The following is a 56,681-nucleotide window of genomic DNA, read 5'->3' as shown; positions in this document are numbered from 1 at the left end:
GAAAACAAAGCGGCGATCGATGCGGCAACGAGTTGCTTTTTCATGGCGGTCAGGCCCTTCGTGGTTGTTTAACAGTGTCGCGGCTTAAGTACCGCGAGTACTTGCTTAACGCCTCGCCACGCTGTGTGTTGACACGCATCGAAAAAAAATTTCCGGTCCTTGTTGGAAGACATCCCTGACAAGCCAGCTACTTAATCTCCTTCAATGTTGTAAGGTCTACCACACCATTCTGACTGGTAAACGCAGGGCCATGCCCTGCGCCACTTCCTTGGGACACCCCGCTAATGCGATGGTCCGCGCTGTCATAAGTCTTTAACGTGCCGTTGTCTTCGATTAAAAGTCGCTTCGCATCCGCAAAGAAGGCGTAGCGCAGACCGTTCTGTGCACCACTCGTTTGCGGCTCGCCGAGATTGTCCGGCCACCAATGTTCCATCGGCTTCATGGGCTCCATCGGTTGCATCGGCGTCATGGGTTTCATGGGCTTCATCGGTTCCATCGTGTTCCTTGTGGGCTGAGCGCTGGTTTGAAGGTCAGACGACGTTCACTGTCAGCAACACGCGTACCGCCTTTCATTCATTCACGACGCGGGCGCTTTAGCCTCCAAGGAACTGCACCGCATTGTTGCAGAGCCAATCCTCGCGAACCTGATCCGCCATTCCAAGCGCATCGAACTCCTGCAAAGCCTTATCGACCGGCATCATCGGAAACGCGGACCCGAAGATCATGCGCTTCTTAAGCACTGTCTTGCCGTATTGCAAAAGCGGCTCGTAACCCGAGTGCGCGGTGGCAAGTAGCTTCGGCCGCACAGCCACGGTGCCTATCCATACATTCGGATGCCGCCACGCCACCGCAAGCAGTTCATGCACCCACGGCCATCCCGGCGGCGAAGCGCATACCCGCAACGCGGGCAACGACATCATCACGCGGTCGAGCGCGGCAGGATGGCCATGCATCATCGAGGTATGCGTCGAGAAGTTCGTGCCGCAATGAATATTCACCGGCACGTTTAATTCGACACATTTGCGATAAAGCGGAAACAGCAAGGGATCGTCGATAGCCAACTTATGCTCGAAGCCCTGCACATTCAACCCACGCAGACCGAGTTCGCGCACCGCCGTCTCGAACTCCGCGACCGCCGCATCGCCTTTATGCGGATCGACGCCTGCAAAGCCGATGTAGCGCTCGCCATGCGTGTGACAAAACGCAGCCACGTGCTCGTTCGCTATCTTCACGCCGAACGTGCTGGTGAGATCGCGCGCCTTCAACACGACATGTCGCGCCTTCAGTCGCTCGTAAGTCGCGAGATAGTCGTCGAGTGGATCGACACCATTCGCGCTCGCGACTTGACGCTCCGTACCCTCGTACACGCGCCGATAATTCGCCAGATGAGTGACAGGACCGTCGAACTGCAACGACGGAGGACGGCTCGAAAAGTCCACGAACATGGGCAGCTCCGGCAAGCGTCTGGCGTTACCGCCAACGCGACTCCTGACGATCGAAGGTATCGACGAACGGATCGGTTGTCTCGGCAATCAGGCGTTTTTTCGCGATCTTGCGCGAAGGCGTACGCGGAAAATCGCCGACGATATATTGCAGATAACGTGGCACCTTGAACGACGCGAGATGCAGCGCGCAATGCTCGAACACCGCCGCGGGCGGAACGTCGCTATGCGTGAGTCCTTCGCGCAACTTGAGGTACGCCTTCACTTCCTCGCGACGCAGCGGATCGGGCACCGGCACGACTGCGGCTTCATCGATTGCATCCATGCTGCGTAGAACGGTCTCCACTTCGGTTGCCGAGACATTCTCGCCCGAGCGCTTGATCATCTCCTTGATGCGTCCCACGATGAAATAAAAGCCCTTTGCATCGCGTCGAAACAGATCGCCCGTGCGAAACCAGTCGCCATCGAAACTCTCGGCGTTGGCCTCTGGACGCTTGTAGTACCCCCATAAAATGCCGCGCCCGCGAATCCAGAGTTCACCGACTTCATCTATATCGGCGATACTGCCGTCATCGCGACGAACCTGCAGTTCACGAAACGGGGCAGGCAGACCGCAAGTGCGTTCGAGCGCCTCATCATGGGCCCACGCGGGCACGAGTGCGCCCGTTCCTACTTCGGTCATGCCGAAGCCTTCGCGAGCAATCACGTTGAAGCGCGCCTGCACTTCTTCGCGCGCGCTTCTGGTCCATCCGTAGATGCTCACATACTTCAGGCATACATCGGCGTCGCGTTCGCTCTGTGGATGCGCGCTCAAGGCAGGCTCGGGAAAGATGCAGTAGTGAATCCGATAATCGATGAGCCACGACATGAAGCGCGTGAGACTCATGCGCTCGGCAATGTACGCGGTGCCACCGAGCTTAAGCGTCATCAGGAACTGCCACATCGGGTCCATGTAGAAGAACGGCGCCCAGATCAACACGTTCTCGATGCCCGCTTCCGGCCCGCGCCTATTACGCGCCGCACCGTGGCAATGAATCATCCAGTAATCGTGAGTCAGCATGCAGCCCTTCGGAAAGCCCGTCGTGCCTGAGGTGTATTGCAGATTCAACAGGTCGTTGCGCGACACCGTTCCGGGCGCATTGAACATGGCGCTGCCCGCATCGAGCAAAGCCTGCCATTGCAGCGGATGCTCGCTCTCGCCGCACACGATCACACGTTCCCATGCAAGCAGTGCGGGCAGCGTGGGCGCATCGGCGAGACGCGGCAGGAATTCGGCGTCGATCACGAGGTACTGCACGTCGGCATCGGTAAGGACGAACATCATTTCGTCCTGCGTGTAGGCGGTGTTCACGGGCACCATGACCGCGCCGATACGGCCCAGCGCGATCCACGAGATGGGAAACTCGGGCGTGTTCTTCAACATCAGTCCAACGTGACAGCCCTTGCGAATACCGCGCCTAACAAATGAATCGGCAAGCTGCGAAGCCGCGCGATCGATTTGCGCATACGTCATCTCGATACCGCGATCGAACCACACCGCAGCGGTCTTATCGCCATATAGCGCGGCCTGTTCGCGCACGAAATCTCCGAGCGATTCAGGCAATGCGAGTTGCTCCTGACGCTTTCGACGGACGAGTTCGTCCGCCACGGTCGGCGACTGTGTCTTCATACATGCTCTCCACGAAATTCGAAACCTCGCACGGCGAGGCGCGCCTGTCGCGCGTATTTAGTCTTGAAGAATGATCTGGCAATCCTCCGGCGCCCAGTCGACGAGCACCGGCGCGCCGCGCTCATGTTCGGCGCGCCGCCGTGTGCCCTGTTGCTGGACGACGATCTGCGTATCGTCGGCAAGACGCACGTGATGACGCACGACGCTGCCGAGCGTGATCGAGTCTTCGAGCGTGCCGGAATGACAAATGCCATCGACAGCATGATCGTCAGGCGGCCGATGCGCGGACGTCATTCGCACGCTTTCCGGTCGCACCAGTAGCTTCACGGCCGCACCGCGCGACATCGTCTGCGATGCCGTCGCGGCGCGCAGCATGCCAAGCGGAGTCGACACGACCACATGCGTCCCGATGTCGTCCTGCACGGTGCCCGAGATCAGATTGGCCGTGCCGATAAAGCTCGCCGCGAACGCCGTGCGCGGCGAACGATACAGCTCGTCGGGTGTCGCGATCTGTTCGACGCGCCCCTGATTCATGAGCACGATGCGGTCCGACATCGAAAGCGCCTCGTCCTGATCGTGCGTGACGTTAAGCATCGTGATGCCGAGTTCCGCATGCAGCCGGCGAATCTCGAGTTGCATCTGTTCGCGCAGCTTCTTGTCGAGTGCGCCGAGCGGTTCATCGAGCAAGATCAACGCCGGGTTATAGACGATGCAACGCGCAAGCGACACACGTTGCTGCTGGCCACCCGACAGTTCCTTCGGCTTGCGCATCGCGATGTCGGGCAAGCGCACCATGTCGAGCACGTCCCTTACCTTGCGGCGAATCTTGTCCTTCGGCATCTTGCGCACGCGCAGCGGGAACGCAATGTTGTCGAACACGGTCATGTGCGGCATCAGCGCATAGTTCTGGAACACCATGCCGAGTCCGCGGGCACTCGGCGGCGCGTTCGTGATGTCGACGCCGCGCACGAAAATCTGCCCGGACGATGGCGTGACCATTCCCGCTATCACGTTGAGCAGCGTAGTCTTGCCCGAGCCGCTAGGGCCGAGCAGCGTGACGAACTCGCCTTGCTTCACGCTGAAGTCGAGCGGCGCGAGCGCCTGCACTTCGCCGTAGCGCCGCGAGACCTGCTTCAGTTCGATCATGTTCATCGTCGGATTCCGTGAATGATGCCGCTCAGTGACGCTCGCTGCGCATCACGACTTGCGCCGCGTTGTGGCCAGGCACGCCCGTCACGCCGCCGCCCGGATGCACGGATGCCCCGCATTGATAGAGTCCCTTCACCGGTGTGCGATAGTCCGCGGCCCCCTGCACCGGCCGCCTGAAGAAGATCTGATCCGCGCTCAGTTCACCGTGATGCACATGACCGCCCGGCAGCGCGAAGATGCGCTCCAGATCGGCGGGCGAAAGCACTTGCGCATCGTCGATGCAGTCGCGAATATCGGGCGCATGCAACGCAAGCGTATCGAGCACGATATGAAAGAGACGTTCGCGCTGCGTGTCCCATGTTCCTTCGCGTAACGTATAAGGCGCATGCTGGCCGAAGATGCTCATCAGATGCTTGCCCGCAGGCGCGACGCTTGGGTCCATCACGCTTGGCGTCAGCACGACGAGCGGCGGTCGCGGCGATAACTCGCCGTACTTGGATGCATCCCACGCGCGTTCGAGATACTCCACCGAAGGTCCGATACGAACTTGCGCCGGATAAGCAAAACCTGCTGCATTGGAATCGAAATCCGTGAAAGTGGGCAGGCGTCGCAACGCGAGATTCACTTTGAACGCGGTGGAACGGTCGCGTATCTGCGCGACACGCACGAGAAATTCGGGCGGCACATAATCCGCATCGACGAGTTGCTGAAACAGGATCTTGGTCGCCACGTTCGATATGACGCAACCCGCTTCAATCGATTCGCCCGATGCGAGCCGCACGCCCGTCGCTCGTCCGCCGCTTATCTCCACCGACGCCACCGGCGCATCGCAACGCACCTCCATGCCATGCGCCCGCCCCGATGCCGCGATGGCTTCGGAGATGGAACCCATGCCGCCGCGCACGAAGCCCGCCGGCCCCTCGTTCGTGGTGTGATCGCGAATGAAGCCGCGCAGCAACACATACGCCGAGCCGGGCGAGCAGATGCTCGTGGCCGCTCCGCCGCACGAGGCGTAGAAGCCCAGCGCCGCGATCATCTGATCGGACTCGAACCAGCGCGACAGGTAATCGCGCGCGCTCAACGTGAGTACGTCGTACAAGTCGTAGAACTGCTCGCCCATATCGCGGAAACGCCAGGCGAATCCAAGCAAACGCCCGCGCGCGCCGAGCGCGGCATCGGCGGGATCGGGCGGAATCTCCCAGAGCATCTCGGCGACGACCTTGCCGAGCCGAGCCATATGCGCGCGATACTTACCGTATGCATCGGCATCGGCGCGGCTAAAGCGCGCGATGTCCGCATGAAGCCGTTCGCCTTCCCCGCGAAACACGAGACTCTTACCATCGCCATAGAGATGCAGCATGGGCGGCGGCACGACGATCTCGTAACCGTACTTTGCAAGCTCGAGTTCGCGGATGATACGCGGCTGCAACAACGCCATCGTGTAGGACGCGGTCGATACGCGATACCCCGGCCACACCGCTTCGCTGACGGCCGCGCCGCCTGCAAGTTCGCGCCGTTCAAGCAGACATACCTTGAAGCCTTTGCGCGCGAGATAAGCACCGCACACGAGGCCGTTGTGTCCCGCGCCGATGATCACCGCGTCGTACCTGTTCGCCATGTTGGTCTCTAGTTCAAGATTAGTCGGCGGACGCGTCGCGCCGTTGCAAAGCCATGATGCCGATGCACACCAGAAGCGATATCAGCGTGAGCAGCGTCGAGACGGCGGCGAGCACCGGCGATACTTCCCAGCGGATCGCGCTGTACATCTTGACCGGCAAGGTCGTGGTCTGCGGTCCCGAGATGAAGTACGCGACCACCACCTCGTCGAATGACAGAAGGAACGCGAACAGCACGCTCACGGCCACCGACGCGCGTATCTGCGGCAACACCACTTGAAAGAAGATGCGCACGCGGCTTGCGCCCATCAGAAGCGCGACGGCTTCGAGCGATGCATCCGCGTGACGCAAGCCCGAGCCCACCGCAATGATCACGAACGGAACGACGAGCACGGCATGCGCGAGCGCAAGTCCCCATACCGTGTTGACGAGCGAGAGCATCGAGAACTGCTTATACACGCCAAGACCGAGCACGACGACGGGCACGAGCATGGGCGTGATGGCGAAGGTTTCGAGTACGCGCTTGCCCGGAAACCGGCCGCGTGCAAGCGCATAAGCGCCTGGCACACCGGCCGCTATCGAGATTACCGATGCCAGCAGCGCGACCATCACGCTCGTCACACACGCGCCCCACCATGCCGGATCGGCGAAGAACTGCCGGAATAGCGCAAGCGAGAGGGTCTTCGGCGGAAACGTCAGTTCGCTGCCGCCGCCGAACGAAATCGGCACGATCACGAGGCTTGGCAGCAGCAGGAACAAATAGCCGCACCATCCGCCGATGGAACCGAGCACGCGCATGAATACACGCGAGTCGCGGCGCTTCGGTTCGGGCTTGACGAATTCGTTGCTGACACGCGTTGCGGTATCCATCATGCGAGCGCCTCCGTGCCGCGCTGAACGCGTCCGAGCACCGCGATCAGCGCCCCGGACAGCACGAGCAACATCATCGCGATGGAAGCGGCCAGCGTCCAGTCGAGCGTCTGCCGCGTGTAGAAGTCGATGAGGTTGGCGAGCATCATGTCGCGCGGCCCGCCGAGCAACGCGGGCGTGATGTACATACCCATAGAGAGCGTGAGGCACATGAGAACGCCTGCGAACACGCCGGGCATCGACAAAGGCAACGTGATGCGCGCGAAGATCATCGCGGGACCTGCGCCCATGAGTTCGGCGGCGAACTTGAGGTTGCGGTTCTGCGTGGTGAGGCTCGTGAGAATGGGCAGCACCATGAACGGCAGAAGATAGTTGGTCATTCCTATCACGACGCCAGTGCGGTTGAACATGAGGTCGGGATGCCATGTATCGCCACTCAACCATCCCGCGAGTTTCGCGACGATCCCCGCGCTGCCCAGCACGACGGTGAAGGCATAACTCTTCACGAGCACGCTGGTCCAGAACGGCAACATCACCATCACGAGATACGGCGCGCGCTTCGACATGGGCATGCGGGCGAGATGCAGCGCGACGATATACCCAAGCACGAGACTCGTCGCCGTGGCGAGCGCGCTGATGATCATCGTGTTGCCGAGCACGCGATGAATGAGCGCGCTCGTCAGCACCTGTTCGTAGCCGCGCAGCGTGAACGCGTGTTCGTAGATGCTCGACCAGCCGACTACGCCGAGCGGCCACAAAAAGAACACCGCGAGCAGGCCGTAGAGCGGCAGCAGCATCACGACGACGGCCTTCAGGTTCAGCGTGTAACTCATCGCGCGCCCCTTGTTTTACGCTACTTTATGTCAGCATCCAGGTCGTGAAGCGGTTTTGCAACGCGTCGTAGTGATCGCCCCACCACGTGTCGTTGATGATCACGCTGTTCGGATCGTGCATGTCCGGTATGCGCGCCTTGGCGGCGGCGGATACGAGCGGCATGGCCTGCACCGCGTTCGGCGCGAACTCGACCATCTCGCAGAATGCGGCCTGGCGGTCGGGGCGCAGACAGAACGCCACGTATTGCATGGCAGCTTGCGTGTTCTTGCCGTACTTCGGCACCGCGAGATATTCGAGGCTGTTGAGCGTCTGCTTCATCGACATCTGCACCGACGTACCCGCTCTTTGCGCGGGCAAAACGCGGCTCAGATACGTGTACGTGAAATCGAGTTCGTTACTCGCGATGAGCGTCACCGTCTCCGGCGTCGTCTCGATCCACTTGCGCACACCCGGCTTGATGCGGTCCATCGCCGCGAAGGCGCGTTCGACATCGAGCGGGTAGAGCTTGTCGGGCGCGACGCCATCCGCGAGCAACGCCATTTCCAGGTTCTCGCTCACCCGTGGGCGCAAACCCCGACGACCCGGAAACGCTTTTACATCCCAGAACTCCGCATAGGTCGTCGGATGCTTGCTGCCGCGCTTCGGGTCGAAGCCGATCCCGCCCGCATACGAATACGTGCCGACGAAGTCCGCGCCCGTCTTCGTGATGAGGCCATCGGTCTTGACGATGGCCGGGTCCAGCTTCTCCCACATGCCCTGACGCGAACCCGCGACGATCTGCGGTCCAATGCTGTCGAACACATCCCACGACACATTCTTCGATTCGACCTGCACCTTCATGCGCGCGAGATCCGCGCTGTTGACGAGATTCACCGCGATGCCCGTCTCTTTCGCAAAGGGTTCGGCGAACGAGGCACGCACCGCCGCTTCATAGGCGCCGCCCCAGCATGTCACGCTGATACTCTTTGCCTGCGCACGCACAATGGCCGGTGCGCCGAGCAGCGCGGTGCCGGCGAGCGCGCCGGCTTGCAGCAGGAAGGTGCGTCGTGAAGGCGACGGACTGGTCGATACGGTTTTGGCTTGGGATAGTGGCGCGTTCATGTCGGTCTCCATGCGAGGTCGGGGCACTGCTTCATCCGGCGATCCAGATCGCCTTCCAGTCCATGTATTTGTCGAAGGCGTGCATCGACTTGTCGCGGCCGAATCCCGATTGCTTGAAGCCGCCGAAGGGCGAGGACATGGTGCCGCGATCGAAGCAATTGACCCACACCACGCCCGCCTTCAATTGACGCGAGACCTGCTGCGCCCGCGCGATGTTCGAGGTCCACACCGCGGCGGCGAGGCCGTAGATCGTGTCGTTGGCGACGCGCACCGCTTCCTCCGGCGACTCGACCGTGATGGCTGACAGCACCGGCCCGAAAATCTCCTCGCGCGCGATACGCATGTCGTTGCTCACACGATCGAACACGGTCGGCTCGATAAAGTAGCCGCCCGATTCCGGCCGCGCGGTACGCCCACCAGCGATGACACGCGCGCCATCGGCACGACCCGCATCGATATACGACATGACCGACTCGTGCTGCGCCTGGCTCACGATCGCACCCATCTTCGTGGCGGGATCGAGCGGGTCGCCGGGCACGAGGTCCCGCGCGATGGCCGCGACTTTCTCCAGCAATTCGTCGCGTACCGCCGCGTGTACGATCAGCCGCGAACCCGCGTTGCACACCTGTCCGCTATTGGCGAAGATACCGGCCGCCACGGCGCGCGCGGCGGCGTCGAGATCGGGGCAATCGTCGAGCACGATATGCGGGCTCTTGCCGCCGCATTCGAGCCCGATGCGCTTGATATTCGACTGACCCGAGTACTGCATGAACAACTTGCCGACAGCGGTCGACCCGGTGAAGCCGACAGCATCGACATCCATGTGCAGACCGAGCGCGCGCCCCGCCGTTTCACCGTAGCCCGGCACGACGTTGAGCACGCCCGGCGGCAAACCCGCTTCGGCCGCAAGCGCGGCGATACGAATCGCGCTTAGCGGCGATTGCTCCGCGGGCTTGAGGATCACCGAGTTGCCTGCGGCGAGTGCGGGGCCGAGCTTCCAGCTTGCCATAGAGAGCGGATAGTTCCACGGCACCACGGCCGCGACCACGCCGAGCGGCTCGCGCACGATCATGGTGGTCACGTCGGGTGCGGCGGGCGCGGTTTCGCCATAGAGCTTGTCGATGGCCTCGCCATACCACTGGATGCAGGTGGCCGAACTCACGATGTCGCCGTTGTAGGCATTGGTGATCGGCTTGCCGACATCGAGCGATTCGAGCAGCGCCAGCTCTTCGCGATGCGCCATGATCAAGCCCGCGAATTTGAGCATGACGGCTTTGCGTTCGGCAGGTGCGGCGCGCGACCAGACGCCGGATTCGAAGGCGCGTCGCGCGCTTCTGACCGCGACGTCCACGTCTTCCGTTCCGCATTCGGCGACTGCGGCGATGGTGCGGCCCGTGGCCGGGTCGATGGTCGCAAAGAGCTTGCCGGAGAGCGCGTTCACATAGCGCCCGTCGATGAACGCGCGGCCCTCGGGCCGGATTTCTTGCGCGCGGGCGCGCCACACCGATGCGTCGGGAATGCTCACTGCAAAGCTCCTTGAGTTGGGTCGATTGCCTGCGTGCCTTTCAACATCCAGCGTTGAAATCAAGTGTAGGGTTTCAAAAGTATGAAAACCAATACATTCTGATAACCTTGTTCCTGCCAGAAAGTTATACCTTCGACGGGTCCGCCATGCTCAAAGTGCGTCATCTGGAAATCTTCCGCGCGGTGGTCAAGGCGGGCAGCGTGTCCGCTGCGGCACGTCTGCTCTACGTGTCCCAGCCTGCCGTGACCAAGACTCTGCGCATGCTGGAAGAAGACATCGGGCTTACGCTTTTTCTGCGTGTGAAGGGGCGGCTCGTATGCACGCCCGAGGCGGAGGCAATCCTGCCGGAGATAGAGCGGTTGTTTGGCAGCGTGCAATCGATTGCGCAGACCGCACGCGAGATTCAGGAGGGCCAGCGCGGGTCGATTCGCGTATCGACGGTCTCCATGCTCGCAACCACTATCGTCGCGCGCGCGGTCGGCAAGTTCCGCGAGACGCATCCGCAAGTCGAATTCGATATCAGGGCGTTGCCTACGCGTCACGTCGTCGAATACGTGAACAACAATCAGGCGGATTTCGGCATTCTGGATGTAGCCGCGCCTTCAGGCACGCTCGAGGTGGAGGAGTTCTGTCGCGCCGAACTATGCTGCGTGATGCGTGCGGAGCATCCGCTTGCTGCGCGCAAGACGGTCACGCCTCGCCTTCTGGATCACGAGACGCTAGCGACCTTCGGGGAAGACACGTTGACGGGGTGGCGCCTGCGCGAAGCGTTCCGCGCGCAGGGACGGGTCTTTACGAGCGCGTTCGTGTCCAACAGCACGCCGGTGCTGTGCGCGCTCGTGCGGGAAGCCAATGCGGTGGCGCTGGTGGACCCTTTCTCGCTGATGAGCCGTTCGTTTCCGGACTTGATTGCACGACGATTCTCGCCGGCCGTACCGGTCGAACCGCGCTTTCTGTTTGCGCCCGGCAGACCGCGGTCGGTCATCGTCAATCAATTCGTCCTTCAATTGAAGGAGACTGCGGCGGAGTTCGTGATGGGGTGAGTCTTTAAGTGCATGCGTTACGGACTAAGGCCGACTCGTGCTTGCAGCGAGCGCCGAAGTATCGGCTGTCATGCGATTCTCACCCGTTTCGATCTTGCCGACGGCGACAGCGCCACTCTCCGAATCACCCGACGTGTGAGTGGACCAGAGCGTAATGCCTGCCAGTGCAACGAGGCAGACCGTCGTCCATGCGGCTACGGTGCTCAAGTGATCGCGCAGACGCCTTGGCATCCGCAAAGCAGGCTTGCTGGCCTCGACGATCTCGGGTGCCGGTTTCTCCATCACGAATCCGCATCTCGGGCAGTTCGCTACTTCCGTGCGTGCTTCCGCGCCGCATTCCTTGCATATGATGGAAAACATCCGTACCTCTGTCCGCCTCGTGTGATCGCTTCTGAGGTAACGACACGGCGCGCGCGATCTTTAGCTTTCTCCCTTGAAACGTGAGGTTTTATGCGTTTTCGGTTGATCCGGTGCGGCGCCTTTCGACGGGGCAAGCCTGTGCGCAGCGCCGACGACATCGCCCGAACGCGATGCCTTCGTCACGCGTATGACGGCGGGAATCGCATGCTGTAACGCACAGCCCGCGCGTCTCGTCAAAAATGCCATGCTGCTCGACGGATTTCGGCCCGGCATTCCTGCCGCACTTTTTGCGCTATGCCTTAAACACTTTCGAGCGCGAGCGCGATGCCCTGCCCTCCGCCGATGCAAAGCGTCACGATGCCTCGCCGCACGCCATCGCGACGCATCGAGTGGATTAGACGCGTGGTGAGCACCGCGCCCGTGGCGCCGATGGCATGACCATGCGCGATAGCGCCGCCATCCACGTTCACGATGTCCTCGGGAATCCCGAGTTCAGCTATGACGGCGAGCGGCACTGCCGCGAAGGCCTCGTTGATCTCGAAGCGCTCCACGTCGCCCAGCTTCCAGCCCGCGCGCTCCAATACCTTTGTCACGGCCGGGGCCGGTGCGATGCCAAACAGCCCCGGCTCGACCGCCGATACCGCGAAAGCAACGAGCCGCGCCGAAGCGACTACATCTAACGATTCAGCCGTGGCACGACGCGTGACGATCATCGCCGATGCGCCGCTATTCAGGCCCGGCGCATTGCCTGCGGTGATGGTGCCGTCCTTGCGAAATGCGGGCTTGAGCCGAGCAAGCGTTTCGAGGTTGGTATCGGGACGCGGTTGTTCGTCTGTATCGAACGGAGACACGCCTTTTTTGCCAGGAACGTCGACGGTCACGAGCTCGTTTGCGAAGTGACCTGCATCTCGCGCATCGCTGAAGCGCCGTTGCGAACGTTCTGCCCAGCGGTCCTGCGCCTCGCGGCCGATGCCGTACTTGCTGACGAGGTCTTCCGTGTGCCAGCCGGAATGCTGGCCCGAGAACGCGTCGTCGAGTCCATCGCGCAACATGCTGTCGATGACCTGTGCCGCGCCCATGCGTTGACCCCATCGCGCCGCAGGCAGCAGATACGGCGCGCGATCCATGTTCTCCATGCCACCGGCGATAACCACGTTCGAGATATCGAGTGCTATTTCCTGAGCCGCCGATGCAATTGCCTGCGCGCCCGACCCGCATACCCGATTCACCGTGACAGCAGGCGATGCCACCGGAATGCCGCCGTCGATTGACGCCTGGCGCGCGGGATTCATGCCGCTGCCTGCCTGGATGACGTTACCCATGATGACTGCATCGACCTTTCGCGGCGCCAGACCCGCGCGACGCACGCTCTCGCGGATAGCGGTGGCGCCCAGCTCCGTTGCCGCCACTTCTTTCAAGCTGCCGCCAAAGGCTCCGATTGGCGTGCGCACCGGCGCGCATAGAACGATTTCGTCTTTGAACATGACATTCTCTCCATGGTTAGTGCATATGCACATTTTTCCATGGATTTGAGAAGCTTGCAGAGACGATGGGTGGTTGAGCGTTCGACGTCGGGACGACTCGATCAGGGCCGGGATGACTCCAAATAGCACCCTGCGCGTTAGCAAAGTTGAGTTGTTTCGATATTCGAAGTGTGGACGGCGGTAGCCAAGGACTCGTGAGACTTGGCTGGGACTACATTTTTTTCACGTCTCTGTCTTGCGGACCAAGAGGACCTTCCACTGTGTCTGTTCAGGACAGTCATTTTCGAAATTTATGTCGGCTCCATCAAAACACAAATGTTTCTACTGATCTTTCTCAACCTGATCGAAGCGTGCGACCAATTCAACTTTTATTATTTTAAATCAATCATTTAGACAGCCAAACCAAATTTATTTGCGTCGTTGGCATGCCTCTCGCGTATGTAGCTACGAGCGCAACAAGTTATCGCTCGACCAACCCAACCACTTAGGAGATTCACCATGCTGACGATCAAAGACCTCGCCGCTTCCAAAGAACTCGGCCGTGCTGAAATGGGCGCTATCACGGGCGGTAGCTCGTTCTTCTCGAATGCCGGTTTCAACAGCAACGTTCAAGCAGGCGGCGTGTCCTTCGCTTCGCCCCAAGCGAACATCGCACCTGTCACGCAAGTCGATGCATCGACCACCACCAACGTCGATCTCAAGACCGTCAACAAGTCGATTACCGCCGTGGGCAGCCTGCTCGGCGGCATGGCGCTTTAATTCACACCATCCAATCACATTGTTTAGGAGATTTATCATGCTGACCATCAAGAACCTCGTTGCTTCCAAGGAACTCGACCGCGCTGAAATGGGCGCCATCACGGGCGGTAATTCGCTCTTCTCGAACGCCGGTATCAACAGCAACGTGCAAGCTGGCGGCGTGTCGTTCGCTTCGCCGCAAGCGAACATTGCACCTGTTTCGCAAGTCGATGCATCGACCACCACCAACGTCGATCTCAAGACCGTCAACAAATCGATCACCGCTGTAGGCAGCCTGCTCGGCGGCTTGGCACTTTAATTCACACCATCCAAACACATTTCTTAGGGGATTTATCATGCTGACCATCAAGAACCTCGTTGCTGAAAAAGAACTCGATCGCGCTGCAATGGGCTCCATCGCGGGCGGCTTCTCGATCTTCTCGAACACCGGCGTCAACTCGAACTATCAGGCAGGCGGCGTGTCTTTCGCGAGCCCGCAAATCAACGTCGCACCGGTCACGCAGGTCGATGCCTCGCAACACACGAACGTGGACGTCAAGAGCATCACCAAGGCGGTCGATGCGCTCGGCAGCATGTTCGTCGGCATGAAGGCCTAAGGGCTCGCAGGCTCAGAGAGGGAAGGACCACGTGCCTTCTTCTCTCGTTGATTCTTGCCGATAACGTCCGAGCCTCAACGAGAGGACCGTATCTCCTTGCGGCCCTCTAGGTGAAGTGTTTTAGCCCGCTTGTTAGCGGGCTTTTTTTGCGTCCGTTCAAAGCGACGGTACAACACGCTCCCTCGAAAAACCACGAGCGATGAATCGTCTACCGCGTCGAAGATAATCCGCCAGCAAATTTATCCGGTTGACAACGCTTTTTGGCCAGAGAAACCTGACGTTGTGCAATGCACCAATTTGGCTGAATCGCGGCAGAAGCCAGGAATACACGTCACGCCGCTCAACGTTCATCTTCGAGGTCCGTCATGCGACTTTCCATCCTGCTGGCTGCACTCACGACCTGTCTGACCTGTACGGCACGCGCAGAAAATCCGGCTTCGCCACAAGACTCGGCCATGTACCTTTCGAGTGTCGTCGGCAATTCGCAGATGAACGCAAATCCGCAACTGTTGCAGCCAGTCAGCGCGTCGTCGGACAAACCATGCACGTCACCCGGAAGACGGGTTCAGCGGGACATTCGTGGGTCGATCGACGGTGGCTCGCGCTGCGACAATGCAACGGCCACCGCGTTCTAACGACACGCGCGAAGCAGCGTGTTCGACGATTGCGACGCGTGCATCACTTTAGGTGTAACTGCTCGACGACAAGCGCAGGACAACGATTTCGCTCGGAGGCCGCTCAAGTGCGAGCGCGGAAACGGCCCTAGCATTGCTCGATGCATCGCGCACCTTCGCGCCGCCAAAAACTAGCACGCGCAATGCCGCGCTAAAGAGGAAGAGGGACGCGCCTCAAAAGTCGTCGGAGAAACTCAGTTCATAGTCGACGCTCGCGCCCACGCGCAACTCACGCCCCGCGCCGTCAAGAGCAATCGCGTTCTGCCCGAACGTGAGGCCGCCATCTACACGAGCATTAGCGCGCCAGCCCATCATCACGTCGAGCGGTTCGTTGGGCCATTGCGCGTCGCGCACGCCGTGCGTCTGATCGACCGTCGTGATCGGACAGCGCGCGCACGGCTTCACCATGCGCAACACGATGCCATCGACCGAGATCGTATCGATGAAGTCTTCCTCGAAGGCGTCGAGACCGCTCAAGACGACATTGGGCCTGAAGCGATTCATCGGCACGCGCGGCGCGCCCTTCGCTTCGAGACGCGCGTTGAGATCGTCGAGCGAGGCGTGGTTGGTGACGAGCAGCGGAAAGCCATCGGCGAATTGCGTGGGTGCGTCGGCATCGCGCGTCCACGTCTTGCTCACGAGGCGCGTGACGTCGTCGGCAAAGCGCACGAGCCGCACGGGAACGCCGAGGCGTGCGGAGAACCAGCGCGCGGCGCTCACGCCTTCGTCTAACGCCTCGAAGTGATCGCGCCAGACATTCACGGCAACGCGCGCCGGGTCTTTCGCGCGCGCAAGCGGCACTTCGAGCGGTTCCGCAGTATCGGGGGAATTCAGCACGAGCGCATCTGCCGTGAGCGTTGGAACGATGCGCGCCATCGCCGGGAATTCGCGTTGCGAGACGAAGCGCCCGCTTTCTTCGATGACCATCCAGTGGCGATCCCACGAAAACCCGTGAACGGCGAGCTGCACGCAATCGAGTGCGATTGCGCCGCATGACTTGACTGGATAGACGAATAGCGCGCTGATGGTAGGCATGATCGGGGTGTTCGATGGCGCGAACCGCTCATCTGGAAAAGCCTCATTGTCCCGTGCTCATATTGTTCCGGCAAGCGGTGCGTTCATACGCTTTATAACCGCTTCCCCGCATCCGCCGTGACGCGCTCGATCAACCGCTGCACACGAAGCGCATCATCGCCGCTGACGCTCGGCGCGCGATCATCCCGCACGGCATCGAAAAAGTCCTTCAACAATGCACGATGCGCGGCGTGCGAGAAGTCCATCGGCTTCGCACCGAAGCCCGACGACGAAGGATCGCGGAACTCGTCGATGCTTCCATCGCGGAAAAACACGCGCAAGTGCCCGCCTTCGAGCGTTGCCGTGCCTTTATCGCCGATTAACTCGATACGCTCCGGAAAGCCCGGAAACGCCGCCGTGGTTGCAAGAAGATGACCCACGGCGCCGCTCGCGAACGTAAGCGAAGCGCTTGCAAAGTCCTCGGACTCCATCGTGTGCAACGCGGTGGTCGCGGTAGCCGCCGCGACCGAGGACACATCGCCCGCCAGCCACAGAAGAATGTCGAGCGAATGAATTGCCTGCGTCAACAACACGCCACCGCCATCGCGCGCATAAGTGCCACGGCCCGGTTCGTCGTAATAGGATTGCGGCCGCCACCAGCGCAGATCGAGTCCCGCGCATGCAATCGAACCAAGCGCGCCACTCGCCTTCACTTCCGCCAGCCGCTGCACGGCGGGACGAAAGCGATTTTGAAACACCACACCGAGTTTGCATTCCGCAGTACGGCAGATATCGACGATGCGCGTGGCGCGCGACATCGACACATCGAGCGGTTTCTCCAGCATCACGTGCTTGCGCATTGCGGCGGCCTGTTCGACCAGTTCGAGATGCGTATTCGGTGGGGTGAGGACGAGCATGGCGTCGATGGTCGCGTCGTTCAATATCGCATCGATAGACGCGCCGACAGGAAACCCGTGCGCGCTGGCGAACCGTTCTACTCGTTCAGGCGAACGGCCGACGACCGCCACGACCTCCACCTCCTCACGCAATTCATTCAATGCGAGCGCGTGAGGCGTTGCAGCCAATCCAGCGCCGACCATCGCGATTCGAATTTTGCGCATCGAGCCTTCCTTGGGCGTTGATATGTCACACGATTGTCGTCAGCTCCGGAACGGCTTCGAAAAGATCCTGAGCCAGACCATAATCCGCGACGCTGAAAATAGGCGCTTCCGGGTCCTTGTTAATGGCGACGATGACCTTGCTGTCCTTCATGCCGGCTAGATGCTGAATTGCGCCCGAGATGCCGACCGCCACGTACAACCGCGGCGCGACAATCTTGCCCGTTTGACCCACTTGATAGTCGTTCGGCACGTAACCGGCATCGACCGCCGCGCGCGATGCGCCCAGCGCAGCACCGAGTTTATCAGCGAGCGGTTCGAGCACCGTCGTGTAGTTCTCGCCATTGCCGAGGCCGCGTCCACCCGATACGATGATCGAAGCCGAAGTCAGTTCCGGCCGATCCAGCTTCGTGACTTCACGGCTGACGAATGACGAGATGCCAGCGTCGGCTGCCGCTTCGATCTTCTCGATCGATGCACTGCCGCCTTCTGCTGCCACCGGATCGAAGCCCGTTGCACGCACCGTGATGACCTTGATCGGATCGCTCGATTGCACCGTCGCGATAGCGTTGCCCGCATAGATTGGACGCTCGAAGGTATCGGCACTGTCGACGGCGGTGATGTCGCTGATCTGTGCGACATCCAGATGCGCCGCGATACGCGGGGCGATGTTCTTGCCATAGGCCGTCGCGGGCGCGAGGATGTGCGAATAGTCCTTCGCGATATTCAGCACCGTGCCCTCGACATTCTCAGCCAGACCTTCGGCGAGTTGAGGCGCATCTGCAAGCAGCACTTTAGATACGCCTGCGATCTTCGCTGCCGCATTGGCCACGCCTTGCGCGTTCGCACCGGCGACCAGCACATGAATAGCGCCGCCGATTTTCGCCGCCGCCGCTACCGTATTCAACGTCGCCGCCTTGATGGACGCGTTGTCGTGTTCCGCAATTACCAGAATCGTCATCAGATCACCTTCGCTTCGTTCTTCAACTTCTCGACCAGCGTCTTCACGTCCGGCACCACCACGCCCGCCGAACGCTTCGGCGGTTCCGCGACTTTCAGCGTCTTCAGTCGCGGCGTCACGTCAACGTCAAGATCAACGGGCTTCAAAGTCTCCAAAGGCTTTTTCTTTGCCTTCATGATATTGGGCAGCGTGACATAGCGCGGCTCGTTCAGGCGCAAGTCGGCCGTCATCACCGCAGGCAGCTTCAACGTCAACGTTTCGGCGCCGCCGTCGATCTCGCGCGATACCGTCGCCTTGCCGTCCGTCACCACCACCTTCGATGCAAACGTCGCTTGCGGCAACCCAGCCAGCGCGGCGAGCATCTGGCCGGTCTGATTGCAATCGTCGTCGATAGCCTGCTTGCCCAGAATCACGAGCTGCGGCTGTTCCCTGTCGATGAGCGCCTTCAGTATCTTCGCCACGGCGAGCGGTTGCAGTTCATCGCCGGACTCGACCAGAATGCCGCGATCCGCGCCAATCGCCAGCGCGGTACGCAAAGTCTCCTGGCACTGCGCGACGCCGCACGATACCGCGACGACTTCCGTCGCCACACCTGCTTCGCGCAGGCGCACGGCTTCTTCCATCGCGATCTCGTCGAAGGGATTCATCGACATCTTTACGTTGGCGAGTTCGACGCCGCTGCCGTCGGACTTGACGCGCACCTTCACGTTGTAATCCACCACTCTCTTCACTGCCACGAGGATTTTCATGAGCTAACCGTCCTTCAACGAATGCAAGTATCACTTGATGATCAACACCTTCGACCGATCGAAAGCCACGGTGACGGCGACGATCAGGATCAGACCGAACACGATCTGCTGCGCGAATACGCTGATGCCGACGAAGGTCATGCCCACGCGCGCCACCGACACCAGCAGTGCACCGACGAGCGTCCGTCCAATGCCGCCCGCGCCGCCCGTCAGCGCCGTGCCGCCGACGATCACGGCGGCGATGGCCGGCAAAAGGAATTGATCGGCAAGCGTGGGCGAACCGCTTCCAAGACGCCCTGCCATCACGACGCCCGCCAGTCCCGCGAAGAACGACGAGGTGCCGAACACGAGGCACTTCGTGACCGACACGCGCACGCCCGAGGCAATGGCGGCGGGTTCGCCCGCGCCGATGGCATCGGTGCGACGGCCGAACACCGTCGAGCGATGCAGGAACAGGCAGAACAAAAACACGGCCACGCCAAGCAGGATTTCATGCGGCACGCCGAACGACGTACCCGTGGTCCATCCAAGCGATGCATTGCGCATCTCGTCGCTGATGCCGATGGAACGCGTACCCGACAACGTCAACGCCGCCGCCGATGCAATGCCGCCGACCGCGAGCGTCGCGATGAACGAGGGAATGCGCAGCACAGTCTGAATGACGCCGCTCAAAAGCCCGATGCCGAACGAAGCCGCAAGCGCGATCACCGCCGCCATCGCGCCGTAACGCGGCAGCAGCATCGCGACGATCACGCTCGACAAGGACGCCACCGCCTGCAACGAAAGGTCGATGCTGCCGAGCAAAACCACGAATGTCGTGCCGGCCGCCATGATGAAAAGCGTCGAGCTATCGGCAAGCAAACCGAGTTGTGTCGATGGCGCGAGAAAGCTCGGCTGTGCAAGCTCGATCAACACGTAGAGCACGACGAGTGCGAGAAACGGCGCGTTGTCGCGCAGCTTCGCCGCAAGGGGAGCGTTCAGTTGTGGCATATCGACCTCAGACCATGTGTTCGACGATTTCGACCTGCGAAGGCTTGCGCCCGACTTCGCACGGCAGGATTTTTTTGGCGCGGCCGTCGCGCATCACCATCACGCGGTGACTGAGGCCGAGGATCTCTTCGAGCGTGTCGCCGGTCAGCACCACCGCCACGCCGTCCGCCGTCAGTTCGCGGATCAGCTGATAAACCTCTTCCTTCGCGCCGACATCGAGACCGCGTGTCGGATGATCGAGCACGAGGATTCGGCTGCCCGCGAAGCGCCATTTCGCGAGCACCACTTTCTGCTGATTGCCGCCAGAGAGATTGCGGCACGACGCATCGGCGCCGGGCGTCTTGATGTGCAGACGTTCGATCCATTCGTTGGCAAACGCACGCTCGCGCGCCTTCTTCACGATGCCGCCACGGCTCACCGCATTGAGACGCGGCAAGGTCAGGTTTTGCGCGACGCTCATTTGCGTGACGAGACCTTCGACCTTGCGCTCGCGCGGCACGTAGCCAATGCCCAATGCAACGGCATGATTCGCATGCGGCTTCAGATGCGTGCTGCCCACCAGCACTTCGCCGCGATCGAGCTTTTCGAGTCCCGCGATGACGCGGCACAGTTCCTCGCGCCCCGAGCCGACCACGCCTGCGACTCCGAAGACTTCGCCGCAGCGGACATCGAAGGACACGTCATCGAGCACATGTCCGAGCGACGCGTGACGCACCGAAAGCGCTACATCGTCGCGGCAAGGCTTCTGCAGATTCTCGCGGTAATACTCGCCATGCAGCGTACGGCCCACCATCAGTTCATGCAGCTTCGTCACCGACGCCGTTCCCGACGCCATCTCGGACACGACCTTGCCGTCTTTCATGACATACACGCGATCGGAAAGTGACAACAGCTCGTCGAGCCTATGCGAGACGAACACGAACGAGGCGCGCGACTTCAGTTCGCGCACGAGGCCGAAGAGAATCTCGATCTCGCCTGCTTCGAGCACGGAGGTCGGCTCATCGAGCAAGATGATCGGCGTGCCGCCCGTGCGACTCGCCAGCGACAAGGCGCGCGCGAGTTCCACCATCTGCCGCTGACCGAAGGACATGTCTTCGCAGAGCGTCAATGGATCGATATTCAGACGCACGGTCGCCAGTTCCTTCTGCGCCGCGCGCTTGAGCTTCGACCAGTTGATGCGGCCGAAGGTCACGAACTGTTCTTCGCGCCCGAGAAACAGGTTCTCCGCGACCGTCAGGTTCGGCAGGATCGACTGCTCCTGATACACCATGGCGATGCCCTTGGAGGTCGCATCGCGCGGATTGCGAATCACGAGCGGCTTGCCGTTCAGCGTGATCTCGCCCGCATCCTGACGATACGCGCCGGTCAGGAGCTTCATCAACGTGGACTTGCCCGCGCCGTTCTCGCCGATCAGACCGACGATCTCGTTGGGCCGCACGTCGATGGACACATCGTCGAGCGCAAGTACGCCCGGAAAGCGCTTGGTGACATTCTTGAGTGACAGCATGTTCATCTCCTCACGCTCATTTGACGATGCGCCGGCGCGAACGATTCAGCGCGAGCGTTACCGCCGCGATGATCAGCACGCCTTGAATGCCCTGCTGCACGTAAGGCGGAACGCCGAGCAGCACCATGCCATTGCCGAGCACGATGACGATGAGCGTGCCGACGAGCGTGTTCATCGGGCTGCCGTTGCCGCCCGCGAGCGACGTGCCGCCGACCACGATTGCGGTGATCGCCACGAACAACTGACCATCGGCGATACGCGCGTGGCCCTGACCGTATTGCGCGACGGCCAGAATGCCCGCGACGCCATAGAACGCACCGGCCAGCGCGAAGACCGCAATGCGCACGCGCGATACCCGCACGCCGCTCAGACGCGCGAGGTCCTCGCCTCCGCCGATGGCAAGCGTATGCCGGCCGAGCAGCGTGTGCTTGTAGACGAACCACGCGATTCCCAGCACCAGCACCGCGATCCACACCGACAAAGGCAAGCCGAAATAACGCGTGATGGAGATGGCGCGCAACATCGGGTCGCTCACGCGGACGGTGTTTCCCGACAGCCACGCAGTGCCGATTCCCGTCGCCACGAAGCCGACGGCAAGCGTCGTGATGAACGAAGGGATGCGCAGGAACACGTGCAGCACGCCATTGGCGAGGCCGAGCAGCGCGCCCGCCGCGATCGCCACGGCGAGCACCCACAGCCCGTAGTGGTTATCGTTGTACGAGTTCTCGACCAGCATCGACACGGCAATCGCCGCGACCGCGACGATGCCTTCCGCCGACAGGTCGATGCTGCCGAGCTGAATCACGAACGCGGCGCCCAAGGCGATGGTCAACGGAATCGCCGCGCCCACCGCGATTCGCGACAGGTTCATCGGATCGAAGAAATCGTGGTTCAGCGCGCCGATGCAAAGACCGAGCGCCACCAGCACCAGAACGGGTGCGAAACGTCGCAGCAAAGCCTGCTTCGATACCAATGGAGTCCCGGTTGTTGTTATGCGGACGGCCTGCCGGGTGGGCGCCACGGTCAACTTGTTCATCGATAAATCACCGGACCCGACACGCGGGCATAGAGGTTGTTCCAGTCACCGCCAGGCGCGGCCGCCCGCTTGATGACGTCCTGGACGTTCGCCTTCGTCACGAACGTGGCCTTGCAATACGATTCTCGCCGGTCCTTCGGCAAGGCGGCCACGTCGATCTTCTTGTCCTTCGCCTGCAAGCCCATCGACAAGCCGATGCCGCCAAGCCAATACGGGTCCCAGTCCACCGACGCGATCAGTTCGCCCGCCTTGATCGCGGCGAGTCCGGGCGGCGTGCCGTCCATGCCCGTCACCGGCATCTGGCCCGCGAGCCCCTCGGCGCGCAACGCTTCGATGGCGCCGAGCGCCATGTCGTCGTTCGCGGCCCATACGCCCTTGATCTTCGAGTTGAAGCGCGTCATCCACGCCTGCATGATCGGAAACGCCTTTTGCGAGTTCCAGTCGGCCACCTGGAAGTCGAGCAACTGGATGTCGGGGAACTTCTTTAGCGCGGCTTCGAGACCGGCCTTGCGCTCGATCGCCGGGACATTGCTGAAGATGCCGCCGAGCGCAACGACGCCGCCCTTGCCGCCCATCGCCTTGAAAAGTTGCGTCGCCGCTTCCTCGCCGTACGCGACGCCATCGTAAGAAAGATGCGCCACGTAGTTCGGGTTGTTGTCCCACGGATGCAAGTCCTTCGGCTTGTTCCAGATCGTCGTCACGAACGCGCCCGCCTTCGAGCAGGCTTCGACGATCACGCGGGCATCGGCGGAGTCGTTGGGATCGACGTTGAGGACGAGGTTGCCGTTGGTACGTTGCAGGAGCGCGCGAATGTCGGCAATGCCTTTCTCGGAGCTGCCTTCGGTCGTCAGCGGTACATAAGGCAGGCCGGCGCTCGCGGCAAAGCCCTGCGCGCCCTTGTTGAATGCCGCGTGATAGGGATTGGTGAGCGAGCGGAACGAACAGGCGAGCGTCGTCTTGTCCGCGCCGAGCGACAGGCTCGAAAAGCCGCCGCCCGCCACCGCGAATGCGGCTCCGGCGCCCAGCCTCATGAAGTCCCGGCGCGAGAAAGCCGTGCGTTGATGTTGTTCAGACATGATGTCTCCCACGAATGTAATAAATAGACGGATAGTTATTTATGGCTCGAAGAATCCGATGCTGCCGAACCCTTCAGGCGCCTACGCCACGCTCACGGTGGCGTCGTGCAGCGAGCGGCCCGCGTGCGCCGCCAGTTGGCCCGTCGCGGGCGCCTTCGCCGCAACGAGTCCGCGAATCAGGTCCGAGGCTTTCTCCGCGATCATCAGCGTCGGCGCATTCGTGTTCGAACTGACGATACGCGGCATCACCGATGAATCCGCCATGCGCAGCCCTTCGATGCCATGCACGCGCAACTGCGGATCGACCACGGACATTTCGTCGATACCCATCTTGCAGGTGCCGACCGGGTGATAGCCCGTGCGTCCGTATTGCTTCGCGTACGCCTCGTATTGGGCCTGCGTGCGTACCGAGCCGCCCGGAAAGTGCTCGCTCTTGATGTACTTGGCGAGCGCGTTCTGACTCATGATTTCGCGGCTCTGACGAATGCCCTCCACGGCCACCTTGAGATCGTGAGGATCGCGAATGTAGGCAGGATCGATGACCGGTGCATCGGCGGGATCGGCGCTGTGAAGCGTGACGTTTCCACGGCTTCTCGGACGCAGGAAATACGAGTTCAGCGTGCAGCCCGAACCGGACGGCACCGGCGGCACGCCCGCTTCCACGCCCGCGCCCGGCAGAAAATGGAACTGCAGGTCGGGCGTCGGCACGTCGCTGGCCGAATACCAGAAGGCGCCGCCTTCCGCGATATTCGATGTCACCGGTCCCTTGTTGAAGATTTTGTATTCGAGACCGGCGAGCAGCATCATGTGCTTCTTCGCATACTTGTCGAGACTGTACGGACCGTTCAGCTCATAGACGATGTCGATGTCGAAGTGATCCTGCAGATTGGCGCCGACGCCGTCGAGTGCATGCAGCGGCTCGACGCCGACGCGTTCGAGATCCGCCGCGCGGCCGATGCCCGAGAGCATCAGTATCTTGGGCGAACCGATTGCACCCGCCGTCACGATCACCTCGCGCTCGGCGCGCGCCACGATCACATTCGAGCGCGCGTTCTGATCGGCATATTCGACGCCCACCGCGCGACCGTTTTCGATCACGATGCGCGACACGAGACAGTTCGTCTTAACGGTGAGGTTGCCGCGCGAGCGCGCCTGTTGCAGATAGCCGACCGCCGCGCTGCAACGCCTGCCGCCGCGCTGCGTGACCTGATACACGCCGACGCCTTCCTGCTGCGCGCCGTTGAAGTCGCTGTTATACGGCAGGCCCGCTTCCTGACCCGCCAGCACGAAGGCCTTGGTCAGTTCGTTGACGCTGATGAGATCGGACACGCCGAGCGGCCCGCCCACGCCGTGATATTCGTTGCACAAGCGCTCGTTGTCTTCCATGCGCCGAAGGTAAGGCAGGACGCCATCGCGAAAACCCCAGCCCGTGCAGCCTTCGCGTTCCCATGCGTCGTAGTCGGCGGGTTGGCCGCGCGTGTAGACCATCGCGTTGATGGAACCGCCGCCGCCGAGCACGCGGCCTTGCGCGAACGGAATTTGCCGCCGTTGCGTTTCCGCCGCCGCGACCGTGCGATAGCCCCAGGTCAGCGGGCCGCTCGTCATCTTGAAGAAGCCGACCGGCATATGGATGTACGGGTCGGTATCGGCGGGACCGGCTTCGAGCAGCAGCACACGGCTGCTCGCGTCTTCGCTCAGACGCGCCGCGAGCGCACAACCCGCCGCGCCGCCGCCAACGATCACAAAGTCATACATTGCTGTCTCCGATTCTTTGTTCGCCACGAGTCGCGCGTGGCCGTCCGCGCGGCTCTCGAAGGCCGCTCTCGTGAACCACTCGCGCTATGCGATCCAGCGCGGCCGATTGCCAAGCTGCACATGCACGGACTTGATCTCCGTGTATTCCTCGACGCCGTAGCGTCCCGTCTCGCGGCCGATACCCGACTGCTTGAATCCGCCGATGGGCATTTCCGGTCCGCCGGTAATCGTGCAATTGACCCAGATGCGTCCGGCTTGCACATCGCGCAGAGTCTTGAACGCGCCTTGCAGGTCGCGCGTCCAGATGCTCGCCGCGAGACCGTACGGCACGCCGTTCGCGAGTTGGATAGCCTCCTCGAAACCGTCGAACGGCGTCACCGAAAGAACCGGCCCGAAGATTTCGTCCTGCGCGAGCGAACTGCCCGGCTGTACGTTGCGAAACACCGTCGGCTGGATGAAGAAGCGCTCGCCATCGCTGCTGGCGTTACCGCCGCAAACGAGTTGCGCGCCGTCGTGCGTGCCTGCATCGATAAAACCGCGAATCTTGTCGAACTGCCGCGCCTCGACGATTGCACCGACATGATTCGACGCATCGAGCGGATCGCCCATGCGCACCTTGGCAAGCACCGCGCCGATACGATCGACGAGCTCCGCTTCGACCGAGCGATGCACCACGAGCCGGCTGCCCGACACGCAGCACTGTCCTGCGTTGAACGCGATGCCGAAGGCGATGGCGTCGGCGGCGTCGTCGAGATCGGCATCGGCGAACACGATCTGCGGATTCTTGCCGCCGAGCTCAAGCCCGACCTTCTTCATGTTGCCGCCCGCCGCCGCGAGGACCGAACGGCCCACTTGCGTCGAACCGGTGAACGAGATCATGTCGACGTCCATGTGTTCGGCAAGCGCCTGCCCGACCACCGGACCGAGACCGGTCACGACGTTGACCACGCCGTCGGGCAGACCCGCTTCGGTGAGCAACGCGGCGAGCTTGAGCGTCGTGGTCGATGTCAGTTCGGACGGCTTGACGACCACCGTGCATCCCGCAGCCAGCGCGAAGGGCAGACGCTCCGAAAGAATGAAGAACGGAAAATTCCACGGCGTGACGATGCCGACGACTCCCACCGGCTGACGCATGACCAGCCCGAACATGTCGGCCCCGAGCGTGTCGTGCGAGTCGCCATGGACCACGCGTGCAAGGCCCGCCGCATATTCCCAGATGCCCGCGGCCGCCGTGACTTCGCCGCGCGACTGGCCGACAGGCTTGCCGCTTTCGAGCGTTTCGAGATACGCCAGCGTCTCGACGTTGTCGCGAATCAGGCGCGCGGCTTTCAAAAGGACCGTTGCGCGTTGCTCGCCGGATAAGCGCGACCAGCGGCCATCGTCGAAAGCGCGGCGGGCAGCGGCAACCGCTTTATCGAGATCGCCGGATGACGCACGCAGCGTCGCGGTGACGCCCACGCCGTGCCCCGGACTCTTGCGCGTCACCCATTCGGCGGATGAGCCCGCATGACTTTTTCCGTCGATGTACATCGGCGTGCGCAGCGGCTCGTCGGGAAGATGCAGCGAGGCTGCGAGTTCGCTCAAATCACTCATATCCGTCTCCAATCAACATTTCCGCGGTGCGCCCGGCATTCGCTGCAAGCGTGAGAACAAGGTCACTGCCTCACGTCAACGGAACCCATTCTGCACCATCCGGTTACTTCCGTACAAGCCGATTTTTGGTTTATAGTCCCTGACATACCGAGTGCCTTCTGGCATCCCGACCGCTCATCCTTCGACCACGCACATGACCCTCACCCCCGCTACGCCGAGAAGCGCATCCAAGTCCGCCGAAGCCGTCGCCACCCGTCAACCCAGACAGCGGGACCCCGAAGTAACGAAGGCCCGGATTCTCGATGCCGCGAAGAAAGAGTTCGCCAAGCTCGGCATGGCGGGCGCACGAGTGGAAGCCATCGCCACGCGCGCCAAGGCCAACAAGCGGATGATCTATCACTACTTCGGCAGCAAGGAGGAGTTGTTCGTCGCGGTGCTCGAAGACGTGTATGCCGACATCCGCTCCGCCGAACTCAAGCTCGACCTCGACCATCTCTCGCCCGAGGAAGCCATCGTCGCGCTCACCACGCATACCTGGAACTACTACCTGAAGAACCCCGAGTTCATGACGCTCGTGAACAGCGAGAACCTGCATCGCGCGCGGCACGTCAAGAAGTCGCAGCGCTTCAAGGAATTGCACCAGGGCTTCATTTCGATGCTGCAACGTATCCTCGATCGCGGCGTCGAAGCGGGCGTGTTTCGTAGTGGCGTCGATGCGCGGCAACTGCATATCACCATGGCTGCCATCGGCTATTACTACCTCACGAATCGCTTCACGAGCGGCGTGATCTTCGACATCGACTTCATGGACAAGGCTGCACTCAAGAGCCGTCTCGACTTCAATATCGACACCATCCTGAGGCTCGTGCGGCCTTGATAACAGCACGGCGAGCAGCTTGGGAAGCGGCGTTGCCATGTCACGCCACCTTCTCTTGCGCCGCCGACATACGCGCGAGCAACGCTGCATCGACGAGCGGACGAAACGCCATGCGCGCCAGCACGTCGCGCTCCATATCCAAGCCGTCCGCAACCTCGATCAGCCGCACGCCTTCGGCTTCCAGCCGGAACACCGCCCGCTCGGTCACGTAAAGCACTTCCTGCGCGCTGCGCAATGCCTGCTCGCCGCTGAACGTGATGTGCTGCACGCGTTCGACGAGCTTCGGCACGCTGCCCGGCGACACGATCTTCAAGCGCGTTCCCGCCTGTTCGACATCCAGCCCTTTCGCCTCGAAACTCCCGCAAAACACGATCTTGCGTGCGCCTTGCGTAATGTCGATGAAGCCGCCCGGCCCGACGACCGTCGACCCGAGCTTCGACACGTTGATGTTGCCTGCGCCATCCATTTCGCCCATGCCGAGAAAGGAGACATCGACGCCGCCGCCGCTGTAGAAATCGAATTGATCGACACTCGACAGAATGGCGTGCGCATTGCGCGCGGTGCCGAACATGGGGCCGTCGAGCATCGCGCCGTTGTGAATGCCCTGCTCGACCGATCCCCAAAACGTGCCGAGACGCCCTTGCTCCGCGAGCAGCGCGGGAATGCCGCCCGGAATGCCGAAGCCGAAGTTGGCCGATTGTCCTTCGTGCAGTTCGAGCGCCGCGCGTGCCGCGATGATGCGGCGAATGCCCGTCGGCACTTCGTAGAAGCCTTCGCCGATGGTACACAGCGCTTCACCGCTCAAGGCCGCGTCGTAGTCCGACACCACGCATTGCACTTGCTCCGGTGTCTCCACGAGCGTGTCGACGAGAATGCCCGGAATGCGCACGAGCCGCGCCGGCACGTAGCCTTCCGGGGCGCGCTCCTTCACCTGCACGATCACGCGGCCGTCGCTGTTATGCGCGGCGAGCGCGGCGGCGTAGACATCGAGGTCGGCCGGTTCGCGGCGCAGCGTGACATTGCCGCTCTCATCCGCCGATGAACCGCGCACGATGGCGAAGTCCACCTTGAACGGCTTGTAGCGCAGGAATTCGCGGCCATCGAGTTCGATCAGCTCGACGAGGTCTTCGCTTGCGCGCTCGTTGATCTTCCCGCCATCGATACGCGGATCGACGAAGGTGCGCAGTCCCACATGCGTGACGAGTCCGGGCCGCCCCGCGCCAATCTCGCGCAGCAACGTGCTGATGGCGCCGGCGGGAAAGCTGTAGGCCTCGAAGGCGTTGTCGCGAGCGAGCTTCTGCATGGCGGGCGCCCAGCTCCAGTGTCCGCCGATCACGCGTTTGACCATGCCCTCATGCGCAAATCGGCCGAGGCCGCTGCCCTTTGCGTCACCGATGCCGAGCGCGTGGACGATGGTCAGATCGCGCGGATGTCCCGTCTCGAGAAAGCGCTTTTCGAGTTGGGCAAGCACGGCGTCGGCTTCGAGCAGCCCGCCGCCGGAACCCGCGAGTGCGATGGTCGCGCCATCGAAAATCTGCCCGACCGCAGCGGCAGCATCCGTCCACTTGTTCACTGAAAGCTCCTTTGGGAAGCAGCCGCAAAAGCCATTGACAGCGGCCATTCGTTGGTCTTAAATAACCCACCAGATGGTTACTTGCTGCGAATGTTGGCACACGAAACCTCTGAATTCAAGCGGTATTTCGACTGGCTGCGGGTAAACCTTCAACGCAAGTCCTGCCGCAAATATCTGATCTGACGATAGGCATGGAGACAACATGAGACTCTCGGAAACGCACGAGCAAATTCGCGACACGACGCGGCGGTTTGCGCAGGAAGTCATCCGGCCGCTGGCCGAGGAACTGGATCGCGAAGAGCGTTTTCCAGCGGAGATCTACAAGCAGATGGGCGAACTGGGACTCTTCGGCATCACCGTGCCGGAGCAGTTCGGCGGCGCGGGAATGGATGTCACGGCTTACGCGCTCGTGATGGAAGAGTTGTCGCGCGGCTATGCGTCGGTGGCGGATCAATGCGGCCTGCTCGAACTCGTCGGCACGTTGTTGAGCGCGCATGGCAGCGACGCGCAACGTGCGAAGTACCTGGAGTCTTTGCTGCGCGCCGAGTTGCGTCCGGCCTACTGCATTACCGAATCCGACGCGGGAACGGACGTTTCCGGCATCCGCACCACGGCCACGCGCACCGCCGACGGCTGGGAACTCAGCGGCGCGAAACTGTGGATTCATAACGCGCCCGTCGCCGACCTCGCCTTCGTGCTCGCGCGTACCGACCCGGCTGCGGGCAAGCGCGGCATGAGCATCTTTATCGTCGATTGCCACTTGGCGGGCGTATCGAAGGGGCCGAAGGAACACAAGATGGGACAGCGCGCATCGCAGGTGGGCGAGCTTCATTTCGACCGCGTGAAGCTTGCCGAAGACGCGCTCCTCGGACAAGAAGGACGCGGCTTTCACATGATGATGAGCGCGCTCGACAAGGGCCGCGTGGGCATCGCCGCGCTCGCGGTCGGCATTGCGCAGGCGGGTCTCGAAGCGGCGCTCGAATACGCGCAGACACGCAAGCAGTTCGGCACGCATATCGCCGAATTCCAGGGCATTCAGTGGATGCTCGCCGACATGGCGAAGGACATTCAGGCCGCGCGCCTGCTCGTGCACGATGCCGCCGCGCGCCTCGAATCCGGCGAGCGCGCGAGCATCGCCTGCTCGATGGCCAAGTGCTTCGCGGGCGACACGGCCGTCAAGCACAGCGCCAACGCCGTGCAGATATTCGGCGGCAGCGGCTACATTCGCGGCTACGAAGTGGAGCGGCTTTATCGCGACGCGAAGATCACGCAGATCTACGAAGGCACGAACCAGATTCAGCGCACGATCATTGCGCGCGATCTGATCGCGAACGGAGCATCGTTATGAGCGCGCGTCCCGTTGCGCTCGTCACGGGCAGCCGGCGCGGCATCGGCCATGCGATTTCCGTCGAACTGGGCCGCGCGGGCTTCGATATCGCGCTGACCGACGCCGTGGCTTCCGACGAACTCGATCGAGCCGTCGCCGATGTCGAAGAAACCGGCGCGCGTGCCATTGCCGTCGTATCCGATCTAGCGGATATCGCCTCGCATCACGCCACGCTGAACGATATCGAAACGCGGCTCGACGCTCCTATAGATTGCCTCGTGAACAACGCGGGCGTGTCGGTCATGTCGCGCGGCGATCTGCTCGATGTAACGCCCGAGAGCTTCGACCGGTGCATGGCCATCAACACACGCGGCACGTTCTTTCTCACGCAGGCTTTTGCGCGGCACTTTCTGTCTCGCATACGCAAGAGGATGGCGGCGCATCCGAGCGTCATCACGATCACCTCGTCGAATGCGGTCGCGGCGTCGCCCTTGCGCGGCGAATATTGCGTGTCGAAGGCGGGATCGTCTATGGCCACGACGCTGTTTTCGCTGCGCCTGGCCGAACACGGAATCGCCGTCTACGAAGTGCAGCCCGGCCTGATCGAGACCGAGATGACAGCGCCTTCCCGCGCGCGCTACGACGCGCAAATGGAGCAAGGGCTCACCGCCATAAAACGCTGGGGCACGCCGCGGGAAGTGGCGACGGCCGTGCGCTCGCTCGCGACCGGCGGCTTGCCATACAGCGTCGGACAGGCCATCCGTGTCGATGGCGGCTTACTCGTCAACAAATACTGAACCGCATATGAACTCAACGCTCAAGCTGCCGACCTCGCTCGGCACGATAGAAAGCTACCGTCTGCAAGGCACACCGCTCGATGTGCGTACGCCCGCGCGGCCGTTCAATCGCATCGCGTATTCGGCGGCGCATGTCGTGGCCGATCCGCTGCGCGCGGGTGAACTGAACGCGCCACCCGCCATCGACTGGGAACGCACGCTCGACTATCGGCGCTATCTCATCAAGCAAGGTCTCGGCATTGCCGAAGCAATGGACACCGCGCAACGCGGCATGGGTCTGACGTGGAACAGCGCCCTCGAACTCATCACGCGTACCATGGAAGGCACGCGCGATATTCCCGGCGCGTCGATCGCATCGGGCTGCGGCACCGATCACGTCTCGCCCGGTTCGATCACCAACTGCGATCAGGTCATTCGCGCCTACGCCGAGCAACTCGAAGCCGTGCAGCGCGTCGGCGGACGCGTCATCCTCATGGCAAGCCGCGCGCTCGCGCGAGTCGCGCGCTCGAGCGACGACTATCGGCGCGTCTATCGCGAAGTGCTCGCCATGTGTAACGAGCCCGTGATTCTGCACTGGCTCGGCGAGATGTTCGATCCGGAACTCGCCGGCTACTGGGGCGAATCGTCGTATGAGCGCGCGGCGCAAGTGTGCCTCGATGTGATCGGCGACAGCGTCGATCATGTCGATGGCATCAAGATTTCCCTGCTCGACGACGCCAAGGAAATTTCCTTCCGGCGTCAGTTGCCGCCCAAGGTGAAGATGTACACCGGCGACGACTTCAATTATCCAAGTCTGATTGCGGGCGATGAACGAGGCTTCTCGCATGCGCTGCTCGGCATCTTCGATGCGATTGCCCCAGCCGCTTCGCAGGCGCTCGCCGCGCTCGCCAACGACGACCTCCATACATTCCACACGCTGCTCGCGCCGACCGTGCCGCTGTCACGCCATATCTTTCGTGCGCCGACGCAGTATTACAAGACGGGCGTCGTATTCCTCGCGTATCTGAACGGCTTTCAGGACCACTTCTTCATGCTTGGCGGCCACCACGGCATGCGTCCGCCCGCCTATCTCGCCGAGGTCTTTCGTCTTGCCGATCAGGCCGGCCTGCTGCGCAATCCCGACGACGCCATCGGCCGAGTGCGGAAGGTCATGGCAGCGCTCGGTTGCGCCGAGTAATCGCGGCGGATCGTCTTCGACATCACACGAGATCAACATGAGAAACCTGCAGGGAAGACTCGATCTGTGCTCGATCAACACCGCGACGCTTGGCCATCGCGAGGCGTTGAGCGTCACGATCGACCGCATCGCCGCAGCGGGATTTGGCGGCATCGCGCCGTGGCGTCACGAGGTGGAGAACGCGAACGTCGCCGACATCGCGCAGCAGATCAGGGCGCTCGGGTTGAGCGTCACGGGCTATTGCCGTTCGACATATCTGCCGGCGGCGAATCGCGCGCAATTCAAGGCGAATATCGAAGCGAACAAGGCAGCCCTGCGCGATGCCGCGACACTCGGCGCACGCTGCTTCGTGATGGTCGTCGGTGGTTTGCCCGAGGGCAGTCGCGATCTGAATGGCGTGCGCGCACAGGTGATCGAAGGCATCGCCGAATTGCTGAATACGGCGCGCGAGTGCGGCGTGCCGCTCGCGCTCGAACCGCTTCATCCGATGTACGCGGCGGATCGCGCCGTGCTCAACACGCTCGCGCAGGCGCTCGATATCTGCGCTCAGGTCGATCCCGGACATGGCGGCTTTCTCGGCGTTGCCGTCGATGTCTATCACTGTTGGTGGGACCCGGCGCTTCAGGCATCGATCGCGCGGGCCGGACAAGACGATCGCCTGCTCGCGTTTCATGTATGCGACTGGTTGCGCGAGACACGCGATCTGTTGCTCGATCGCGGCATGATGGGCGATGGCAGCATCGACCTGGCGGCCGTGCGCAGTGACGTCGAGCAAGCCGGATATGACGGACTCGTCGAAGTCGAGATTTTCTCGAAAGAAAACTGGTGGCGGCGCGATCCGGACGAAGTGCTGCGCATCTGCGCGGATCGCCTGCAAACAGTGTGCTGACTGCGAAGGACAATCATCATGCAAGAGACAGTTCGTTGGGGCGTGCTCGGCGCCGCGAAAATCGCCGACAAGTTCGTGGTGCCCGCCATTCAGCGGTCGTCCAATGGCCGCGTGGTGTGCGTGGCGGCACGCGATCGCGAGCGCGCGGCCGCTTTCGCTGCACGACACGACATCGCACACGCATATGCAAGTTACGACGAAGTTCTCGCCAGCGATCAGGTCGATGCCATCTACATTCCGCTGCCAACGGCGAGTCACTTCGAGTGGTGCAAAAAAGCGCTTCTCGCCGGCAAGCATGTGCTGTGCGAAAAGCCCATCGCCATGACGGCTTCGCAAGTTCGGGAGTTGATCGCGCTGCGCGATTCGACGGGTCTCGTCTGTGGCGAGGCGTTCATGGTGGCGCACCATCCGCAATGGGCGTTTGTGCAGGAGTGCATCGCGCGCGGGACACTTGGCGAACTGCGGCTCGTGGAAGGCTCCTTTACGTATTTCAACGACGATCCCCATGCACTCAAAAACGATCTCGCATTGGGCGGCGGCGGTGTGCGTGATATCGGCGTCTATCCGGTCGTCACCACGCGCATGGCGACTGGTCTCGAGCCGCTTGCGATCGGCGCGGACATCACCATCGATCCGCGTTACGGCACCGACAAGCTCGCGGTCTGCGACCTCACGTTTTCTGGCTTCGATCTACACTTTTACTGCGGCACTCAACTCGCGCGCCGCCAGCATATGATCTTTCATGGATCGAAAGGCTGGCTCTCGCTCGATGCGCCGTTCAACCCCGGCGTATACGGCGACGCGAAGGTTCATATCCGTCTGGATGGAACGGGCAAAGCGGAGACTATCGAGTTCGGCGATGTCGATCAGTATCAGTCGATGGTCGAAAACTTCGGCGCGGCGGTGCTTCGGCCGGGCGAACCGCTTTCATTTACGCTCGAGAATTCGCTCGGCAACCAGCTTGTGATCGACGAGGTGCTCTCTCATGCCAACCGCTAGCACGACCATGACCAAGAAAGCGACGTCGATGATCGACGTTCAGCAACTTCGCGAAACGCGCGCGCTGGCGGCCGCGTGCGCCAATGCGGACGACGCTTCCCTGTGGCGCTGGTTTTCGGCGCTGATGGACAGCGGAAAGATTCGCTGGTGCCTTGCCTCGGAGGGCTGGCTCGTGAGTGTGAACCATCGGCACGTGGCGACGGCTGCATCGTTCGATGAAGCGATCCGCATTGCCGAGGATAGCTCCAGTTTTTCTCTCATGTGATGATGTCGCCGACATCTACTTTCGACCGGAGCCGCGACATGACGACAGACAGGACCTTTCATTGCGACAAGCTCGTGCGGTTTCAGCACTGCGATCCTGCCGGCATCGTGTTCTATCCGCAATACTTCGTCCTGTTCCATGAGGTGCTCGAGGACTGGTTCAATGACGGACTGGGCGTGGATTACGCACATTTCATCGGCACGCAAAGACTCGGCATTCCCACGGTGCATATTCAGGCGGATTTCGTCGCGCCGAGCAAGCATGGACAGACGCTTCGTTGCTCTCTGAACGTCCGCGATCTGGGCAGAAGTTCGATCAAACTCAGTCTTGAAGCTGCGGTCGAAGATGAGTTGCGCGCGAAAATCGAGCAGACCGTCGTGCTGTTTTCGTTCGACGATCAGACTTCGGTCGCGCTGCCGGAAGACTTGAGGCAGCGCATGATGCAGTTCGCGGCGCAGGATTGACCTTGAAAATCCACGCCGCGCGCATTGCCAAGGCTTGATGCGCCAGCGCGTTACCTGAAGACAGCGACCGCATCTCACCAGCAAAGATAACCGCCGTCCGCCACGACGATGGACCCAGTCATCAAACTCGCGGCGTCGCTGGCAAGGAACAGAATGACGGACGCGATTTCGTCCACGCGTCCGAGGCGGCCCATCGGTGTGCCGCCTACCCAATACTGTCGCAAGTTCGGGTCCATCGATACCTTCCTGACGAGATCGGTATCGATATACGTCGGCGCAACCGCGTTGACCCGCACACCGCGCGATGCCCATTCCACCGCGAGCGAGCGCGTCAGATGATGCACCGCCGCCTTCGACGCGTTGTAGTTCGCCTGCTCCTGCGGTCGCGTCGCGATGAACCCCGCCATCGAACCGACGTTCACGATTGCCCCGCTGCCGCGTTCGAGCATCGATCTACCGAACGCGCGGCAACAGCGAAACAAGCCATTCAGATTCACGTCGAGGACCTTGTTCCACACCTCATCCGACATCGTCTCCGCCGGCTCGTTTGAGATGGCGATGCCCGCGTTGTTGACGAGAATGTCGATCGCGCCGATACGCGCGGCAATGTCATCGTGAATGCGCTGCGGCGCGGCCGGATCGGTCACGTCGAAGGGCACGCCGTGAGCCGCGAAGCCCTTCGTGTTCAAAGCATCGACGGCGGCAGCGAGCGCGGCGGGATCGAGATCGGTGAGCACGACTTCGGCGCCTGCTTCGGCCAGCGCTTCGGCTGTCGCCTGGCCGATGCCGCGCGCCGCGCCCGTTACGACCGCGCGCTTGCCATCGAGTGTGAGTTTGTCGAGATACATGGAATCTGCCTTGAGAAACGAGTCAACTCAGCACGATCCCGCCGCACACGTTGAGCGATTGTCCGGTCACGAAAGCGGAGGCATCGGAGGCAAAGAAGCACACCGGCCCGGCCACGTCTTCGGGTTGTCCGAGCCGCGCGAGCGCGGTCTTGTCGACCCACTGCTTCGCGATTGCAGGGTCCTCGAGATTCGTGCGCCCCATGTCCGTCACGATGATGCCCGGACACACCGCGTTAGCCGTGATGCCGAACGGGCCGATCTCCTGCGCGAGCACGCGCGTGAAGCCCATGACCGCCGCCTTCGATGCCGAGTAATGCGCTTGCAGCGGCGCGCCATGCTTGCCGCCAATCGACGCGATATTCACGATGCGTCCGTACCCGCGCGCCTTCATGTGCGGCAACAAGGCTTGCGTCACGAGGAACGTGCCTTTCGCGTTGACGTCGAGCACCGCGTCCCATTCGTGCTCGGCGAGTTCATCCACCGACCGTGCGATCAGAATGCCCGCGTTATTGACGACGGCGTCGACCTGACCCGCCTGAGCGACGGCCGCCGCGATCATGTCCGTTACCTGCTGTTTGTCGCTGACATCGGCATAGAGCGCGAACGCGCGCCGCGACTTGCCGCGAATCTCTTTTGCCACGCCTTCGAGCGCATCGCGCTGCCGTTCGATATCGTTGACGACGACATCGAAGCCATCGTCGGCCAGTCCCAACGCGAGCGCCCGGCCAATGCCCCTGCTCGCGCCCGTCACCAGCGCCACCCGTCCATTCGATGCTTTGCTCATGATGATGTCCGACTCCTTGTTTCGTGAGGTATTCGTGCACGTGAGGCGATTAGCGGAAGAAGCGAATCTCGCCGCGTAAGACCGCCAGCCCGACAGCCGCGATCATCACGATGCCGCGCACGATGTTCTGCAAATAGAACGGCGCGCCGATCAGATTCAGGCCGTTATCCAGCATGCCGATGATGACGACGCCGACCAGCGTGCCCTGAATGGTCGCGCGTCCCGGCTTGAATGCGGTCATGCCGAGGAACACGGCGGTGAGGCTGTCCATGAGGTAAGCATCGCCCGCACCGGATTGACCCGTGCCGAGTCGCGCGGTCAGCATCACGCCGCCGAGCGCCGCGCCCGCCGCCGACAGCACGAGCGCCGTGACACGCGCGCGGTTCACCTTGATGCCCGACAGACGCGCCGCCTGAATGTTCGCGCCCGTCGCGATGACGCTGCGCCCGAGCCGCGTTCGATTGAGCAGCACGTAAAAGACGAACACGGTAACGAGCGCAATCACGATAGGCATCGGGATCACGCCGAACACCGTGCCCTTGGCAATGGCGTAGAAGCTGTCGGGCATCTGCGCATAGATCGAATCGCCGCCGGTGTACGCGTAATTGACGCCGAGCGCGATGGGTCCCATCGCGAGCGTCGCGATCAGCGAGGGAATGCGCAGCATGGTCACGAGCAGGCCGTTGACGAGCCCGATCACGACGCCCGATACGATTGCCACCGCAATGGCAAGCGGCACTGGCAAGTGCGCCAGCACGAGCATGCCGGCGACGAGTACGCCCGCGAGACTCGCTGCCTGACCGATAGACAAGTCGAATTCGCCGCTCGCCACTGCCACGGTCAACCCCGACGAGATGACCATCAGCACGGAGATCTGCACGAGCACGTTGCTGATGTTGTCGATCGACACGAAGCGGTCGGTGCCGAGCGCGAACGCGATGAAAATGATCACCGCCGCCGCGACCGTGCCCCAGCGGCTCGCGAGATGACTGAAGTCGAAGCTGCGTGGCGCGTGAGCGGCGGGGTCTTCGGATCTTTTGGCGGCCAAGGTCTGTCCTTTCATTTCAGTTCACCTCGAGCAAGAGTCTTGCTTCGGAAAATTCGGTGCGGTCGAGACATTCGCCCACCACGCCATCGGCGATGCAGTAAATGCGGTCGCATAGCTTGAGCATTTCCTCGAACTCGGCGCTCGCAATCAGCACGCTCGCGCCCGCCTTGACCAGTTCGTGAATCAGCGCATAGATTTCCGCCTTGCTGCCGACATCCACGCCTTCGGTCGGATTGTCGAGCAGCAGCAGCGGATGCTTCGCCGCGTGACTTCGGCCCATGCGAATCAGCCAGCGGCCGAACGCGACCTTCTGCTGATTGCCGCCGGATAGCTGAAGCACGTCCTGCCCGATGCCGCTGCACTTGATACCCAGTTGCTTCACGGTGTCGTGCGCGAGCCCGCGCATGAGCGTGTGCTGCATGAAGCCGCCGCGGCTCGTTTGTTCGAGCGTGCCGGTCATCAGATTCTCTTCGACGGTCAATCCCGGAAAGAGCGCCTTGCGCAAGCGCTCATCGGCGACCAGGTACACGCCACGGCCGATTGCATCGGCGACATCGCGCGGCAATCCGCGTTTGCCATTGACGATGCATTCGCCCGTGACCTTCGCGCTCATCGATCCCGCGAGCGCTTCCAGCACGCCGGTCTGCCCGCCGCCCATCACGCCTGCAATGCCGACGATCTCGCCCGCATGCACGACGAGATCGGGCACATCGAGATTGCCGATGCGCGCGTCTTGAATGCGCGTCGTGACAGTGTCGCGAGACGCGGAAGACGACCAGTTCTGATCCTCGATCCTGCGTCCGACCATCAGATGCACCACTTCTTGCAACGTCGTTTCGGCGACGAGGCCATCGTGCACTTTTGCGCCGTCCTTGAGCACGGCCACGCGATCGCACTGCTCGAAAATCTCGTTCAGGTGATGCGAGATGAAAAGAATCGACAAGCCGTGCGACTTGAGATCGCGCAGAAAGCTGAAGAGCTTGCGGCTTTCGTTGAGCGTGAGCGAGGCGGTCGGTTCATCGAGAATCAGAATGGCGGGCTCGCTCACCAGCGCCTTCAGGATGTCGAGAATCTTGTTCTCGCCGAGCGTGAGATCGCCGCATTCCCGGTCGAGATCGATATCGATGCCAAAGCGCTGCGCGAAGCGGCTCGCTTCGACTCGCAAGGCGCGCGAGCGGATCAGGCCGCCGCTCAACGGTTCGCGTCCGAGCATGATGTTCTCGGCGGCGGTCAGCGTCGAGATGACCGCGATCTGCTGATGCGCCACCGCGATGCCCGAGGCGAGCGCGTCGCCGACGCTCTTCATCGAGACCGGCTTGCCGTCGATAGAGAGCGTGCCTGCATCGGCTTGCTGCGCGCCGCAAATGATCTTGACCAGCGTGGATTTGCCCGCGCCGTTCGCGCCGACGAGCGCGAGCATTTCGCCGCCCCACAAGTCGAGATCGACGCCGCGCAGCGCCGGATTGCCGTGGAAGCTCTTTTCCACGCCACGAGCGCTCAGGCGAGGGGTTCCCTTCGCCAGATTGTCATTCATGTGTCTGTCTCCTGACACGGCGGGCCGGCGTAAATACGCGCGGCCGGCCCGCCGCCCATCACATGCCGGCCACGGCGCGGTCGCGATAGATGTAGTACAGATCTTTCGCGTTATAGGTCGGCTCGTTCGGCCCGGGAATATTCACGCCGCGCACCAAGAGAGGCGCGGGAAATTCAACGGTTGGAACCGGCACGAGCTTCTTCGCGTCGCCACCCTTCGCCACGATCTCGTTGATGAGCCAGCCGGTGTAGGCGCCCCAGACTTCAAAGGCCTGCGCCGTCGTGCAGATCAACGGATAGTTCGGCTTGCGCATGCGGTCGAGTGCCGTCGGATGCCCGTCGTGGCCGATCACCATGATCTTGTCCTGCATGCCGCGCGACATGACGACTTCTGCCGCCGCCATGGCCGGTTCGTCCCACGGGCACCAGATCACATCGAGATCCTTGCCGTAGGTCGTGAGCCAGTCGTTGACGGTGTTCTGCGTCGCCTCGTAGAAACCGGAATACTGGATCACGCGTTCGTTCTTGAGCGAAATCCATTCGTTTTCCGTGAGGGCCGTCTTCATCACCTTGCCGCGCTTGCGCGTACCGTGGTGAAAGTTCGCGATGATCGCGCACATGTTGGCCTTGGTCTTGCCCTGGGCCAATAACGTATCGATCATGAACTGCGAGGTCTGCGCGCTCATTGCGTAGTTGTTGCTGGTGATGTCCGCAATGGCGGGCGCCTGCCATCCCGAGTCGAGACTGAAGAACGGAATCTTCGATGCCGTGAGGTGATCGAGCGCGCTCTTCGCCGCGGTCAACGTGCCGTACAGCACGAGAATGGCATCGGACTTCGCGGTGATCGCATCCTCGATCTGGCTCACGAGCTGACCCGGATCGCCCTTTGCATCGGTCTGCTTGATCTGCCAGGTCTTGTCGAGACCCGACTTCTTGAGCCACTGCTGCAGGCCGTTCCACGAGCGCTGGTCGGATTGCGCGGACATCTGCTGCGCCACCACCGCGATCTTCAGCGGCTTGCCGCCTTGCGGCGACGATGCCGGCGTTTGCGCGTGGGCGCTCGTCGCCCCGAACAGCATCTGGGCGAACTGCGTACCGCCGACGGCGGCCGCCATGCCGAGCAGACGGCGGCGCGAGAACTCCGGTTCCTGGCTGTTGCTGTCTTCCATGTTTGTCTCCTGTTCTATTCGACTGCGTGTTATATGAAGAGCGCCGCCACCTTCTGCGGTTGATCCCAATGCGGCATGTGACCCGCCTGGGGGATGAAGTGCACGGGAATGTCCGGCCCTGCGCGGCTCGCGTGCTGCCATGGGATGATCTGATCGTCGAGCCCCCAGATCACGCGGGAAGGCGCGTCGAGCGCGGACAGTTCGGAGCGGATATCGATCTGCTGACGCCCGCTGCTGACGAGATTGCCCGCGAGCGCCGCCAGCGCGCCGCGCTTGCTGATGGCGCCCGCCATCTGATCGAGTTGTTGCGCGGACAGAAGCGGCGGATTGAGCGCGGAGCGGCGCAGCAGATGCATGAGCCCGCCGCCTTTTTGCACGTGCGCCATGCCGTCGATGAAGTCGTCGTCGATCTCCGTGCCGAATCCGGCGGGCGCGATCAAGGTCAGGCGCCGCACTTTCGACTTGAGCGCCGTTGCGACTTTCGTGGCGACCGCCGCACCCAGCGAATGCCCGGCGAGTTCGATGCCGCCGAGCCCTAGATCCTCGATCAGCGCGACGATCGCGGCAGCCATGCCATCCACGTCGGCGCTGTCGAAATCGGTGGCGCCGTGAGAAGGCAAGTCCGGTGCGATGACGTGCTTGCCACGCCGCTGCAACTGGCTTGCGAGCGCGGACCATACTTGCGCGTCGCCGGAGAAACCGTGCAGCAGCACGAGCGGGGCGCCGCTCGCGTTCGGCGCGCGCCATTCGCGATACGCCACGCGACCGCGCGGCAGATTGCGATAGAGCACGCCTTCTGCCGAGACTTCGCGCGCCTGATTTGCGTCGCCGACGCAACCCGTGCCGTTCACGCGCGCTTCGACATCGTGGCGTTCTATGCGCCCGCGTCGTCCCGTTCCGGCGATGTCGTCGAGCGCGATACCGCCTTGCCGCGCCACGCGTCGTGCGGCGGGCGTGGCGCGCAAGCCGGTCGTGACGTCCTGGCGGGTGCTCGCTGCCTGCGAACGCATTTCAGGCGCAGGAGCAGCGGCAACGGCAGGCGCGGCGGCGGCGGCCTCCTCGGGCACGGCGCTGCTCTCTTCGCCGATCACGTCGTATTCGCCGAGCATGCCGCCAACATCGACGTCCTCGCCCACCTCGGCGACGATCTTGCGCAACACGCCATCGGCGAGCGCGGGCATCTCCACGACCGTCTTGTCCGTTTCGATTTCGACGAGCGTCTCGCCGCGCGTGAAAGACTCGCCCGGCTTCTTGAACCACTCGACCACGCGCCCCTGCTCCATCGTTTCGCCCAGGCGCGGCAGCAACAGGGACTTGCTCATGCCGGCACCATGTTCGAGATCATGTCGACGATGAGCTGCGCCGTCGGAATACTCGCGCTTTCGAGCGCGGGCGACACCGAGATCGGCACGTCTTCGCCCGCGAGCCTGAGCACCGGATCCTCGAGGAAGTCGAAGCACTCCTCCGAGATACGCGCCGCAATCTCGGAGGCGACGCCGCACGTCGAAGCCGACTCGGTGACGACGACCGCGCGCCCCGTGCGATTCACCGACGCCACCACGGTTTCCATATCGAGCGGATTGAGCGTGCGCAAGTCGATCACTTCGACATCGACGCCATTGCGCGCCAGCGCCTCGGCGGCTTCGAGCGCGACATACACCATGCGCGAATAGGTGACGAGCGTGACGTCCTTGCCGTTGCGCCGCACCGCTGCCTTGCCCCATGGCGCGATGGGCGTGGTCAGGTCCGCGTCTTCCTTGCGTGCATAGAGCGCCTTGTGCTCGATGAACACGACGGGGTCCGGCAAGGTTAGGCTGTGACGCAACAGATGGTAGGCATCGGAAGCCGTGGCGGGCATGGCAAGGCGCAAGCCGGGCGTGTGCATGGCGAGCGCTTCGAGACTCTGCGAATGCTGCGCGCCCGCCGACCGGCCCGTGCCGCCTTGCGTGCGCAAGACCATCGGCACGCCGATCTGTCCGCCGAACATATAGCGGATTTTCGCGGCCTGATTGCCGACCTGATCCATCGTCATGCCGAGAAAGTCCACGTACATCAGTTCCGCGACCGGTCGCAGGCCGGTCATCGCCGCGCCGACCGCCGCACCGACGATGGCGGGCTCGCTGATCGGCGTATCGATCAAACGCGCGGTACCGAATTCCTTGATGAGGTCTTTCGTGACGCCATACGCGCCGCCGTACACGCCGACTTCCTCGCCAATCACGACGACGGTGTCATCGGCCTGCATGGCGTCGCGCAACGCCTGGCGCAGCGCGTCGCGGTAAGTGATTCTGGTCAGACTGGACATATCAGCTCCTTGCCAGCACGCGTTCCAGACGCGAGCGAACGGATTCCGGTTGCGGCTCGCCGACGCCGTAGACATCCTCGAACATGGTGTCGAGCGCGGGCGCGGCGGAGTTCGCGGTGAAGTCGATCGCGTCGCTCATCTCGCGGCTGATCTCGGCATCGAGTGCGTCGATCTCGGCGGCGGTCACCGCGTGGCGCTCGATCAGCGTGCCGCGCGCACGGACGATCGGGTCGCGCTTGCGTCCCACTTCTTCTTCATCGGGCGTGCGGTACGGACTCTTGTCCATGCGGCCATGACCGAAGAAGCGGAAGCACGAGATCGCCATGAAGCCGGGCTTGCCAGCGCGCGCGCCCGAGACCAGGTCCTCCGCCACGTCGAGCACGGCTTCGACATCCTCGCCATCCACCATGCCGGTGCGCAGGCCGAACGCCTCGGCGCGCTTGTCGAAGGCGGTGGAGCGTGTCGCCTTGTCGATCCGCGTGCCCATGCCATATTGATTGTTGATGCACACGAAAAGCACCGGCAGGTCCCACAGCGCCGCCATGTTCATGCTCTCGTAGAGAATGCCTTGCTGCATGGCGCCATCGCCGAAGAACGCCACCGATATCGCGTCTTTCTTCAGGAGCTTGTAGCTCAGGCCCGCGCCGACCACATGCGAGATGCCGCCGCCGACGATCGCATTCGCGCCGAGGTGACCCAACGCCATGTCGGCGATATGCATCGAGCCGCCCTTTCCACGGCAGTACCCGGAAGCCTTGCCGCCGATTTCCGCCATCATCCGGTTGGGCTCGGCGCCGCGCGCGAGAAAGATGCCGTGGCCGCGATGGTGCGTCGTGAAGCTGTCCTGCGGCTGCAACGCGCCGACGACACCCGCCGCCGCGCCCTCTTCGCCGATGGACAGATGCAGCATCGACCCCGCCGACAGCTCGCGCGCATACAGCTCGGCGACATGTTCCTCGAAGGTTCTGATGCGGCGCATCGTGCGATAAAGGTCTAGCAATGGAGGCTTGGATTGCGAAAGCATGGTTTCGACTCTAATTGGAGGGTTCTCGATGAATGCGCGGACCGGTATCTCGGCGTGCGGGCTTCGGCAGGCCTCGCTTACGCGGAAGGTCGCTCGCTAAAGCCGCGCAGGGCCGGATAAAGCTTCTGATACCGTTCGTAAATCTCGTCGTAGCGGGCGGCTTCCGCTGCTCTCGGTTCAATGCGGCGGCCCGCTTTCACCATGGCCGAAATACCTTCGTCGATGGAGCCGAAATGGCCGACGCCCGTCGCGGCAAGAATGGCCGCGCCGAGCGACGGCGCTTCGCTCGCCTTGGGCACGCTCACCGGCAAGCCCGCGATATCGGCATGGAGTTGCAGCCACAGGTCGGACGCGACCACGCCACCGCCGATGGCGATTTCACTCGCGGGAAAGCCCGCCTGCGCCATGCGCTCGAAGATCAGGCGCGAGCCGAAGCAGATGCCTTCGATGGTCGCGCGAAACAGATGCGGCATGCCGTGCGCGAGCGTCAGTCCGACGAAGGCGCCGCGCGAGAGCGCATCGACATGAGGTGTGCGGTTGCCCTGAAAATGATCTAGCGCGAGCAGACCGTCGCAGCCCGGCGCGATCTCGCGGGCTTCGTCGTTGAGCGCCTTGAGATCGAGATTGCCGCCCGCGAGCCGCCGCAACCAGTTGACGATGGAGCCCGTCGATGTCTGTCCGCCTTCGATGATGTGCCGGCCGGGATAGACGGCATCGGCATACGTGCCCCATAGGCCCTTGGCGGCGGCCGAGCGGTCGGAGACGCCGAACATCAGATGCGACGACCCGGTGATGAGCGCCACTTGTCCCGGCTTCGCAACACCGATTCCGATCATGCCGATGAGCGCATCCGCGCCGCCTTGCACGACCTTGACGCCCTGCGGCAACTGCAAATGTTCGGCGGCACGCGCGCTCAACGTGCCGACCACTTCGCCTGGCGCAATAACGGCGTCGGGCCACTTGTCGAGCAGCGAATCGAGCTTCAGCGCCGCGAGCAGACTCTTCGCGTAACCTCCGCGCTCGGTCGAGTAATGCCAGCGGATCGACGCGTTATCGAGGCTCGCGCAACGCCGGCCCGTGAGCCGCAAGTTCATGAAGTCCTGATACTCGCAGATGGTCGCCGCACGCTCGTATATCTCGGGCTCGTGACGCGCGATCCACAATGCTTTCGGGATCATCCATTCCGCCGATACCGGACCTTCGCCCGCGCCGTTGACGACGAGCGCCGGATCGCCGGTGGCGAGCACGTCGGCGGCTTCGGCTTCGGCGCGTACATCCATCCAGATGATGGCCGGACGCAGCGCCGCGCCTTGCGCGTCGAGCGCGACGACGCTGCAACTCGTGGTGGCAAGCGCCATGGCATCGATGTCGGCGGGCGCGATACCCGCTTCCTTCACGGCCTGCCGAACCGCCGTGCCCATGGCATTCCACCAGTCTTCCGGATTCTGCTCGGCGCGCGCGCCCGCCGAAAACTGCGTGGCGTACGGCTGCGCGGCCGATCCAAGACAGGAGCCGGTCAAATCGAACACGCGTGCACGAATGCTTTCCGTTCCACCATCGACGCCGATTACGTGGCTCATGCTGTCTCCGTCTCTCCAACTATCGTTTTGCACATTTGTCGTCATGCGCGACATTTGTGATGAGTTTGATTTTCGGGGTGGGCTTTGTCAAGATGGTGTGCATAAACAGAGGGGAAACACCTAAATGCTGGAGCTGAACCTTGCGCACGAGTCCGACGACGCGCTGATCGTCCGCGCTGCGTGGCTGTATTACGTCGGTGGTTTGAATCAGGAGCAGACGGCCTCGCGGCTCGGTCTGCATCGCAGCCGCGTCAATCGCCTGCTGTCCGAGGCGCGCGATCGCGGGCTCATCAACGTGACGATCAATCACGAATCCGCGCGCGATATCGAAGTCGAACAGGCCATTGCGCGTTGCTTCGGCCTCGACTTCTGCATTGCCACGCCGACCTTGGGATTCGCCGACGGGCCCGCCGATCCCAAAGCGGATCGCATTCGCGCGGCCATCAGCCGGCGCGCGGTCGGCGCGGCGGGCGCGAGCTTTCTGAAGGGCAAGCTGCTGGACGGGCCCATTACCGTGGGCGTGAGCTGGGGACGCACGATAGAACAAGTGGCGACGCAGCTTGCGGGCGTGCGCAATCCGCAGGCGCGATTCGTCTCGCTGCTCGGGTCGCTCAAGCGGAACTCGACATCGAACCCGTTCGAAGTCGTGCAGTTCTTCGCGGCGCGGACCGGCGGCGAGGTGCACTTTTTGCCCGTTCCGTTCATCGCCAATTCGGTGGCGGACCGGAAGGTCTTTTTCGAGCAGCGCATCGTGCAGGACGCAATGCATCTCGCGCAGAACGCCGATCTTTATCTCATCAGCGTGGGCGAACTCGAGGAAACGTCGGTGCTGCGGACACAGGACATCATGACGGCGGACGAGCTGCGCAATATTCAGGAAAGCGGCGCCGTCTGCGATTCGCTCGGCAAGCTGTTCGATATCGACGGCCGCGAGATCAAGCATCCGCTCAGCGAACGAACGGTCGCCATCGCCACGGACGAATTACGCGGTCGCAATGTCGTGCTTCTGACGGGCGGTCTGGAAAAAGTACGCGCGACGATTGCGTTGCTGCGCAGTGGCATCGTCAAGGGGCTCGTTATCGACGGCGACACGGCGCTCGCGCTGGCGAAGTCGATGCAGTTGACTGACGGATTGGTATGACGCGTGAATTGGGCGCTCGGGGAAGGCAGAACAAATCCGTCCAGGCCGGGCACCCAGCAAACAAAGCGGTTGCGCTCCTATAATCGCGACTTTCCAATCCGCGAATTCCTACCATGAGATTGCTTGGACGCGCATCGATTGCTGCTGTCGTGTTTGCCATGTTTGCCGTGTTGCCGGCGTTTGCGCAGCAGGTTCCACCTCACGATGAATTCTTCTGGCTCGGCGAGATCAACAAGGCGACCGTCGTCATCAACACGAGCGAAGGCTTGCTCGACAAATCGATGGCGCCGCGCCTGGCCGCTGGCGTCGCCAAGGTCATCGCCGATGGCGACCAGCCCGGCGCGAAGCGACCGCGAACCGTCATTACCTTCGAGCCGCTTCTGATCAAGGCAGCGGGCGAAGACATCACGCTACTGCACGCCGGACGCTCCAGTCAGGACATGCACGCGACTTACCGTTCCGCGATCCTGCGCGACGACCTGCTCAATCTCGCCGATCAGCTCAACACCACGACCGCCACCATCGTGCGCCTCGCCGACAAATACAAGAGCGTGGTCGTGCCGAACTACACGAACGGCGTGGCCGCGCAGTCCAACAGCTATGGCCATTACTTGCTAGGCTTCGCCGCCGGCCTCGACCGCGATGCGCAGCGAATTCGCGAGACATACAAGCGCGTGGACCGTTCGTCGATGGGAACGACAGTGCTGAACGGTACGAGTTGGCCGCTGGATCGCGAGCGCATGGCGCAGTATCTCGGCTTCAATGCGCTCGTCGACAACGCGTACGACGCGTCGCAGATTTCTTCCGTCGATGAACCCGTGGAGGCTGGTGCGGTCGTCACGAGCGTGGCGCTGCATACCGGCGCCTTCATTCAGGACGTGATGACGCAATACGCCGAGTCGCGCCCTTGGATTCTCTTGCAGGAAGGCGGCGCCAATACGTACGTATCGAGCGCCATGCCGCAAAAGCGTAACCCGGGGCTTTTGATTCGCACGCGCTCGGACGCATCGACGGCAATCTCGCAGGCGGAAGGCGTCGTGATGCAAGCGCATAACCTGCCGCCGGGCATGAGCGATCCGAAGGACGTGAAGGCCAACAACGAGATGGTCGAAAGCGGCATTGCAGCGCTCAAGGGCTTCGACGAGGTGCTGAACTCGCTCGTCATCGACCCGAACCGCGCACTCGAAGAGCTTAATAGCGACTGGACGGCATCGCAGGAAGTGGCCGATGTCCTCATGCGCAAGTACAAACTGCCGTTCCGGGTCGGCCATCATTTTGCGTCGAACGTGGTGGAATATGCGCGGCAGAAGGACATCAAGCCGCTCGACTTTCCTTACGCCGATGCGCAGCGCATCTACAGGCAAACGGTCGAAGGCACGCCCTACGCCGGCGATTTTCCGATGAGCGAAGCCGAGTTCCGCTCGACGCTGGACCCGGTGGCGATCGTGAACGATCGCGCGACCGTGGGCGGCCCGCAGCCTTCGGAAATGACGCGCATGCTGAAAGATGCGAATGCGCGTATCGCCGAGCAGGACAAGTGGATCAAGAGCAATCGCGCGCATATCGCGAGTTCGCTGGCGCGGCTCGACAATGACTTCGGCAAGATGGTCGGGCATTGAAGCTGCGTACATGCTCGAGCGTATCGCACTGGTGCGGCTTGTCGCTTTGCCGGTGACAATCCTTCTTTCTGGGGCGCTCTGCAACGGCTTTCGCCAATCCGTACATCTGATGAATGCGGTAAATGCGCTTGTACCCGCGTTTGCCCGAAACGCGCGAAAACGATAGTCCGCCAATATTTCGTCATTACGACAGCGCGCTCGACCGCGAGCCGAATCGGCGATATCGCAACATCTTCATCATGTGTTCAAGCGGCTATTTTGCATTTGACGATTCGGTCGCTAACCTCTCGACAGAGTCCCCGTCAACTCGTCCGGAGTGCAGGCATGAAAAAAACGCGAATCGCATGGATGCTGCCATTGCTGTTGATCGGCGCTAACGCACGGGCGCAGAGCTCGGTCACGCTGTACGGCTTGATCGATGCCGGCCTGATGTACACGAATAACGTCGCCAAAGGGGGCTCGCAAGGCTCGCTTTGGCAGGCCACGAGCGGCAATATCAACGGCAGCCGCTGGGGACTGCGTGGCTCGGAAGATCTCGGCGGCGGATTGAAGGCCATCTTCGTGCTCGAGAACGGCTTCAACCTGCAGACCGGCCGCCTGGGCCAGAACGGACGCGAGTTCGGCCGTCAGGCATATGTGGGCCTTGCATCGAGCGACTATGGCGCGCTGACGCTGGGACGCCAGTACGATTCGCTCGTCGATTTCGTCGCGCCGCTGTCCGCAACCGCAGGCTCGTTCGGCGACACGGGCTTCGCCCATCCGTTCGATAACGACAACCTCAATCACTCGGTCCGCATGAGCAACGCGGTCAAGTACATGAGCAGTTCGTACGCCGGACTCAAGTTCGGAGCACTGTACGCGTTCTCCAACAGCACGGACTTTTCGATGAATCGCGCCTACAGCGCGGGCGGCAGTTACAGCTACGGACCGTTCAACGTCGCGGTCGGCTATCTGCAGATCAATGGCTCGAACGGCGCGAACACGGCCGGTGCCATCGATGTCGCCGAATCGACCGCCAATGGCACCGGCGGCTTCGTGGTCGGCGCATCGCGCGAATGGGTGCTCGGCGCTGGCGCGAACTATGCGTACGGTCCGGCGCTCATCGGCTTCGTGTTCACGCGCAGCGTCTATCAAGGCACGACATCGTTCAACTCGGTGAACGGCGCGATGAGCTTCTATAACTACGAAGTGAACGCGAAGTATGCGCTGACGCCCGCGATCAGTCTCGGTATAGCCGATACTTATACCGACGGCCACGCCGCCAACAGCCGCACTTTCGGCGACGATCCGAAATACAACCAGGTCAATCTGCAAGCCATCTACTCGTTCTCCAAGCGCACGGACGTGTACGCCGAAGCGATGTATCAGCACGCAATCGGCGCGCAATACGTGGCCTTCATCAATACCTCGGGCGGCGCTTCGTCCACGGCCAACCAGGTGGTCGGAACGGTTGGGCTGCGGCATCGGTTCTGATTGGTTCGAGCGCTCGTCGGGATGCAGCCACGATAGCTGGCTGCATCTTCATCGAGCGTCGCTTTGCTTGGCCGTCACGGTCCGCGCGCATAACGGCACGAGACACAGCAAAACGACGACGACCCAGAAGGCGCCGGGAAGGCCCACTTGTCCCGCTATGAAACCGATTCCCGCAGGCCCTGACAGAATCCCGGCGTAACCCACTATCGTCACCGCGGCTACCGCAAGCGCGGGTGGCATGAGCCGCTGCGTTCCGCTTCGACGATAAAGAATCGGGACCGTGTTCGATGCTCCAAGCCCCACCAGCACGAAGCCGCCCAGCGCAACGAAGGCGATGGGAACCGTGAGCAGAAGCACGAACCCGACGATGGTCAGCACGCCGCCCCAGAACATGACCGCGCGCTCGCCGAGCCGCTTGATGACGGCATCGCCGCATAAACGCCCGCCTGTCATTGCAATCGAAAAGAGGACGTATCCGAGCCCCGCTTCGTTCTTGCCGACGAGACCCGTGTCCGAGACGAGCAGCGCGCTCCAGTCGAGCACCGCGCCCTCGGCGAGGAACGTGATGGCAGCGAGAATGGCGAGCAACAGCACGATGCCGCGCGGCACGGCAAAGATAGGCCCGCCTTCGCTCTTTGCATAAGGCAGAAGTCTGGGCGTTGCGAGGACCAACGTTCCGAGCACGAGTGCCGAGCAAAGGAGGGTGCCCGCCAGCGTGCCGACATGCATCGACAGCAGGAACGTCATGAGACTCGATCCGGCGAACCCACCTACGCTGAACAGGGCATGGAACCCCGACATGAGCGGCCGTCCCGCGTCACGTTCGACTTCGACGGCATGAACGTTCATTGCCACTTCGAGCGAGCCTAGCGATGCACCGAACAAAAAAAGCGCTATGCCTAATTCAGCCGGCGTATTGACGACCGTGAGAAACGGCAAGGTCAGGACGAGACCCACGCCTCCCGCCACGATCACCGGCTTGCTGCCGTAGCGCGCGGTGAGCATGCCCGCGAGAAGCATCGCCAGCACCGAGCCTAAGCCGATGCACAAAAGCAGCAGGCCGAGCGTGGTGTCGTCGACACCGAGCCTGCTCTTCGTGAACGGCACGAGAGGCGCCCACGACGCAATGCTGAAGCCGGCCACGAGAAACGCAAGACGTGTGGCAAGACGCGTACCGGAGCGATTGGACGACACCCCCAGATTGGCCTCGCTCATGATTTTTCCACCGCGGTCATCACCGTCGGGCCGGACTTCGACAGCGCCGCGAGAACATCACCCGGTGCATCTTCCTCAATGATAAGGAAGTCGATTTCCTTCATGTTCGCCACGCTATAAGGTGCGCGCGCATGAAGTTTCGCGGTCGTGGCGAGCACGACCTTCTGCGCGCTTGCAGCGACGACCGCGCGTTTGAACGCAGCGTCGCTCAAGCCGAATGCGCTGATGCCGCGTGACGTCGATACCGCGCACGCGCCGATGAAGCACATATCGAAGCTCATGCGCCTGACGAACTCCACCGAAGTGGGATCGACGCTGCCGCCTACGTGTTGATCGACCAAGCCGCCGGTCATGACGAGTTGCAGGTCCGTTCGTCGCAACACCGCAGCAGCGATATCGACGGAGTTCGTGACCACCGTGAGCTCGAATTCCGCAGGCAGGATGTTCGCAAGCGCGAGGTTGGTGCTGCCGCTGTCGAGGAACAGGAACTGGCCCGGCTGAATGAGGGACGCGGCCGTTTGCGCGAGGATGCGCTTGCGGTCGGCGTCCATGTCGATGCGCGCCGCCATGGGAAGCGCAGCCGGCAATACCGGCAGCGCGCCGCCATAGACGCGACGGCATTTGCCTTCGGACGCCAGCGCCCGAAGATCGCGGCGGATGGCGTCTTCCGATACGGCGAATTCGACGGCGAGATTAGCGGCGACGAGCGACTGGCCGGAAGACAGACGGCTGGCCAGTTCGTCGCGACGGGCGAGTGGGAGATCGGGGTTCATGCGCGCAGCATAACGTGCACGAACAAGAATGTAAACGTGCATGAACGTGCATCACCCAACTCTTTATCTCGTAGCAAGCACCTCCGCAGCAACCTCTCGATGCGGCCGCGCGCAAAGTATCAGCACGCCGCCGAGCGCCCCGAAACACGCCAGGACCGAGAACGGATACTGAAAGTCACTGCCCTTCCCCGCGAGCATTCCGACGAGCGTGGGCCCGACGAAACCCCCTACGAGATTGCCGAACGCACCGATGACGGCAGTCGCGACGATCGCATCGGCGGCCGACAAAAGCTCGGTCACGTACGTGAAGATGAGCGGAAGGAACATTTCGAGGAAGAAGCCCATGGCGGTGAACAACGACATTCTCAACACGAGCGATGTCGCCGGCACGTTGGCAGCCGCGAGCAACAACACACTCGCAAGGATGATCGGCACGCCCGCATGCAGCCGCCGCTCCTGACGCGCATCCGAACTGCGCGTCGCCACCAGAATGCCGACGATGCACGCCGCCCACGGGCACGCCGAAAGCAAGCCGACTTCCACCGACCCCAGGTTCGGCGCCGCCGCGGCAATCGAACTCGGCAGCCACAGCATGAAGCCATAAACCACGAGGTTGATCATCGCGAAGCCGAATCCGAGGAACCACGTCGCCTTCAGCCCCAGGACACGACGGATGCCCGATTGCGATGAGACATCCACGAATTCGGCTTGCTCGTCGGCGAGCACGCGCGAGAGTCCGGCCTTCTGCTCGTTCGTGAGCCACTTGGCGGCCGTGATGTTCTTCGGAATGCTTGACCACCAGACGACTGCCCAAATCCACGCGGGCAAGCCTTCGATGATCATCATCGCGCGCCAGTCGTGATGCGCGAGCAGAAAGCCCGAGATCGGTCCGGCAAGCAGCGCGCCGAGCGGCGAACTGACAGTCCAGAAGCCGAAAGCCTTGCCCCGTTCGCGGCGCGTGAACCACGACGCCGTGAGACTCGAAGCGGACGCCCACACCGGCCCTTCCGCCACACCGAGCACGAGCCGCACCGCCATCAACTCGTTCATCGTTCGCACGAGCCCGGTGGCCATCGCCGCCGCGCCCCAGCAGATGAGACACACGAGCACGACCTTGCGTGCGCCGAAGCGCGACACGAGCCATCCGCCCGCCAGAAAAGTGATGACGTAGCCCCAGAAAAAGATGCCGCCGACAAGGCCGGCGTGGGTCGCATCCATGCCGAGATCGCGCCGGATCAACGGCAGCGCGAGGCCGATGTTGGTCCGGTCGAAATAAGAAATGGTGTACATGAGAAAGATCACGAGCGTGATCCTGATCCAGCGAGCTGAACCCGATGACTCGGCTCTCTCGAGGGCTGCATCCTTCATCGCTTGTCTCCTTCGTCTCGTGTCTTCGAGACTTCTTCGGCTGCTTGTGATTGGGGCGGGTTTCTCTGCTGTCCTCGATGCGTTCGGGCATGACGCACTTCATCGCTTTCCTTCGTTCAAGCTTTTGCTTATACCGGCGTTGCTTCCTCTCTTTCGAGCCGTGTCCACATGTCCGCGACCAGGCCCTTGAGCAATTGCGCTTCTTCCCAACGATCCGATAACTCGTAGCCATTTCTATCGGTCATTGCGTATTCCTTCGGGCCGAGTTCGCAGAGAAACGTGAGCACGGCATCGCTTCCAGCACGCTTTCGCCAGCTGCGAAAACCGTATTCCCACCAGCCGAGGAATAGATCGAGCCATTCCTTGTGATGCGCAAAGCTGATCTGCACCTGTATCTGCTCGCGGCTTGCCACGCGTCCATGAAAGCCCCAGCAGTTGTCCAGAATGCGATGCATGAGCCGATGGTTGTCATCCGATACCGGCCACGCGAACTCGCGGCCCACGAGGTAATGCGAGATGTCGCCGGTCAGACGCAGGTCAGGAAAGCAATCGAGCAGACGCAGCGTGAATAGCAAATCCGTCGTCATGCGGTCGCGATGCGTTTCGATATGAACCGCGATGCCCGCATCGTGCGCAAGCCGGCGCCATCCTTCGATGAGCGGAATGCACTCCTCGATCGAGTACGGCCGCACGTCCGGCTGAAGATTGATGTGATCGGCACCGAGCGCCTGCACGTGCTCGATGATCGGCTTCAGGTCATCCACGGTTTGCGGATAACACTGCGCCTGCCACGTCATGCCGTATTCCTTCAGCGTGTGCGTGACGCGGCTCGCATACGCGTAATCGAAGAAGCGCACGCCCACGCCGTCGAAGCCGGCATCGCGGATCATGCGCAACTGCTCGTCGAGCGGCCACTCATGTCCGTCCGGGCGGCGTCGTTCCATGGCCCATAGCGACTGATACACCTTGAGTTGCTGCATGCGGTTTCCTTTCCGACGCCGCGCTACATCGCCTCAGCTGTCGTGGCGAAGAAGCGATTCTTGAGCGATGTCTGGTTCTCGTAGATCGAGCCTTGCTTCGGCGCGGGCGGCAGCGGCAGGATGACCGGAACGTTCTCCATGCGCGGCACGATAGTCGGCTCGCCCGCGATGATCCGCTCGTTGAACTCCGCGAGACTCTTGTCCTGCGTGGGACCGCCGATAAGCGGCCAGGCATCGACGGCGGCAATCTCATACAGCAACAAGCGGCGCGGCCGGTTCGACGTGTTTTCCGCGGAACCGTGGATTGCGCGCGCATGATGAATCGAGAACGATCCCGCCTTGCCCGTGCACGGCACCGCCTTGCCGAAGTCGACGTTGGACGTCGTCGGGTCCATCGCGCCGCAAAAATAGCCGTCCGTGTGATGACTATGAATCTCGCTCTTGTGGCTATCCGGAATGATCAGCAGCGGGCCGTTTTCCAGTTCGCAATCGTCGAGCATCACGCCGACAGCGAGCACGTCCTGATTCGTGTGCGGGTAAAACGCCCAGTCCTGATGCCATTCAACCGGGTCGCCGACATGCGCTTCCTTCAGGTTCAGCTTGGTGTTGCGCACGCGCAGATTCGGCCCTAGAAGACTCGTCAGCGCGGCGATCAGCTTGGGATGCTTGAGCGCTTCCATGAACACCGGATCGACCTTGATCGGGTCCTTGATGCGCCGCACGCGCGGCTTTTGCGCGGTATGCGAGGGCGCGAGATCGAATACATCGTTCGATGCCGTGAGCGCGCGGGACTGCTCGACGAGTTCATCCGTGACGCGCCGCATGCGCTCCACGAGGTCATCGCTGAAAACGTCGGTGACGACTACGTATCCTTCCTTGGCGTATTGCTCTACTTGCTCGTTCGTAAGCACTTTCATCTCCTGAAGAACGGACCTGCCTTTTGGGAGCGCTCCCATTCGCAAGCGCCGACGCGGCGCGTTGGCAACGTCATTGCACTGCATCATGCTCGGTTCGCAACCAGCTATGTGCGCGCTCCCATTCAAGGTAAAGTGGAACCGTCGGAGTGTCAAGCAGCGGTCTTCCCTGATCGACCCTCCGCGCACGAAACACAGATCACCAACGAAACGAAACGAAGCACCATGAAAACAAGCGCCACCGCGTCCGAACCCACCTTGCCCCGGCCCACCATGGAAGACGTCGCTCGCGAGGCGAAGGTCGGGCGCATGACCGTTTCGCGCGCGTTGAATCAGCCCGAGCTCGTATCGCCCGAATCGCTGGCGGCGGTGCAGGCCGCAATCGAAAGACTCGGTTACGTGCAGAACCTGAATGCAGGAAGCCTGGCGTCGAACCGGTCGAAGATCATCGGCGCGGTCATTCCGACTATCGAGAACGCGTTCTTTTCGGACACCATCAGCGGGCTGTCGCAAGCGCTGGCCGACAAGGGCTATCAGTTGCTGCTCGGTCAATGCCGTTACGACGCAGCCGAGGAAATGCGGCTCATCGATGCCTTCATCGGGCGCCGCGTCGACGGCATCATGCTCATACGCACATCGACGCCGGCGGAAGTGGACAAGCGCATTCGCCGTTGCGGCGTTCCGGTGATCGAGGCATGGGACACGTCCAACGATCAGATCGACATGCGTATCGGTTTCTCGCATCGCGATGCCGGTGCTGCGGTGGCGCGCTATCTCGCAAGCAAGGGACGACGCAATCTCGGTTTTCTCGGCAGCATGGATGTCCGTTCGACCGGCCGCTTGCAAGGCTTTCGGGCGGGCGCGAAGCAGTCGGGGCTTCACAAGATCGAGGCCATCACGCTCGACCGGCCAATGGGTATCAACGACGCGCCCGAGATCTTCGACAGGCTGCTCGAACGCCGCTCGGACCTCGACGCCGTGTTCTGTTCCAGCGACATGCTCGCCGCGGGCGTGTTGTTCGAGTGTCAGCGGCGCGGCATACGCGTGCCGGAAGACGTCGCCATCATGGGCTTCGTGGACTTGCCCATCGCGGCGGCGACGCATCCGGGCATCACGACGATCCGCGTTCCATCGCTTGAAATCGGCAAACTGGCGGGCGACATGCTGCTCGATTATCTCGAAGGCAAGCGCCCCGCGAATCCGCGTATCGACCTGGGCTTTACCATTGTCGAGCGAGGCAGCGCATGAAGCGGGACATGACGGGCATGCAGCACTATCGCACTGCCTGATCGACGTCGGCTTCGAGCTTGCCGATGCGCGCCATATCCGCATCCGACTTCATCGACGGCGGACCCGCAAAGGTCTTGCGCACCCCGAAGCCGTACCAGATGACGAGCAACGCGATCACGAATCCAACGAGCACGTACAGCACTTTTTCGTTCGGCGGCTGAATGCCGACATACGCGAGCACGCACGCGCCAACCGTCGCCAGCAACGCGAGCGGCTTGGACCAGAGGCCGAGCTGGAACGGTCCCTTCTCGGTCCAGCCATGGCCTTCGGCGAACATGCCGAGCGCAATCGGCATCGCGTAGGAAATGTACAGGAAGACCGCGCTGCC

The 56,681-nt window shown here is 62.1% G+C and carries 55 protein-coding genes (2 of these 55 only partly in view); 17 read left to right on the top strand and 38 right to left on the bottom strand.

Annotation, left to right across the window (positions count from 1 at the left end):
• The 10 genes from ACYQ47_RS10520 to ACYQ47_RS10475 all read right to left on the bottom strand — a co-directional run.
• A protein-coding gene (locus ACYQ47_RS10520; protein ID WP_250468339.1) for a hypothetical protein crosses the window boundary here: on the bottom strand, nt 1-44 show its 5' portion. 175 nt of this gene lie to the left of the window's left edge; 44 of the gene's 219 nt are visible here — the first part of the coding sequence; it begins with the start codon at nt 42-44; its stop codon lies off the left edge, out of view.
• A 143-nt stretch (nt 45-187) separates the two neighbouring features.
• Nucleotides 188-496 (bottom strand): hypothetical protein, encoded by a 309-nt coding sequence (locus tag ACYQ47_RS10515; protein WP_459905342.1) that lies wholly within the window; start codon nt 494-496, stop codon nt 188-190.
• Nucleotides 497-593: 97 nt separating this feature from the next.
• Nucleotides 594-1,445: an amidohydrolase family protein gene (locus ACYQ47_RS10510; RefSeq protein ID WP_459905341.1), complete on the bottom strand. Its 852-nt coding sequence runs from the start codon at nt 1,443-1,445 to the stop codon at nt 594-596.
• A 25-nt stretch (nt 1,446-1,470) separates the two neighbouring features.
• A complete protein-coding gene (locus ACYQ47_RS10505; RefSeq protein ID WP_459905340.1) occupies nt 1,471-3,111 on the bottom strand; it encodes a class I adenylate-forming enzyme family protein in 1,641 nt (546 codons plus the stop codon).
• 57 nt (nt 3,112-3,168) lie between these two features.
• Nucleotides 3,169-4,263 carry an ABC transporter ATP-binding protein gene (locus ACYQ47_RS10500; protein ID WP_250468343.1) on the bottom strand — a complete coding sequence of 365 codons (1,095 nt, stop codon included), beginning with the start codon at nt 4,261-4,263 and terminating at the stop codon, nt 3,169-3,171.
• Between the two features lie 25 nt (nt 4,264-4,288).
• Complete coding sequence (locus ACYQ47_RS10495) at nt 4,289-5,878, bottom strand: phytoene desaturase family protein (RefSeq protein WP_459905339.1); 1,590 nt, start codon at nt 5,876-5,878, stop codon at nt 4,289-4,291.
• 19 nt (nt 5,879-5,897) lie between these two features.
• On the bottom strand, nt 5,898-6,749 hold the full coding sequence (locus tag ACYQ47_RS10490; RefSeq protein ID WP_250468345.1) for an ABC transporter permease: 852 nt from the start codon (nt 6,747-6,749) through the stop codon (nt 5,898-5,900).
• On the bottom strand, nt 6,746-7,579 hold the full coding sequence (locus ACYQ47_RS10485) for an ABC transporter permease (protein WP_459905338.1): 834 nt from the start codon (nt 7,577-7,579) through the stop codon (nt 6,746-6,748). Before ACYQ47_RS10485 ends, ACYQ47_RS10490 begins: the two co-directional genes overlap by 4 nt.
• 25 nt (nt 7,580-7,604) lie before the next feature.
• Entirely contained in the window at nt 7,605-8,681 is a 1,077-nt protein-coding gene (locus ACYQ47_RS10480; RefSeq protein WP_459905337.1) for an ABC transporter substrate-binding protein, read from the bottom strand.
• Between the two features lie 31 nt (nt 8,682-8,712).
• A complete protein-coding gene (locus ACYQ47_RS10475; protein ID WP_250495260.1) occupies nt 8,713-10,206 on the bottom strand; it encodes an aldehyde dehydrogenase in 1,494 nt (497 codons plus the stop codon).
• 146 nt (nt 10,207-10,352) lie between these two features.
• On the opposite strand from ACYQ47_RS10475, the gene ACYQ47_RS10470 reads away from it, so the two are divergent.
• Nucleotides 10,353-11,249 (top strand): LysR family transcriptional regulator, encoded by an 897-nt coding sequence (locus tag ACYQ47_RS10470; protein WP_244832438.1) that lies wholly within the window; start codon nt 10,353-10,355, stop codon nt 11,247-11,249.
• Between the two features lie 24 nt (nt 11,250-11,273).
• Here ACYQ47_RS10470 and ACYQ47_RS10465 read toward each other — a convergent pair whose 3' ends face one another.
• Both ACYQ47_RS10465 and ACYQ47_RS10460 read right to left on the bottom strand, forming a co-directional pair.
• A complete protein-coding gene (locus tag ACYQ47_RS10465) occupies nt 11,274-11,531 on the bottom strand; it encodes a hypothetical protein (protein ID WP_459905336.1) in 258 nt (85 codons plus the stop codon).
• Between the two features lie 377 nt (nt 11,532-11,908).
• Nucleotides 11,909-13,093 (bottom strand): thiolase family protein, encoded by a 1,185-nt coding sequence (locus ACYQ47_RS10460; protein WP_459905335.1) that lies wholly within the window; start codon nt 13,091-13,093, stop codon nt 11,909-11,911.
• A gap of 498 nt (nt 13,094-13,591) precedes the next feature.
• Between ACYQ47_RS10460 and ACYQ47_RS10455 the strand changes: the two genes are divergently transcribed.
• The 4 genes from ACYQ47_RS10455 to ACYQ47_RS10440 all read left to right on the top strand — a co-directional run bounded on the left by ACYQ47_RS10455 (nt 13,592) and on the right by ACYQ47_RS10440 (nt 15,083).
• Entirely contained in the window at nt 13,592-13,852 is a 261-nt protein-coding gene (locus ACYQ47_RS10455) for a hypothetical protein (protein ID WP_250468351.1), read from the top strand.
• A 37-nt stretch (nt 13,853-13,889) separates the two neighbouring features.
• The gene (locus ACYQ47_RS10450) at nt 13,890-14,150 is read left to right on the top strand and encodes a hypothetical protein (protein ID WP_309936315.1); all 261 of its coding nucleotides are present in this window, start codon (nt 13,890-13,892) and stop codon (nt 14,148-14,150) included.
• Between the two features lie 37 nt (nt 14,151-14,187).
• Nucleotides 14,188-14,448, top strand: coding sequence for a hypothetical protein (locus ACYQ47_RS10445; protein ID WP_459905334.1), 261 nt, complete (start codon nt 14,188-14,190; stop codon nt 14,446-14,448).
• A gap of 365 nt (nt 14,449-14,813) precedes the next feature.
• Nucleotides 14,814-15,083 carry a hypothetical protein gene (locus ACYQ47_RS10440; protein ID WP_459905333.1) on the top strand — a complete coding sequence of 90 codons (270 nt, stop codon included), beginning with the start codon at nt 14,814-14,816 and terminating at the stop codon, nt 15,081-15,083.
• 213 nt (nt 15,084-15,296) lie between these two features.
• On the opposite strand, the gene ACYQ47_RS10435 is transcribed toward ACYQ47_RS10440, so the two are convergent.
• The 10 genes from ACYQ47_RS10435 to ACYQ47_RS10390 all read right to left on the bottom strand — a co-directional run bounded on the left by ACYQ47_RS10435 (nt 15,297) and on the right by ACYQ47_RS10390 (nt 26,921).
• Nucleotides 15,297-16,157 (bottom strand): MOSC domain-containing protein, encoded by an 861-nt coding sequence (locus ACYQ47_RS10435; RefSeq protein WP_459905332.1) that lies wholly within the window; start codon nt 16,155-16,157, stop codon nt 15,297-15,299.
• A gap of 92 nt (nt 16,158-16,249) precedes the next feature.
• Nucleotides 16,250-17,257 (bottom strand): Gfo/Idh/MocA family protein, encoded by a 1,008-nt coding sequence (locus ACYQ47_RS10430; RefSeq protein WP_459905331.1) that lies wholly within the window; start codon nt 17,255-17,257, stop codon nt 16,250-16,252.
• A 25-nt stretch (nt 17,258-17,282) separates the two neighbouring features.
• Complete coding sequence (locus ACYQ47_RS10425; protein WP_250527747.1) at nt 17,283-18,215, bottom strand: electron transfer flavoprotein subunit alpha/FixB family protein; 933 nt, start codon at nt 18,213-18,215, stop codon at nt 17,283-17,285.
• Nucleotides 18,215-18,964: an electron transfer flavoprotein subunit beta/FixA family protein gene (locus ACYQ47_RS10420; RefSeq protein ID WP_459905330.1), complete on the bottom strand. Its 750-nt coding sequence runs from the start codon at nt 18,962-18,964 to the stop codon at nt 18,215-18,217. Before ACYQ47_RS10420 ends, ACYQ47_RS10425 begins: the two co-directional genes overlap by 1 nt.
• A gap of 30 nt (nt 18,965-18,994) precedes the next feature.
• On the bottom strand, nt 18,995-19,954 hold the full coding sequence (locus ACYQ47_RS10415) for an ABC transporter permease (protein WP_459905329.1): 960 nt from the start codon (nt 19,952-19,954) through the stop codon (nt 18,995-18,997).
• 7 nt (nt 19,955-19,961) lie between these two features.
• The gene (locus ACYQ47_RS10410) at nt 19,962-21,461 is read right to left on the bottom strand and encodes a sugar ABC transporter ATP-binding protein (RefSeq protein ID WP_459905328.1); all 1,500 of its coding nucleotides are present in this window, start codon (nt 21,459-21,461) and stop codon (nt 19,962-19,964) included.
• A gap of 16 nt (nt 21,462-21,477) precedes the next feature.
• Nucleotides 21,478-22,497 (bottom strand): ABC transporter permease, encoded by a 1,020-nt coding sequence (locus ACYQ47_RS10405; RefSeq protein ID WP_459905327.1) that lies wholly within the window; start codon nt 22,495-22,497, stop codon nt 21,478-21,480.
• Nucleotides 22,494-23,573 carry a sugar ABC transporter substrate-binding protein gene (locus tag ACYQ47_RS10400; RefSeq protein WP_459905326.1) on the bottom strand — a complete coding sequence of 360 codons (1,080 nt, stop codon included), beginning with the start codon at nt 23,571-23,573 and terminating at the stop codon, nt 22,494-22,496. Before ACYQ47_RS10400 ends, ACYQ47_RS10405 begins: the two co-directional genes overlap by 4 nt.
• A gap of 81 nt (nt 23,574-23,654) precedes the next feature.
• Complete coding sequence (locus ACYQ47_RS10395; protein ID WP_459905325.1) at nt 23,655-25,328, bottom strand: GMC family oxidoreductase; 1,674 nt, start codon at nt 25,326-25,328, stop codon at nt 23,655-23,657.
• A gap of 84 nt (nt 25,329-25,412) precedes the next feature.
• On the bottom strand, nt 25,413-26,921 hold the full coding sequence (locus ACYQ47_RS10390; RefSeq protein ID WP_459905324.1) for an aldehyde dehydrogenase family protein: 1,509 nt from the start codon (nt 26,919-26,921) through the stop codon (nt 25,413-25,415).
• Nucleotides 26,922-27,114: 193 nt separating this feature from the next.
• Between ACYQ47_RS10390 and ACYQ47_RS10385 the strand changes: the two genes are divergently transcribed.
• A complete protein-coding gene (locus ACYQ47_RS10385) occupies nt 27,115-27,798 on the top strand; it encodes a TetR/AcrR family transcriptional regulator (RefSeq protein WP_250494666.1) in 684 nt (227 codons plus the stop codon).
• A gap of 40 nt (nt 27,799-27,838) precedes the next feature.
• On the opposite strand, the gene ACYQ47_RS10380 is transcribed toward ACYQ47_RS10385, so the two are convergent.
• Complete coding sequence (locus ACYQ47_RS10380; RefSeq protein WP_459905323.1) at nt 27,839-29,371, bottom strand: acyl CoA:acetate/3-ketoacid CoA transferase; 1,533 nt, start codon at nt 29,369-29,371, stop codon at nt 27,839-27,841.
• Nucleotides 29,372-29,573: 202 nt separating this feature from the next.
• On the opposite strand from ACYQ47_RS10380, the gene ACYQ47_RS10375 reads away from it, so the two are divergent.
• The 7 genes from ACYQ47_RS10375 to ACYQ47_RS10345 are packed head-to-tail and all read left to right on the top strand — an operon-like array spanning nt 29,574 to nt 35,289.
• Nucleotides 29,574-30,719 carry an acyl-CoA dehydrogenase family protein gene (locus tag ACYQ47_RS10375; protein WP_244830549.1) on the top strand — a complete coding sequence of 382 codons (1,146 nt, stop codon included), beginning with the start codon at nt 29,574-29,576 and terminating at the stop codon, nt 30,717-30,719.
• Nucleotides 30,716-31,495 carry a 3-ketoacyl-ACP reductase gene (locus tag ACYQ47_RS10370; RefSeq protein ID WP_310392124.1) on the top strand — a complete coding sequence of 260 codons (780 nt, stop codon included), beginning with the start codon at nt 30,716-30,718 and terminating at the stop codon, nt 31,493-31,495. The genes ACYQ47_RS10375 and ACYQ47_RS10370 overlap by 4 nt, the downstream gene beginning before the upstream one ends.
• 7 nt (nt 31,496-31,502) lie before the next feature.
• A complete protein-coding gene (locus ACYQ47_RS10365) occupies nt 31,503-32,672 on the top strand; it encodes a dihydrodipicolinate synthase family protein (RefSeq protein ID WP_310392122.1) in 1,170 nt (389 codons plus the stop codon).
• A 37-nt stretch (nt 32,673-32,709) separates the two neighbouring features.
• The gene (locus tag ACYQ47_RS10360) at nt 32,710-33,561 is read left to right on the top strand and encodes a sugar phosphate isomerase/epimerase family protein (protein ID WP_310392120.1); all 852 of its coding nucleotides are present in this window, start codon (nt 32,710-32,712) and stop codon (nt 33,559-33,561) included.
• A gap of 18 nt (nt 33,562-33,579) precedes the next feature.
• Nucleotides 33,580-34,560, top strand: coding sequence for a Gfo/Idh/MocA family protein (locus ACYQ47_RS10355; protein ID WP_310392118.1), 981 nt, complete (start codon nt 33,580-33,582; stop codon nt 34,558-34,560).
• The gene (locus ACYQ47_RS10350; RefSeq protein ID WP_459905322.1) at nt 34,547-34,825 is read left to right on the top strand and encodes a hypothetical protein; all 279 of its coding nucleotides are present in this window, start codon (nt 34,547-34,549) and stop codon (nt 34,823-34,825) included. Before ACYQ47_RS10355 ends, ACYQ47_RS10350 begins: the two co-directional genes overlap by 14 nt.
• Nucleotides 34,826-34,863: 38 nt before the next feature.
• Nucleotides 34,864-35,289 carry an acyl-CoA thioesterase gene (locus tag ACYQ47_RS10345; protein WP_459905321.1) on the top strand — a complete coding sequence of 142 codons (426 nt, stop codon included), beginning with the start codon at nt 34,864-34,866 and terminating at the stop codon, nt 35,287-35,289.
• Between the two features lie 74 nt (nt 35,290-35,363).
• Here ACYQ47_RS10345 and ACYQ47_RS10340 read toward each other — a convergent pair whose 3' ends face one another.
• From ACYQ47_RS10340 to ACYQ47_RS10300, 9 genes are all read right to left on the bottom strand, one after another.
• Nucleotides 35,364-36,137 carry an SDR family NAD(P)-dependent oxidoreductase gene (locus ACYQ47_RS10340; RefSeq protein WP_459905320.1) on the bottom strand — a complete coding sequence of 258 codons (774 nt, stop codon included), beginning with the start codon at nt 36,135-36,137 and terminating at the stop codon, nt 35,364-35,366.
• Between the two features lie 22 nt (nt 36,138-36,159).
• On the bottom strand, nt 36,160-36,921 hold the full coding sequence (locus tag ACYQ47_RS10335) for an SDR family NAD(P)-dependent oxidoreductase (protein WP_459905319.1): 762 nt from the start codon (nt 36,919-36,921) through the stop codon (nt 36,160-36,162).
• A 49-nt stretch (nt 36,922-36,970) separates the two neighbouring features.
• On the bottom strand, nt 36,971-37,969 hold the full coding sequence (locus tag ACYQ47_RS10330; RefSeq protein ID WP_244830564.1) for an ABC transporter permease: 999 nt from the start codon (nt 37,967-37,969) through the stop codon (nt 36,971-36,973).
• A gap of 16 nt (nt 37,970-37,985) precedes the next feature.
• Entirely contained in the window at nt 37,986-39,503 is a 1,518-nt protein-coding gene (locus ACYQ47_RS10325; protein ID WP_250527739.1) for a sugar ABC transporter ATP-binding protein, read from the bottom strand.
• Nucleotides 39,504-39,561: 58 nt separating this feature from the next.
• Nucleotides 39,562-40,671: a sugar ABC transporter substrate-binding protein gene (locus ACYQ47_RS10320; RefSeq protein WP_244830568.1), complete on the bottom strand. Its 1,110-nt coding sequence runs from the start codon at nt 40,669-40,671 to the stop codon at nt 39,562-39,564.
• A gap of 29 nt (nt 40,672-40,700) precedes the next feature.
• Entirely contained in the window at nt 40,701-41,993 is a 1,293-nt protein-coding gene (locus ACYQ47_RS10315) for an acetoin dehydrogenase dihydrolipoyllysine-residue acetyltransferase subunit (protein WP_459905318.1), read from the bottom strand.
• A complete protein-coding gene (locus ACYQ47_RS10310; protein ID WP_250469707.1) occupies nt 41,990-42,976 on the bottom strand; it encodes an alpha-ketoacid dehydrogenase subunit beta in 987 nt (328 codons plus the stop codon). The genes ACYQ47_RS10315 and ACYQ47_RS10310 overlap by 4 nt, the downstream gene beginning before the upstream one ends.
• A 1-nt stretch (nt 42,977) precedes the next feature.
• Entirely contained in the window at nt 42,978-44,000 is a 1,023-nt protein-coding gene (locus ACYQ47_RS10305; protein WP_244830572.1) for a thiamine pyrophosphate-dependent dehydrogenase E1 component subunit alpha, read from the bottom strand.
• A gap of 77 nt (nt 44,001-44,077) precedes the next feature.
• On the bottom strand, nt 44,078-45,580 hold the full coding sequence (locus tag ACYQ47_RS10300) for an FGGY-family carbohydrate kinase (RefSeq protein ID WP_459905317.1): 1,503 nt from the start codon (nt 45,578-45,580) through the stop codon (nt 44,078-44,080).
• 124 nt (nt 45,581-45,704) lie between these two features.
• On the opposite strand from ACYQ47_RS10300, the gene ACYQ47_RS10295 reads away from it, so the two are divergent.
• From ACYQ47_RS10295 to ACYQ47_RS10285, 3 genes are all read left to right on the top strand, one after another.
• The gene (locus ACYQ47_RS10295; RefSeq protein WP_459905316.1) at nt 45,705-46,721 is read left to right on the top strand and encodes a sugar-binding transcriptional regulator; all 1,017 of its coding nucleotides are present in this window, start codon (nt 45,705-45,707) and stop codon (nt 46,719-46,721) included.
• Between the two features lie 113 nt (nt 46,722-46,834).
• Complete coding sequence (locus ACYQ47_RS10290) at nt 46,835-48,340, top strand: argininosuccinate lyase (protein WP_459905315.1); 1,506 nt, start codon at nt 46,835-46,837, stop codon at nt 48,338-48,340.
• 324 nt (nt 48,341-48,664) lie between these two features.
• Nucleotides 48,665-49,813 (top strand): porin, encoded by a 1,149-nt coding sequence (locus ACYQ47_RS10285; protein WP_250527733.1) that lies wholly within the window; start codon nt 48,665-48,667, stop codon nt 49,811-49,813.
• A 48-nt stretch (nt 49,814-49,861) separates the two neighbouring features.
• Here ACYQ47_RS10285 and ACYQ47_RS10280 read toward each other — a convergent pair whose 3' ends face one another.
• From ACYQ47_RS10280 to ACYQ47_RS10260, 5 genes are all read right to left on the bottom strand, one after another.
• Entirely contained in the window at nt 49,862-51,007 is a 1,146-nt protein-coding gene (locus tag ACYQ47_RS10280) for an MFS transporter (RefSeq protein ID WP_459905489.1), read from the bottom strand.
• 17 nt (nt 51,008-51,024) lie between these two features.
• Nucleotides 51,025-51,843 (bottom strand): DeoR/GlpR family DNA-binding transcription regulator, encoded by an 819-nt coding sequence (locus ACYQ47_RS10275; protein ID WP_250494650.1) that lies wholly within the window; start codon nt 51,841-51,843, stop codon nt 51,025-51,027.
• A 21-nt stretch (nt 51,844-51,864) separates the two neighbouring features.
• Entirely contained in the window at nt 51,865-53,220 is a 1,356-nt protein-coding gene (locus ACYQ47_RS10270; protein ID WP_255784903.1) for an MFS transporter, read from the bottom strand.
• A gap of 77 nt (nt 53,221-53,297) precedes the next feature.
• Nucleotides 53,298-54,149 (bottom strand): sugar phosphate isomerase/epimerase family protein, encoded by an 852-nt coding sequence (locus ACYQ47_RS10265; protein ID WP_250469702.1) that lies wholly within the window; start codon nt 54,147-54,149, stop codon nt 53,298-53,300.
• A gap of 23 nt (nt 54,150-54,172) precedes the next feature.
• A complete protein-coding gene (locus ACYQ47_RS10260; RefSeq protein ID WP_459905314.1) occupies nt 54,173-55,060 on the bottom strand; it encodes a phytanoyl-CoA dioxygenase family protein in 888 nt (295 codons plus the stop codon).
• 228 nt (nt 55,061-55,288) lie between these two features.
• Here ACYQ47_RS10260 and ACYQ47_RS10255 point away from each other — a divergent pair, with 228 nt between their 5' ends.
• On the top strand, nt 55,289-56,311 hold the full coding sequence (locus ACYQ47_RS10255) for a LacI family DNA-binding transcriptional regulator (protein WP_459905313.1): 1,023 nt from the start codon (nt 55,289-55,291) through the stop codon (nt 56,309-56,311).
• 25 nt (nt 56,312-56,336) lie between these two features.
• Here ACYQ47_RS10255 and ACYQ47_RS10250 read toward each other — a convergent pair whose 3' ends face one another.
• Nucleotides 56,337-56,681, bottom strand: partial view of an amino acid permease gene (locus ACYQ47_RS10250; RefSeq protein ID WP_459905312.1) — the 3' portion only. 1,191 nt of this gene lie beyond the right edge of the window; the window shows 345 of its 1,536 coding nt (coding positions 1,192-1,536); its start codon lies beyond the right edge, outside the window; it ends in the stop codon at nt 56,337-56,339.

The sequence above is a fragment of the Caballeronia sp. HLA56 genome (assembly GCF_054655155.1).
Note: the sequence above shows the minus strand (reverse complement) of the source record. Positions and strands in the feature narration are given on the sequence as shown.

Excerpts from the sequence above, each read along its gene's own strand:
- ACYQ47_RS10365 (WP_310392122.1), top strand. The coding sequence starts at position 31,503 with ATGAACTCAACGCTCAAGCTGCCGACCTCGCTCGGCACGATAGAAAGC.
- ACYQ47_RS10375 (WP_244830549.1), top strand. The coding sequence starts at position 29,574 with ATGAGACTCTCGGAAACGCACGAGCAAATTCGCGACACGACGCGGCGG.
- ACYQ47_RS10515 (WP_459905342.1), bottom strand. The coding sequence starts at position 496 with ATGGAACCGATGAAGCCCATGAAACCCATGACGCCGATGCAACCGATG.
- ACYQ47_RS10500 (WP_250468343.1), bottom strand. The coding sequence starts at position 4,263 with ATGAACATGATCGAACTGAAGCAGGTCTCGCGGCGCTACGGCGAAGTG.
- ACYQ47_RS10405 (WP_459905327.1), bottom strand. The coding sequence starts at position 22,497 with ATGAACAAGTTGACCGTGGCGCCCACCCGGCAGGCCGTCCGCATAACA.
- ACYQ47_RS10385 (WP_250494666.1), top strand. The coding sequence starts at position 27,115 with ATGACCCTCACCCCCGCTACGCCGAGAAGCGCATCCAAGTCCGCCGAA.
- ACYQ47_RS10325 (WP_250527739.1), bottom strand. The coding sequence starts at position 39,503 with ATGAATGACAATCTGGCGAAGGGAACCCCTCGCCTGAGCGCTCGTGGC.
- ACYQ47_RS10415 (WP_459905329.1), bottom strand. The coding sequence starts at position 19,954 with ATGCCACAACTGAACGCTCCCCTTGCGGCGAAGCTGCGCGACAACGCG.
- ACYQ47_RS10290 (WP_459905315.1), top strand. The coding sequence starts at position 46,835 with ATGAGATTGCTTGGACGCGCATCGATTGCTGCTGTCGTGTTTGCCATG.
- ACYQ47_RS10340 (WP_459905320.1), bottom strand. The coding sequence starts at position 36,137 with ATGTATCTCGACAAACTCACACTCGATGGCAAGCGCGCGGTCGTAACG.
- ACYQ47_RS10345 (WP_459905321.1), top strand. The coding sequence starts at position 34,864 with ATGACGACAGACAGGACCTTTCATTGCGACAAGCTCGTGCGGTTTCAG.
- ACYQ47_RS10505 (WP_459905340.1), bottom strand. The coding sequence starts at position 3,111 with ATGAAGACACAGTCGCCGACCGTGGCGGACGAACTCGTCCGTCGAAAG.
- ACYQ47_RS10300 (WP_459905317.1), bottom strand. The coding sequence starts at position 45,580 with ATGAGCCACGTAATCGGCGTCGATGGTGGAACGGAAAGCATTCGTGCA.
- ACYQ47_RS10355 (WP_310392118.1), top strand. The coding sequence starts at position 33,580 with ATGCAAGAGACAGTTCGTTGGGGCGTGCTCGGCGCCGCGAAAATCGCC.
- ACYQ47_RS10315 (WP_459905318.1), bottom strand. The coding sequence starts at position 41,993 with ATGAGCAAGTCCCTGTTGCTGCCGCGCCTGGGCGAAACGATGGAGCAG.
- ACYQ47_RS10490 (WP_250468345.1), bottom strand. The coding sequence starts at position 6,749 with ATGATGGATACCGCAACGCGTGTCAGCAACGAATTCGTCAAGCCCGAA.
- ACYQ47_RS10450 (WP_309936315.1), top strand. The coding sequence starts at position 13,890 with ATGCTGACCATCAAGAACCTCGTTGCTTCCAAGGAACTCGACCGCGCT.
- ACYQ47_RS10445 (WP_459905334.1), top strand. The coding sequence starts at position 14,188 with ATGCTGACCATCAAGAACCTCGTTGCTGAAAAAGAACTCGATCGCGCT.
- ACYQ47_RS10255 (WP_459905313.1), top strand. The coding sequence starts at position 55,289 with ATGAAAACAAGCGCCACCGCGTCCGAACCCACCTTGCCCCGGCCCACC.
- ACYQ47_RS10310 (WP_250469707.1), bottom strand. The coding sequence starts at position 42,976 with ATGTCCAGTCTGACCAGAATCACTTACCGCGACGCGCTGCGCCAGGCG.
- ACYQ47_RS10390 (WP_459905324.1), bottom strand. The coding sequence starts at position 26,921 with ATGAGTGATTTGAGCGAACTCGCAGCCTCGCTGCATCTTCCCGACGAG.
- ACYQ47_RS10265 (WP_250469702.1), bottom strand. The coding sequence starts at position 54,149 with ATGCAGCAACTCAAGGTGTATCAGTCGCTATGGGCCATGGAACGACGC.
- ACYQ47_RS10360 (WP_310392120.1), top strand. The coding sequence starts at position 32,710 with ATGAGAAACCTGCAGGGAAGACTCGATCTGTGCTCGATCAACACCGCG.
- ACYQ47_RS10395 (WP_459905325.1), bottom strand. The coding sequence starts at position 25,328 with ATGTATGACTTTGTGATCGTTGGCGGCGGCGCGGCGGGTTGTGCGCTC.
- ACYQ47_RS10440 (WP_459905333.1), top strand. The coding sequence starts at position 14,814 with ATGCGACTTTCCATCCTGCTGGCTGCACTCACGACCTGTCTGACCTGT.
- ACYQ47_RS10370 (WP_310392124.1), top strand. The coding sequence starts at position 30,716 with ATGAGCGCGCGTCCCGTTGCGCTCGTCACGGGCAGCCGGCGCGGCATC.
- ACYQ47_RS10410 (WP_459905328.1), bottom strand. The coding sequence starts at position 21,461 with ATGCTGTCACTCAAGAATGTCACCAAGCGCTTTCCGGGCGTACTTGCG.
- ACYQ47_RS10400 (WP_459905326.1), bottom strand. The coding sequence starts at position 23,573 with ATGTCTGAACAACATCAACGCACGGCTTTCTCGCGCCGGGACTTCATG.
- ACYQ47_RS10285 (WP_250527733.1), top strand. The coding sequence starts at position 48,665 with ATGAAAAAAACGCGAATCGCATGGATGCTGCCATTGCTGTTGATCGGC.
- ACYQ47_RS10420 (WP_459905330.1), bottom strand. The coding sequence starts at position 18,964 with ATGAAAATCCTCGTGGCAGTGAAGAGAGTGGTGGATTACAACGTGAAG.
- ACYQ47_RS10350 (WP_459905322.1), top strand. The coding sequence starts at position 34,547 with ATGCCAACCGCTAGCACGACCATGACCAAGAAAGCGACGTCGATGATC.
- ACYQ47_RS10335 (WP_459905319.1), bottom strand. The coding sequence starts at position 36,921 with ATGAGCAAAGCATCGAATGGACGGGTGGCGCTGGTGACGGGCGCGAGC.
- ACYQ47_RS10470 (WP_244832438.1), top strand. The coding sequence starts at position 10,353 with ATGCTCAAAGTGCGTCATCTGGAAATCTTCCGCGCGGTGGTCAAGGCG.
- ACYQ47_RS10295 (WP_459905316.1), top strand. The coding sequence starts at position 45,705 with ATGCTGGAGCTGAACCTTGCGCACGAGTCCGACGACGCGCTGATCGTC.
- ACYQ47_RS10430 (WP_459905331.1), bottom strand. The coding sequence starts at position 17,257 with ATGCGCAAAATTCGAATCGCGATGGTCGGCGCTGGATTGGCTGCAACG.
- ACYQ47_RS10455 (WP_250468351.1), top strand. The coding sequence starts at position 13,592 with ATGCTGACGATCAAAGACCTCGCCGCTTCCAAAGAACTCGGCCGTGCT.
- ACYQ47_RS10275 (WP_250494650.1), bottom strand. The coding sequence starts at position 51,843 with ATGCACGTTTACATTCTTGTTCGTGCACGTTATGCTGCGCGCATGAAC.
- ACYQ47_RS10495 (WP_459905339.1), bottom strand. The coding sequence starts at position 5,878 with ATGGCGAACAGGTACGACGCGGTGATCATCGGCGCGGGACACAACGGC.
- ACYQ47_RS10435 (WP_459905332.1), bottom strand. The coding sequence starts at position 16,157 with ATGCCTACCATCAGCGCGCTATTCGTCTATCCAGTCAAGTCATGCGGC.
- ACYQ47_RS10425 (WP_250527747.1), bottom strand. The coding sequence starts at position 18,215 with ATGACGATTCTGGTAATTGCGGAACACGACAACGCGTCCATCAAGGCG.
- ACYQ47_RS10305 (WP_244830572.1), bottom strand. The coding sequence starts at position 44,000 with ATGCTTTCGCAATCCAAGCCTCCATTGCTAGACCTTTATCGCACGATG.
- ACYQ47_RS10485 (WP_459905338.1), bottom strand. The coding sequence starts at position 7,579 with ATGAGTTACACGCTGAACCTGAAGGCCGTCGTCGTGATGCTGCTGCCG.
- ACYQ47_RS10465 (WP_459905336.1), bottom strand. The coding sequence starts at position 11,531 with ATGGAGAAACCGGCACCCGAGATCGTCGAGGCCAGCAAGCCTGCTTTG.
- ACYQ47_RS10320 (WP_244830568.1), bottom strand. The coding sequence starts at position 40,671 with ATGGAAGACAGCAACAGCCAGGAACCGGAGTTCTCGCGCCGCCGTCTG.
- ACYQ47_RS10480 (WP_459905337.1), bottom strand. The coding sequence starts at position 8,681 with ATGAACGCGCCACTATCCCAAGCCAAAACCGTATCGACCAGTCCGTCG.
- ACYQ47_RS10460 (WP_459905335.1), bottom strand. The coding sequence starts at position 13,093 with ATGTTCAAAGACGAAATCGTTCTATGCGCGCCGGTGCGCACGCCAATC.
- ACYQ47_RS10510 (WP_459905341.1), bottom strand. The coding sequence starts at position 1,445 with ATGTTCGTGGACTTTTCGAGCCGTCCTCCGTCGTTGCAGTTCGACGGT.